General features: G+C 71.4%; 61 protein-coding genes (1 of these 61 cut by a window edge). 31 read left to right on the top strand and 30 right to left on the bottom strand.

What is annotated here, in order from left to right; all coding sequences use genetic code 11:
- Nucleotides 1-475 precede the first annotated feature (475 nt).
- Nucleotides 476-997 (top strand): hypothetical protein, encoded by a 522-nt coding sequence (locus ASF23_RS17065; protein ID WP_055956583.1) that lies wholly within the window; start codon nt 476-478, stop codon nt 995-997.
- Between the two features lie 24 nt (nt 998-1,021).
- On the opposite strand, the gene ASF23_RS17060 is transcribed toward ASF23_RS17065, so the two are convergent.
- From ASF23_RS17060 to ASF23_RS17050, 3 genes are all read right to left on the bottom strand, one after another.
- Nucleotides 1,022-1,546: an AAA family ATPase gene (locus ASF23_RS17060; protein ID WP_055956580.1), complete on the bottom strand. Its 525-nt coding sequence runs from the start codon at nt 1,544-1,546 to the stop codon at nt 1,022-1,024.
- Between the two features lie 116 nt (nt 1,547-1,662).
- The gene (locus tag ASF23_RS17055) at nt 1,663-2,139 is read right to left on the bottom strand and encodes a DUF4126 family protein (RefSeq protein ID WP_055956577.1); all 477 of its coding nucleotides are present in this window, start codon (nt 2,137-2,139) and stop codon (nt 1,663-1,665) included.
- 58 nt (nt 2,140-2,197) lie between these two features.
- Nucleotides 2,198-3,250, bottom strand: a complete 1,053-nt coding sequence (locus ASF23_RS17050; RefSeq protein ID WP_055956574.1) for an NAD-dependent epimerase/dehydratase family protein — start codon at nt 3,248-3,250, stop codon at nt 2,198-2,200.
- Nucleotides 3,251-3,353: 103 nt separating this feature from the next.
- On the opposite strand from ASF23_RS17050, the gene ASF23_RS17045 reads away from it, so the two are divergent.
- A complete protein-coding gene (locus tag ASF23_RS17045; protein ID WP_055956571.1) occupies nt 3,354-4,217 on the top strand; it encodes a helix-turn-helix domain-containing protein in 864 nt (287 codons plus the stop codon).
- A 9-nt stretch (nt 4,218-4,226) separates the two neighbouring features.
- Nucleotides 4,227-4,928, top strand: a complete 702-nt coding sequence (locus ASF23_RS17040; protein ID WP_055956567.1) for an alpha/beta hydrolase — start codon at nt 4,227-4,229, stop codon at nt 4,926-4,928.
- Between the two features lie 116 nt (nt 4,929-5,044).
- Here ASF23_RS17040 and ASF23_RS17035 read toward each other — a convergent pair whose 3' ends face one another.
- The 3 genes from ASF23_RS17035 to ASF23_RS17025 form a co-directional block, all read right to left on the bottom strand.
- Entirely contained in the window at nt 5,045-6,982 is a 1,938-nt protein-coding gene (locus ASF23_RS17035) for a glycoside hydrolase family 127 protein (RefSeq protein WP_055956564.1), read from the bottom strand.
- Between the two features lie 99 nt (nt 6,983-7,081).
- Complete coding sequence (locus ASF23_RS17030; protein ID WP_055956561.1) at nt 7,082-8,131, bottom strand: alcohol dehydrogenase catalytic domain-containing protein; 1,050 nt, start codon at nt 8,129-8,131, stop codon at nt 7,082-7,084.
- Nucleotides 8,132-8,316: 185 nt separating this feature from the next.
- On the bottom strand, nt 8,317-9,324 hold the full coding sequence (locus ASF23_RS17025; RefSeq protein ID WP_055956558.1) for an LLM class flavin-dependent oxidoreductase: 1,008 nt from the start codon (nt 9,322-9,324) through the stop codon (nt 8,317-8,319).
- Between the two features lie 270 nt (nt 9,325-9,594).
- Here ASF23_RS17025 and ASF23_RS17015 point away from each other — a divergent pair, with 270 nt between their 5' ends.
- The 5 genes from ASF23_RS17015 (at nt 9,595) to ASF23_RS16995 (ending at nt 14,370) form a co-directional block, all read left to right on the top strand.
- A complete protein-coding gene (locus ASF23_RS17015; RefSeq protein ID WP_055956552.1) occupies nt 9,595-10,200 on the top strand; it encodes an LppP/LprE family lipoprotein in 606 nt (201 codons plus the stop codon).
- A gap of 166 nt (nt 10,201-10,366) precedes the next feature.
- On the top strand, nt 10,367-11,074 hold the full coding sequence (locus ASF23_RS17010) for a hypothetical protein (RefSeq protein WP_055956549.1): 708 nt from the start codon (nt 10,367-10,369) through the stop codon (nt 11,072-11,074).
- Between the two features lie 2 nt (nt 11,075-11,076).
- Entirely contained in the window at nt 11,077-12,288 is a 1,212-nt protein-coding gene (locus ASF23_RS17005) for an amidoligase family protein (protein ID WP_055956546.1), read from the top strand.
- 10 nt (nt 12,289-12,298) lie between these two features.
- Entirely contained in the window at nt 12,299-13,675 is a 1,377-nt protein-coding gene (locus ASF23_RS17000; RefSeq protein ID WP_162236787.1) for a sensor histidine kinase, read from the top strand.
- Nucleotides 13,672-14,370: a response regulator gene (locus ASF23_RS16995; RefSeq protein ID WP_055956538.1), complete on the top strand. Its 699-nt coding sequence runs from the start codon at nt 13,672-13,674 to the stop codon at nt 14,368-14,370. Before ASF23_RS17000 ends, ASF23_RS16995 begins: the two co-directional genes overlap by 4 nt.
- A gap of 58 nt (nt 14,371-14,428) precedes the next feature.
- On the opposite strand, the gene ASF23_RS16990 is transcribed toward ASF23_RS16995, so the two are convergent.
- The gene (locus tag ASF23_RS16990; RefSeq protein WP_082474282.1) at nt 14,429-15,397 is read right to left on the bottom strand and encodes a DMT family transporter; all 969 of its coding nucleotides are present in this window, start codon (nt 15,395-15,397) and stop codon (nt 14,429-14,431) included.
- 33 nt (nt 15,398-15,430) lie between these two features.
- On the opposite strand from ASF23_RS16990, the gene ASF23_RS16985 reads away from it, so the two are divergent.
- Nucleotides 15,431-16,033, top strand: a complete 603-nt coding sequence (locus ASF23_RS16985; RefSeq protein ID WP_055956534.1) for a TetR/AcrR family transcriptional regulator — start codon at nt 15,431-15,433, stop codon at nt 16,031-16,033.
- A gap of 6 nt (nt 16,034-16,039) precedes the next feature.
- Here ASF23_RS16985 and ASF23_RS16980 read toward each other — a convergent pair whose 3' ends face one another.
- Genes ASF23_RS16980 through ASF23_RS16970 form a run of 3 tightly spaced genes read right to left on the bottom strand, consistent with a single transcriptional unit; the run spans nt 16,040 to nt 18,154 of the window.
- A complete protein-coding gene (locus ASF23_RS16980; RefSeq protein WP_055956531.1) occupies nt 16,040-16,816 on the bottom strand; it encodes a class I SAM-dependent methyltransferase in 777 nt (258 codons plus the stop codon).
- Nucleotide 16,817: 1 nt separating this feature from the next.
- Nucleotides 16,818-17,495, bottom strand: a complete 678-nt coding sequence (locus tag ASF23_RS16975; RefSeq protein WP_055956529.1) for an SDR family NAD(P)-dependent oxidoreductase — start codon at nt 17,493-17,495, stop codon at nt 16,818-16,820.
- 23 nt (nt 17,496-17,518) lie between these two features.
- On the bottom strand, nt 17,519-18,154 hold the full coding sequence (locus tag ASF23_RS16970; RefSeq protein WP_055956526.1) for an MBL fold metallo-hydrolase: 636 nt from the start codon (nt 18,152-18,154) through the stop codon (nt 17,519-17,521).
- A 52-nt stretch (nt 18,155-18,206) separates the two neighbouring features.
- Here ASF23_RS16970 and ASF23_RS16965 point away from each other — a divergent pair, with 52 nt between their 5' ends.
- On the top strand, nt 18,207-18,731 hold the full coding sequence (locus ASF23_RS16965; protein ID WP_055956524.1) for an AAA family ATPase: 525 nt from the start codon (nt 18,207-18,209) through the stop codon (nt 18,729-18,731).
- A gap of 4 nt (nt 18,732-18,735) precedes the next feature.
- Here the strand turns inward: ASF23_RS16965 and ASF23_RS16960 are convergent, their stop codons facing one another.
- The 3 genes from ASF23_RS16960 to ASF23_RS16950 all read right to left on the bottom strand — a co-directional run bounded on the left by ASF23_RS16960 (nt 18,736) and on the right by ASF23_RS16950 (nt 21,422).
- Complete coding sequence (locus ASF23_RS16960) at nt 18,736-19,797, bottom strand: Gfo/Idh/MocA family protein (protein ID WP_055956521.1); 1,062 nt, start codon at nt 19,795-19,797, stop codon at nt 18,736-18,738.
- The gene (locus tag ASF23_RS16955) at nt 19,794-20,648 is read right to left on the bottom strand and encodes a sugar phosphate isomerase/epimerase family protein (RefSeq protein WP_055956518.1); all 855 of its coding nucleotides are present in this window, start codon (nt 20,646-20,648) and stop codon (nt 19,794-19,796) included. Before ASF23_RS16955 ends, ASF23_RS16960 begins: the two co-directional genes overlap by 4 nt.
- 198 nt (nt 20,649-20,846) lie before the next feature.
- Entirely contained in the window at nt 20,847-21,422 is a 576-nt protein-coding gene (locus ASF23_RS16950; RefSeq protein WP_055956515.1) for a dihydrofolate reductase family protein, read from the bottom strand.
- Between the two features lie 104 nt (nt 21,423-21,526).
- Between ASF23_RS16950 and ASF23_RS16945 the strand changes: the two genes are divergently transcribed.
- The 9 genes from ASF23_RS16945 to ASF23_RS18980 all read left to right on the top strand — a co-directional run bounded on the left by ASF23_RS16945 (nt 21,527) and on the right by ASF23_RS18980 (nt 29,162).
- Entirely contained in the window at nt 21,527-21,928 is a 402-nt protein-coding gene (locus ASF23_RS16945; RefSeq protein WP_055956510.1) for a DMT family transporter, read from the top strand.
- Entirely contained in the window at nt 21,925-22,242 is a 318-nt protein-coding gene (locus ASF23_RS16940) for a DMT family transporter (protein WP_055956507.1), read from the top strand. The genes ASF23_RS16945 and ASF23_RS16940 overlap by 4 nt, the downstream gene beginning before the upstream one ends.
- Before the next feature lie 282 nt (nt 22,243-22,524).
- Nucleotides 22,525-23,550 carry a LacI family DNA-binding transcriptional regulator gene (locus ASF23_RS16935; protein ID WP_055956503.1) on the top strand — a complete coding sequence of 342 codons (1,026 nt, stop codon included), beginning with the start codon at nt 22,525-22,527 and terminating at the stop codon, nt 23,548-23,550.
- A 106-nt stretch (nt 23,551-23,656) separates the two neighbouring features.
- A complete protein-coding gene (locus ASF23_RS16930) occupies nt 23,657-24,955 on the top strand; it encodes an extracellular solute-binding protein (RefSeq protein ID WP_055956500.1) in 1,299 nt (432 codons plus the stop codon).
- A gap of 12 nt (nt 24,956-24,967) precedes the next feature.
- Entirely contained in the window at nt 24,968-25,921 is a 954-nt protein-coding gene (locus tag ASF23_RS16925) for a carbohydrate ABC transporter permease (protein ID WP_055956498.1), read from the top strand.
- 107 nt (nt 25,922-26,028) lie between these two features.
- A complete protein-coding gene (locus ASF23_RS16920; protein ID WP_055956621.1) occupies nt 26,029-26,877 on the top strand; it encodes a carbohydrate ABC transporter permease in 849 nt (282 codons plus the stop codon).
- Complete coding sequence (locus ASF23_RS16915; protein WP_055956490.1) at nt 26,874-27,965, top strand: hypothetical protein; 1,092 nt, start codon at nt 26,874-26,876, stop codon at nt 27,963-27,965. The genes ASF23_RS16920 and ASF23_RS16915 overlap by 4 nt, the downstream gene beginning before the upstream one ends.
- Nucleotides 27,958-29,037, top strand: coding sequence for a glycoside hydrolase family 130 protein (locus ASF23_RS16910; protein WP_055956487.1), 1,080 nt, complete (start codon nt 27,958-27,960; stop codon nt 29,035-29,037). Before ASF23_RS16915 ends, ASF23_RS16910 begins: the two co-directional genes overlap by 8 nt.
- Nucleotides 29,034-29,162 (top strand): hypothetical protein, encoded by a 129-nt coding sequence (locus ASF23_RS18980; protein ID WP_268750865.1) that lies wholly within the window; start codon nt 29,034-29,036, stop codon nt 29,160-29,162. The genes ASF23_RS16910 and ASF23_RS18980 overlap by 4 nt, the downstream gene beginning before the upstream one ends.
- A gap of 102 nt (nt 29,163-29,264) precedes the next feature.
- On the opposite strand, the gene ASF23_RS16905 is transcribed toward ASF23_RS18980, so the two are convergent.
- Complete coding sequence (locus ASF23_RS16905; protein WP_200919392.1) at nt 29,265-29,714, bottom strand: MarR family winged helix-turn-helix transcriptional regulator; 450 nt, start codon at nt 29,712-29,714, stop codon at nt 29,265-29,267.
- A 57-nt stretch (nt 29,715-29,771) separates the two neighbouring features.
- On the opposite strand from ASF23_RS16905, the gene ASF23_RS16900 reads away from it, so the two are divergent.
- On the top strand, nt 29,772-30,509 hold the full coding sequence (locus ASF23_RS16900) for an SDR family NAD(P)-dependent oxidoreductase (protein WP_055956484.1): 738 nt from the start codon (nt 29,772-29,774) through the stop codon (nt 30,507-30,509).
- 224 nt (nt 30,510-30,733) lie between these two features.
- Nucleotides 30,734-31,435 carry an SGNH/GDSL hydrolase family protein gene (locus ASF23_RS16895; RefSeq protein ID WP_055956481.1) on the top strand — a complete coding sequence of 234 codons (702 nt, stop codon included), beginning with the start codon at nt 30,734-30,736 and terminating at the stop codon, nt 31,433-31,435.
- Here the strand turns inward: ASF23_RS16895 and ASF23_RS16890 are convergent.
- Nucleotides 31,432-32,403, bottom strand: coding sequence for an SseB family protein (locus ASF23_RS16890; RefSeq protein WP_055956478.1), 972 nt, complete (start codon nt 32,401-32,403; stop codon nt 31,432-31,434). The two genes, ASF23_RS16895 and ASF23_RS16890, sit on opposite strands and share 4 nt — an antisense overlap.
- 126 nt (nt 32,404-32,529) lie before the next feature.
- On the opposite strand from ASF23_RS16890, the gene ASF23_RS16885 reads away from it, so the two are divergent.
- Nucleotides 32,530-32,808, top strand: coding sequence for a hypothetical protein (locus ASF23_RS16885; RefSeq protein ID WP_055956475.1), 279 nt, complete (start codon nt 32,530-32,532; stop codon nt 32,806-32,808).
- Between the two features lie 244 nt (nt 32,809-33,052).
- Here ASF23_RS16885 and ASF23_RS16880 read toward each other — a convergent pair whose 3' ends face one another.
- The gene (locus ASF23_RS16880) at nt 33,053-33,751 is read right to left on the bottom strand and encodes an SDR family NAD(P)-dependent oxidoreductase (RefSeq protein WP_055956617.1); all 699 of its coding nucleotides are present in this window, start codon (nt 33,749-33,751) and stop codon (nt 33,053-33,055) included.
- A 201-nt stretch (nt 33,752-33,952) separates the two neighbouring features.
- Between ASF23_RS16880 and ASF23_RS16875 the strand changes: the two genes are divergently transcribed.
- From ASF23_RS16875 to ASF23_RS16865, 3 genes are all read left to right on the top strand, one after another.
- The gene (locus ASF23_RS16875) at nt 33,953-34,171 is read left to right on the top strand and encodes a hypothetical protein (RefSeq protein WP_055956472.1); all 219 of its coding nucleotides are present in this window, start codon (nt 33,953-33,955) and stop codon (nt 34,169-34,171) included.
- Between the two features lie 240 nt (nt 34,172-34,411).
- Complete coding sequence (locus ASF23_RS16870) at nt 34,412-34,909, top strand: GNAT family N-acetyltransferase (protein WP_055956469.1); 498 nt, start codon at nt 34,412-34,414, stop codon at nt 34,907-34,909.
- A 258-nt stretch (nt 34,910-35,167) separates the two neighbouring features.
- Nucleotides 35,168-36,067: an NAD-dependent epimerase/dehydratase family protein gene (locus ASF23_RS16865; RefSeq protein ID WP_055956466.1), complete on the top strand. Its 900-nt coding sequence runs from the start codon at nt 35,168-35,170 to the stop codon at nt 36,065-36,067.
- Between the two features lie 95 nt (nt 36,068-36,162).
- On the opposite strand, the gene ASF23_RS16860 is transcribed toward ASF23_RS16865, so the two are convergent.
- On the bottom strand, nt 36,163-37,215 hold the full coding sequence (locus ASF23_RS16860) for a hypothetical protein (RefSeq protein WP_055956463.1): 1,053 nt from the start codon (nt 37,213-37,215) through the stop codon (nt 36,163-36,165).
- Between the two features lie 161 nt (nt 37,216-37,376).
- Here ASF23_RS16860 and ASF23_RS16855 point away from each other — a divergent pair, with 161 nt between their 5' ends.
- Together ASF23_RS16855 and ASF23_RS18470 are read left to right on the top strand one after the other, a co-directional pair.
- A complete protein-coding gene (locus ASF23_RS16855; RefSeq protein ID WP_055956459.1) occupies nt 37,377-37,796 on the top strand; it encodes an NUDIX domain-containing protein in 420 nt (139 codons plus the stop codon).
- Between the two features lie 75 nt (nt 37,797-37,871).
- Complete coding sequence (locus ASF23_RS18470) at nt 37,872-38,042, top strand: hypothetical protein (RefSeq protein ID WP_156364598.1); 171 nt, start codon at nt 37,872-37,874, stop codon at nt 38,040-38,042.
- 39 nt (nt 38,043-38,081) lie between these two features.
- On the opposite strand, the gene ASF23_RS16850 is transcribed toward ASF23_RS18470, so the two are convergent.
- The 6 genes from ASF23_RS16850 to ASF23_RS16825 all read right to left on the bottom strand — a co-directional run bounded on the left by ASF23_RS16850 (nt 38,082) and on the right by ASF23_RS16825 (nt 42,955).
- A complete protein-coding gene (locus ASF23_RS16850; protein ID WP_055956456.1) occupies nt 38,082-39,506 on the bottom strand; it encodes a hypothetical protein in 1,425 nt (474 codons plus the stop codon).
- On the bottom strand, nt 39,496-40,278 hold the full coding sequence (locus tag ASF23_RS16845; RefSeq protein WP_055956453.1) for a TIGR03943 family putative permease subunit: 783 nt from the start codon (nt 40,276-40,278) through the stop codon (nt 39,496-39,498). The genes ASF23_RS16850 and ASF23_RS16845 overlap by 11 nt, the downstream gene beginning before the upstream one ends.
- Nucleotides 40,265-41,284, bottom strand: coding sequence for a permease (locus tag ASF23_RS16840; protein WP_055956451.1), 1,020 nt, complete (start codon nt 41,282-41,284; stop codon nt 40,265-40,267). Before ASF23_RS16840 ends, ASF23_RS16845 begins: the two co-directional genes overlap by 14 nt.
- Nucleotides 41,285-41,456: 172 nt before the next feature.
- Nucleotides 41,457-41,882: a VOC family protein gene (locus tag ASF23_RS16835; RefSeq protein WP_055956448.1), complete on the bottom strand. Its 426-nt coding sequence runs from the start codon at nt 41,880-41,882 to the stop codon at nt 41,457-41,459.
- A gap of 195 nt (nt 41,883-42,077) precedes the next feature.
- Nucleotides 42,078-42,455, bottom strand: coding sequence for a fluoride efflux transporter FluC (locus tag ASF23_RS16830; protein WP_055956445.1), 378 nt, complete (start codon nt 42,453-42,455; stop codon nt 42,078-42,080).
- Nucleotides 42,452-42,955: a fluoride efflux transporter FluC gene (locus tag ASF23_RS16825; RefSeq protein WP_200919391.1), complete on the bottom strand. Its 504-nt coding sequence runs from the start codon at nt 42,953-42,955 to the stop codon at nt 42,452-42,454. Before ASF23_RS16825 ends, ASF23_RS16830 begins: the two co-directional genes overlap by 4 nt.
- A gap of 237 nt (nt 42,956-43,192) precedes the next feature.
- Here ASF23_RS16825 and ASF23_RS16820 point away from each other — a divergent pair, with 237 nt between their 5' ends.
- Nucleotides 43,193-43,753 (top strand): MOSC domain-containing protein, encoded by a 561-nt coding sequence (locus tag ASF23_RS16820; protein WP_055956442.1) that lies wholly within the window; start codon nt 43,193-43,195, stop codon nt 43,751-43,753.
- 18 nt (nt 43,754-43,771) lie between these two features.
- On the opposite strand, the gene ASF23_RS16815 is transcribed toward ASF23_RS16820, so the two are convergent.
- Nucleotides 43,772-44,797, bottom strand: coding sequence for a TerC/Alx family metal homeostasis membrane protein (locus ASF23_RS16815; protein ID WP_055956439.1), 1,026 nt, complete (start codon nt 44,795-44,797; stop codon nt 43,772-43,774).
- A gap of 220 nt (nt 44,798-45,017) precedes the next feature.
- A complete protein-coding gene (locus ASF23_RS16810; RefSeq protein ID WP_055956436.1) occupies nt 45,018-45,665 on the bottom strand; it encodes an SDR family oxidoreductase in 648 nt (215 codons plus the stop codon).
- Between the two features lie 208 nt (nt 45,666-45,873).
- On the opposite strand from ASF23_RS16810, the gene ASF23_RS16805 reads away from it, so the two are divergent.
- Nucleotides 45,874-46,473 carry a sigma-70 family RNA polymerase sigma factor gene (locus tag ASF23_RS16805; RefSeq protein ID WP_055956434.1) on the top strand — a complete coding sequence of 200 codons (600 nt, stop codon included), beginning with the start codon at nt 45,874-45,876 and terminating at the stop codon, nt 46,471-46,473.
- 124 nt (nt 46,474-46,597) lie between these two features.
- On the opposite strand, the gene ASF23_RS16800 is transcribed toward ASF23_RS16805, so the two are convergent.
- From ASF23_RS16800 to ASF23_RS16780, 5 genes are all read right to left on the bottom strand, one after another.
- Nucleotides 46,598-47,272 carry a hypothetical protein gene (locus ASF23_RS16800; protein ID WP_055956430.1) on the bottom strand — a complete coding sequence of 225 codons (675 nt, stop codon included), beginning with the start codon at nt 47,270-47,272 and terminating at the stop codon, nt 46,598-46,600.
- 449 nt (nt 47,273-47,721) lie between these two features.
- Nucleotides 47,722-49,719, bottom strand: coding sequence for a beta-L-arabinofuranosidase domain-containing protein (locus ASF23_RS16795; protein ID WP_055956426.1), 1,998 nt, complete (start codon nt 49,717-49,719; stop codon nt 47,722-47,724).
- Nucleotides 49,716-50,687 carry a carbohydrate ABC transporter permease gene (locus ASF23_RS16790; RefSeq protein ID WP_055956424.1) on the bottom strand — a complete coding sequence of 324 codons (972 nt, stop codon included), beginning with the start codon at nt 50,685-50,687 and terminating at the stop codon, nt 49,716-49,718. Before ASF23_RS16790 ends, ASF23_RS16795 begins: the two co-directional genes overlap by 4 nt.
- Nucleotides 50,684-51,634 (bottom strand): carbohydrate ABC transporter permease, encoded by a 951-nt coding sequence (locus ASF23_RS16785; protein WP_055956421.1) that lies wholly within the window; start codon nt 51,632-51,634, stop codon nt 50,684-50,686. Before ASF23_RS16785 ends, ASF23_RS16790 begins: the two co-directional genes overlap by 4 nt.
- The gene (locus tag ASF23_RS16780) at nt 51,631-52,926 is read right to left on the bottom strand and encodes an ABC transporter substrate-binding protein (RefSeq protein ID WP_162236786.1); all 1,296 of its coding nucleotides are present in this window, start codon (nt 52,924-52,926) and stop codon (nt 51,631-51,633) included. The genes ASF23_RS16785 and ASF23_RS16780 overlap by 4 nt, the downstream gene beginning before the upstream one ends.
- A 178-nt stretch (nt 52,927-53,104) precedes the next feature.
- Here ASF23_RS16780 and ASF23_RS16775 point away from each other — a divergent pair, with 178 nt between their 5' ends.
- Entirely contained in the window at nt 53,105-54,121 is a 1,017-nt protein-coding gene (locus tag ASF23_RS16775; RefSeq protein WP_200919390.1) for a LacI family DNA-binding transcriptional regulator, read from the top strand.
- Nucleotides 54,118-54,592, top strand: the beginning of a protein-coding gene (locus ASF23_RS16770) for a phosphotransferase family protein (protein WP_235510932.1). 488 nt of this gene lie beyond the right edge of the window; the window shows 475 of its 963 coding nt (coding positions 1-475); the start codon lies at nt 54,118-54,120; its stop codon lies off the right edge, out of view. The genes ASF23_RS16775 and ASF23_RS16770 overlap by 4 nt, the downstream gene beginning before the upstream one ends.

The raw sequence follows: 54,592 nt of genomic DNA, 5'->3' as shown, positions 1-54,592 counted from the left end.
TGAGGAGCGCGCTCTGCGCAGCCTCGTACTCAGCACGTTCGTCGTCGGTGAAAGTGTCCGGGGGTACGGTCCGACTCGCACTGACGGTTTCCAGCCGACGGAAGCCGTATCGGAAGCCGACTGGCCGCGGCGCAGCCTGGATCAGCTGCAGCAGACGCGCGTGCGAGTAGTTCTCCGAGCAGCGAGCAGCGCGACCGATGAAGTCGGTGAGGCCCAGGAGCCCTGCTTCGGTCGAGACGAGCCGGACCTGAACGAGTCGAGCGCGACTGCAAAGGTCGTACAAGACAGCTTCATCCATCGCGATCCCTCCTCAACCTGGCCGCAAGCCTGCCACGAAGGGCCATCCTGGTGATCCAAGCGAGCAGCGCTGCCCGGTAGAGGATCGGCTATCGGTACGGCTGCAACCCCCGGTCTGCGACGGGAGTGGTGGCGATGGTCCGCGGAGCCCGGAAGCGCACGCGTGAGAAGGTGAACCATGAGCGCCGCGGCGGACGACTCCAGTCGAGACTTCCTGGAGCAGACAGCGGCGATGCAGGAGTTGCTTCCGTACCTGCGAGCTCTCGTGGGCGACGCGGCCGAGATCACCTCAGAGAACTACGGGGGATCTGATCCGGACGGGAGCGGAAGCGACAACGAACGGCCGTCGATCCGGACGGTCTCCGTCCAGCCCCACAACGCCGAGGCCCTGACGTTCGACATCATCTGTGAGCAGTGGATCGTCGTCGAACTCGGGCAGATCGGCGGTCGGTGGGAACTCGGGTACGAAGACGACGACATCGCCCGCGCCAAGCGCCTCGTCGAGGCTGCTGTCGCGGGGCGTGTGATCGAGACGTTCGCCCTGGGACGGTCGAGGGTGACGGCAACGTTCTCCGACGGCACCAGCGAGACCGAGACCGGGTACGAGGGGTGCCTGACCTCCCTGGTGGCGTTGCCTGGTTGGACGAGGTGGGGACGGACGACCCAGTACGAGCCCTACAGAGCGGCCACGCAGAACTGAGACCAGGACCCGGCGAGGGATGCCCTACCGGATCTTGGCTGCCCGGATCGTCCTCACGGTGGCGGCGATGGTCTCCGGGTCACTCGTCGAGGCTGCGTCGACCACGAACGGGTCCTCCTCCACCGGCGCCTCGAAGCTCGCGCCGTGTTCGGCGAGCACCGCGTCGGTGACGTCAGGCCGTCCTGGGTCGGCCCTGTTGGCCAGGACCCGCTGACGTTGCAGCTCTGGATCGACCTGCACCCACACGAGCACGAAGGGAGCCCCCGCCGCTGATGCGGTCGTGCGCCACTCGTCACGGATGAACCGCGGGGACCCGGTGTCGTCGACGACGACGTGGCGTCCGGCGGCGAGAAGCCCACGGGCGCGCTCGTGCGCGATTCGATTGGTGGCCGCCCACTCCTCCAACGGGATGCCTTGCCCGCCGTGCAGACCGCGTTCCTCGTTGATCTGGTCAAGACTCAACAGCTCACCGCCCAGCGCGCTGGACAGTCCAGCAGCCAAGGTGCTCTTGCCCGAGAACGACAACCCACACGTCAGCACCAGCGCCATGCCTCGGACCCTACAGCTGTCGAGGTCCGTCCTGCTGGGCGCACGGACCGTGAGACGGACTGGAGGCACGGTGCCAGGCCGCACCGTCCCTCCAGTCCGTCAGGCGGTCACGCCCGTCAGCTGCGGAGCGCGCGGGCCGCGCCGCTGATGACGACGGCGTCCTCGGCGACCGCCACCACGGGGTCGGGCAGACCCGTGACGGAACCCGCGGCCTTCCGCGCGAGCGCGAGACCGATGCTCCCGGCCAGGGCGCCGAGCCCACCGAGGACCGCGCTCTCGAGCCCGCGGTTCTTACCACCCGTCGTGCCGATCGCCAGGCCCGCGAGCGCGCCGGTGCCGATCCGACCGAGGAGCCCGAGCGGCGCCAGGCGGCTGGGGGTCATCGGGAGCTTGTCGCCGACGAGCTCACCGATCGCGGCCGCGACGAGCAGCCCGCGGCCGGCCGGCGTGCTGAACATCGGCCACTGCTGCCACGAGCCCTTCAGCGCGGGGTCGTCGTGGTGCAGGGCGAGGGCTGCCAGTGGTGTCGCGGAGCGGCCCCCGGTCAGGAAGCCGAGCGTCAGGGCGCGGACGGCGGTGGGCTGCTTGGACATGCGGTCTCCTCGTGTCGGTGTGCTCCCCGCACCGTACCGACGGCGCCCGTCACGATCCTCAGCGAGGGCCGACCAGCCCCGCGGCGACCATGCTCTCGCCCGCCGCGACGATCGCCTCCTCCGCCGGTCGGGGCTCGACGCCGAGCACGGTCCGGAGCCGCTCGTTCGAGACCCGCTTGACGTACCCGAGGTCCGCCGCGACGCCCTTCGCCGCCGGGTCCCACAGGGCCCGGATGCGGATGAGCACGCTCGGGACGCGGCGGGTCGACACGCGGCTCGCGGCACCGCCGAGGTGCGCGCGGAGGACTGCCCCGATCCGGGCGAGCCGGACGGCGGGCTCACCGGTGCCGACGATGAACCGCTGCCCGCGGGCCTCCGGCACGGTGACCGCAGCGACGTGCGCGGCGGCGACGTCCCGCACGTCGACGACGGGGATCGCCAGGTCCGGGTAGGCGCGCATCGTCCCGGTGAGGATGTTCTGCACGATGTGGTTCGCACCGGAGACCCCGTTCCCCATCACGGGCCCGACCACGGCGACCGGCGTCAGGGTGATGAGCTCCATCGATCCGCCCTCGGCAGCGACGAAGTCCCACGCGGCGCGCTCGGCGAGGATCTTGCTCCGGCCGTACGCGTCGACGCCCGGTCCGTCGAGGGGTGACCAGTCCGCCTCGGTGAAGACCCGGTCGGGACGCCCGTGCCCGAACCCCACGGCGTGGAACGCGGAGGTCAGGACGACACGTCGGACACCGGCGTCCCTGGCGGCGCGGAGCACGCGGAGGGTGCCGTCGAGTGCGGGACCGATGACGGACTGCTCGTCCGCGACAGCACCCGGCATCACCGGGGAGGCGACGTGCACGACGACGGAGACCCCCGCGGCGGCATCCCCCCAGCCGTCGTCGTGCAGGAGGTCCGCCGCCACGAACGTCAGTGCCGCGCCGCGCGTCATGCCGGCGCGCTCGAGGACCGTGCGGACGGCGGACTCCTTCTCGAGGGACCGGATCGTCGTCCGGACGGTGTGCCCCTGGTCGAGGAGCTGGAGGATGACGTGGCCGGCGATGAAGCCGGACCCGCCGGTGACGAGGACGTGTTCGGGGGACTGTTCCTGGGGCATGCGTCGATGGTGCGCCCGCCGGGGTGCCCGAGCCAGGTCCCCCGCGACACTGGTGCCGCTGGGGAGTACCCACGCCACGCGGCCGGATGGCTACCGTGGCGACATGACCGACGAACCGAACCAGCTCGGCGAGTACCTGCGAGCCCGACGCGAACTCGTCACACCCGAGCAGATCGGCATCCCGGTGGTCGGCTCGCGGCGGGTCCCGGGACTCCGCCGCGAGGAGGTCGCGATGCTCGCCGGCATCAGCGCCGAGTACTACCTCCGCCTCGAGCAGGGCCGCGACCGCAACCCGTCCGCCCAGGTCCTCGGGGCGATCGGCCGCGTGCTGCAGCTCGACGACGACGCCTACCTGCTGAGCCTCGTCGCGGACACCCCCCGGCGCCCCCGCCGCCGTGTCCGCCGGGAGACGGTCCGACCGAGCACCCTGCGCCTCGTCGCCGAGCTCCCGTTCCCGGCCTTCGTGGAGGGCCGCGCGCTCGACGTCCTCGCCGCGAACCCGCTCGCGACGGCGCTCTCCCCGCGACTCGCCGTCGGCCGCAACCGGCTCCGGGACGTCTTCCTCGACGAGGCCGAACGCGCCCTGTTCGCGAACATCGAGGGGGCGTCCGCGGCGTTGGTCGCCGGGTTCCGCCGGGCGATCGGCACCGACGTCGACGACCCGCGCGTGATCGAGCTCGTCGGCGAGCTGTCGGTCGCGAGCCCCGAGTTCCGCCGGGTGTGGGCACGGCACGACGTCGGACCCCGGGCCGGCGCGACCCTGACCTTCGACCATCCCGAGGTCGGCGCGATCCGACTCGACCGCGAGAAGCTCGGCGTCACCGACTCCCCCGGGGCGATGCTCGTGGTCTACCACGCCGAACCGGGCACGGAGTCGGCCGACAAGCTGGCGATGCTCGCGTCGGCTTCGCTCACAGCGTCTGCGCCCCACCCGCGAACCCCGTCGGCGGAGCATCGCGACGCCTAGGTTCGAGCCATGGAACTGATCTTCGTGCACGGCGCCCTGGTCCGCGACGGCGACTGGTGGTGGCGGCCGACCGCCGAGCTGCTGCTCGAACGCACCGGCATCCGCAGCCGATCGGTCGCGCTGCCGTCGTGCGGTGAGACCACGCCGGAGGACGTCGCCGGTGGGCTCGTGGCCGATGCCGGAGCACTCCGGGCCGAGCTCGACACCGTCGACGACGCGATCGTGGTCGCGCACTCGTACGGCGGGACGGTCGTCGCCGAGGCCGGACACCACCCGGCCGTGCGACACCTGCTCCTCGTGTCCTCGTACCTGCCGGACGTCGGCCAGGCGCAGGGACAGATCATGAGCGGCGAGTCCGACCCGGTGGCGATCGGCGACGCCGGGGACGGCAGGCTCGGGGTCGTCGGGTACTCCGCCCGGACGTTCGGGGATCGCTTCCTGCAGGACACCGACGACACCGTGCAGGCGGAGGGCTTCGCCCGGGTCGCGCCCCAGGCAGCGGCCTCGTTCACCACCCCGACGACCGCGGCGGGTTGGCAGGGTGTCGACTCGACCTCCCTCGTGTGCGTCGACGACCGCAGTACGTCGGTGGCGCTCCAGCGCTTCCACGCCGAGCGCGCGACGCGGTCCGAGGACGTCCCGACAGGGCACCACCCGTTCATCTCGCGCCCGGACATCGTCACGGACACGATCGAGCGCATGCTGCGCTGACACCGCCGGACGGGAGGCACGGTGCGGTCTGGCACCGTCCCTCCCGCCCGGAACGGATCACGCGCCGGACGGGAGGCTCGGTGCGGTCTGGCACCGTCCCTCCCGCCCGGAACGGATCACGCGACCGGCAGCCACACCCGCATGGTCGACGGACCGTCGTTGGCCCACGTCGCGTACGGCACGAGTGCCGCAGCGTGCGGCGCCGACCGGACCGGATCGGCGTCGTCGTACGGCCAGGCGTCCGTCGACGCCGTCGTCTCGAGCACCGTGACGTCCGCGCCGCCCTCGGTCGTGACCAGTGCGGCCGACCGGTCGACGACGGTGTCGTTCACCGACGGCTCGTCCGCGGGACGTTCGAGGCAGAGCACGAGCGGACCGCGCTCGACGGCCACGGTGCCGCGCACTGCGTCGATCCGCGGATCCGGTGTCACCCACCGGGCCGTCATGGGCAACCGCAGCGCGACGGTGTCCCCGGCGGCGAACGTGCGGGTGACCGTCGCGACGGGTCCCTCGACCTCGACCGGGGCCTCGTCACCGACCTGGAGTGTGGCGCCACGAGCCCACGCCGGGACCCGGAGCGACAGGGCGACCGGGCCGGCGGTGTCGGTCCGGGCGGTCACGAGGACGTCACCGTCCAGCGGGAAGCCGCTCGCGACGGTGAACGACACCGGCCCCGCGGTCTCGAGCGTCGTGTCGACGTCGAAGTCGCCGTACTGGTGGACCTGCACGCCGTCGGCCGTCCTCGTGGCGAAGTACAGCTCGACGCTCGCCAGGGTCCGAGCGACGTTCGTGGGGCAGCACGACACCTCGAACCACGGCGCCCTGAGGCTCGCGAGGGCACGGGCGTTCAGCTCGACCTCGTCCGGGACCGTCCCCGGGACCCGCTGGTGGAGCGTGTTCGTGTAGAAGAACGCGGCACCGTCCGCCCGGGGCGACGCCATGACGGTGTTGAGGAGCGTCCGCTCGAAGAGGTCGGCGAACCGGGCGTCACCGGAGCGCAGCAAGAACCGCCACGACAGCATGTTCGACCCGATCCCCGCGCAGGTCTCCGAGTAGGCACGGTCCGGCGGCAGCTCGTGGTCGGCGCCGAAGGCCTCGTCCTGGTGGTGCGATCCCATCCCGCCGGTGATGTACGTCCGGGTGGCGACGGTGTGCTCCCACTGGCGTTCGACGGCTTCGGCGAGGGCGGTGTCACCCGTCTCCACGGCCACGTCGATCGCGCCTGACGCCAGGTAGAGCGCGCGGACGGCGTGCCCGCGGAACACGTCGGCCTCGCGGATCGGCACGTCGTCCTGGAAGTACTCCGGCCCGTAGCCGATCGGTCCGAGGAGGCCCCGGCCGCGTCGCTCGACGAACAGTGCGGCGAGCTCGGTGTAGCGGGTGTCGCCGGTCGCACGGCCGAGTTCGGCGAGCGCCGGTTCGATCTCCGGGTGCCCGCACACCGCCTCGCGGCCGTCCGGTCCGAACTCCGCGACGAGGTGGTCGGCGAGCCGGATCGCGACGTCGACGAGCACGCCGGACCCCGCCGTGCGGATCCTCGCGACGGCCGCCTGGATGAGGTGCCCGAAGCAGTACAGCTCGTGCCCCCACTCGAGGTTGGAGTACCGCGGGGGCTGCCACGCCCGGCCGAAGCTCGTGTGCAGGTACCCGTCCGGCTCCTGGGCGGCGGCGACCCTGGCGACGAGCCGGTCGTAGCGGTCCTGCAGGTCCGGGTCGGGGTGGGTGTCGTGGCCGAGCTCCCACGCCATCCCCTCGAGGAGCTTGTAGATCTCGGAGTCGATGAACTCGATGCCCGCGTGCTCCCACCCGACCGCGTCGGAGGCGGCCAGGTCGAAGTTGCCGATCCAGCCGATCCGCTCCATCCAGGTCTCGCAGTGCCGGAGCACGACCTCGGCGTTCCGGCGCTGCCACTCGAGCCAGTACCCGCCGGTCAGCCGGATCTCGCCGGAGTGCAGCGGGGTGAGCGTCGTGGTGCTCGGGGCGACGGGTCCGCCGCGGAACGCAGCCGTGCCGTCCGGGGTGGGTTCGTTCGCTGTGGTGCCGATGTGGGTCATTCGGATCAGTCCAGACCTCGGGTGGAAACCGGTTCCGGTCGCACGGTACGCGGCGCACGGGGTGGACGCCCGTCACGCGGCGCGATCAGCACAGCGCGGTCAGAACACCGCGACCGTCATGCCCGCGTCCGTCGCCGGGCGGTCCATCGCCTCGATGGCGGCGGGCAGGTCCGCGAAGCCGATCGTGCGCCCGAGCGATGCGTCGGGGCGGAGTCGCCCGGCCACCACGTCGTCGAGCATCGCCGCGTACTCGCCGACCGAGATGCCGTGACTGCCGAGGAGCTCGAGCTCCTCGCTGATCACCCGACCCATCGGGATCGCCGGCGCGGCCTCGTCGTCGAGCAGCAGACCGACCTGCACGTGCCGCCCTCTCGGACGGAGCGACGCGACCGCGGCCACCGACGTCGCACGGCTTCCGTACGCGTCGACGGACACGTGCGCACCGCCGTCGGTGAGCGCCCGGACCTCGGCGATGGCGGTGCCGTCGGTCCCCGCTGCGCCCGCCGAGGACACCGGGGTCGCGCCGAGGGCCGCGGCTCGCTCCAGGGCGGCCGCGGAGACGTCGACCGCGACCACGCGCGCCCCTGCGGCGACGGCGACGATCACCGCCGAGAGCCCGACACCGCCGCAGCCGAACACCGCGACGCGCTCGCCGGCAGCGATCCGCCCGCGGGCATGGAGTGCGTGGTACGCGGTCCCGAAACGGCATCCGAGCCCAGCGGCCTCGGCGAACCCGATCGCGTCGGGCAGCGTCACGAGGTTGAGGTCGGCGTGCGGGACGACGAGCTCGTCGGCGTAGGAACCCGGCAGCGTGAAGCCCGGCTGCTGCTGGCGGGTGCAGACCTGCGTGGCGCCGTCGAGGCACTCGGGGCAGGAGCCGCACGCGAACACGAACGGCGCCGTGACACGCTCGCCGACACGGTGGGCGGTGACCTCGGCGCCGACCGCGCTGACCACGCCGGCGAACTCGTGCCCGGGGACGTGCGGGAGCTGCACGGAGTCGTCGTGCCCACGCCAGGCATGCCAGTCGCTCCGGCACACGCCGGTCGCCCGGACCTGGACGACCACCCCGTGCGGCGGGCACGGGGTCGGCTCGACGTCGACGATCTCCGGTGTCGCCCCGAACTCCTGGTACCGCACTGCGCGCATCACGCCATCCTGCCAGGGCGCCCGGGGTCGGCGCCCCGGTCGGCGGTCGGTTCGGTGGTCGGTTCGGCGGTCAGGTCGGCGGTCGAGAAGTGCAGAACTGTCGGGTCAGGCGTCCGACCCGACAGTTCGGCACTTCTCACCCGCCAGACGAGCGGCCGGACGCGGACGCGGGCGCGCCCGCCCGGCTACGCCGCGACGCGCGAGTGCGCCTCGGCGAGGAGCTCGACCGAACGCAGCCGCTCCGGGGTGGTGAGCGACCCGTGCGCGACGATGACTTCGTCCGCGTCGGCGGTGTGCGCGAACCGGGTGACGTAGTCGTCCACTTCGTCGGCGGTCCCGACACCCGTGTAGGTCGTCATGCTCTGCACGTGCGCGCCGATCGGGCTGGCCATGAGCTGGTCGAGCTCGTCGTCCGCGAACGTCTGTCCGACGGGGATCTGACCGCTCTGCCGCAGGAGCATCATCAGCCGGGCACGCTTGACCGCCGCGAACTGCACCTCGGCGGCGTCGTGGTCGTCGGCCGCGATCGCGTTCACCCCGGCGAGCACGTACGGCTGGTCGAGCTGCTCGGACGGCTGGAAGTCCCGCCGGTACACCGCGACGGCATCGTGCAGCGCGTCGGGCGAGAAGTGCGACGCGAACGCGTACGGCAGCCCGAGCGCCGCGGCGAGCTGTGCCCCGAACAGCGACGACCCGAGGATGTAGAGGGGCACGTTCGTCCCGGCCCCGGGCGTCGCGCTCACACCGGCGACCCGCGACTCACCGGCCAGGTAGGCCTGCAGCTCGAGCACGTCCTGCGGGAACTGCTCCGACGACCCCGGGTCGCGCCGCATCGCACGGAACGTCCGCTGGTCGCCGCCGGGTGCACGCCCGAGGCCGAGGTCGATGCGCCCCGGGTACAGGGTCGCGAGGGTGCCGAACTGCTCGGCGATCGTCAGCGGCGAGTGGTTCGGGAGCATGACGCCGCCCGACCCGAGGCGGATCGTCGAGGTCTGGCTCGCGACGTGCGCGATGAGCACCGAGGTCGCGCTCGAGGCGATCGACGGCATGTTGTGGTGCTCGGCGTACCAGACCCGCCGGTACCCGCTCCGCTCGGCCTGCTGCGCGAGGGCGACGGAGGCGGCGAAGCTCTGCGCGGCGGTCTCTCCGGGAGCGATGGGTGCGAGGTCGAGGATCGAGAGCGGAACGGTCATGCAGGGGGCAACACCGACGGCCGTCACCGTGTTCCCACCCACACCGAGACGGACGGGAGGCGCGGGTCGGCCTGGCACCGTCCCTCCCGTCCGGGACGAACCGACCGACGGACGGGAGGCGCGGGTCGGCCTGGCACCGTCCCTCCCGTCCGTCGCGCCGTCCGCGCACCGCGCGGTCACCGGGACCATCGGTTGACGACCGATCCGACGAAGGTATGACGTTCGGCGGAACGGTCACCGGACCCGTCCGACACGGTGCACCGTGGAGGCATGCACACACCACTGAGAGCAACCCTGTTCATCGCCGGAGCGGCCGCCCTCGTCTCGCTGGCGGGGTGCTCCGGCCAGTCGGTCGACCCCGGCCCCAGCACCACCCCGAGCAGTAGCCGGTCGGCCTCCGCACCCGTGACCTCCGCGGCGGCGGGGACGTCGACCACGACACCGTCGAGCACCCCGTCCGCGTCGTGCGGACCCGCAAGCGGCGCCGAGGCAGCGTCGGCGGCAATCGCTGCGCTGCCGCTCCCGTCCGGGCTGGAGGGGAACAAGTGGGACGCTGCGAACGCGGACCACTCCGGCTACGACGCCTGCGCGGCGCTCTCGTGGTCAGTCGTGACGGTCGATGGCGGCACCCCGAGCTCGCCGTACGCGGTGCTGCTCTTCCACGACGGCTCGTACCTCGGCACCGCGACCTCGAGGCAGTACGGGTTCTCGCCGACGGTCACCCGGACCGGCGCGGATGCGATCACCGTCACGTACCGGTACGCGAAGGCCTCGGACAGCAACGCCGACCCGACGGGCCGCACGACCGCGACCTACACGTGGGACGCGTCCACCGGCAAGGTCGTGATGACCGGGGACGTCCCGCCCGAGGGATGACCGGCCGCCTCGACCGCCCGGTCATCCGAAGGTCGACTCGTCCGCGCCGATGGTCCAGGATCGTCTCGAGGTCGTTGTCGGCCGGTCGCGGCGGCTCCTAGTGTCTGGCAGGTCGGCACCTGACGGACCGCGTCACACCCCGCCGACGACGAGCAAGGAGCAGTTCATGAACGACATCGACACCGAGCCCGACCGCCGCCCCCGCCCGTCCGGGACCGCGTTCCGACGCGTCGGAGCGACCGTCGCGGTGGCGTGCGCCATCACCGGGTCCATCGTCGGACTCGGGGCGGCCGGAGCCCTGGCGGCACCGACGAGCAACCTCGCCGGGTCCGCGACCAGCCAGACACCGATGCCGAAGGCCACGACCCCGAAGGTGACCTACTCGGCCGCCGACCTCGCCGCGTTCTCGGCGTCGCCGTACGTCGACGACGCGCTGAACCTCGCGGCCATCTGGGGCACCGTGGACCTCACGACCGCCAAGGGCAAGGCGGGGTCGAAGCTCCGCGCCGGCGTCGCACTGCCGTACGCCGCCGGAGCATCGGGGTCCGTCGCCTACACCGACGAGCAGGAGCGGGCGGCGTTCTTCCTCGGCGGCGCGAGCTTCACGCAGGCACTCGGGCTCGCCGTCGCATGGGGGTCGGACACCGTGTACACCGCGAAGAGCAAGGTCGGCGGGAAGCTGCTGACGCACCAGACCGTCCCCGCGGCACCGACGACGTACACCGAGTCCGACGACGTCGCGGCGTTCGGTCTGGTCGGGTACGGCGACACCGAGGCGGCCCAGCTCGCGGCGCTCTGGCAGAGCCCGTCGACGCGCAGCGCGAAGGCCCGTGCGGGAGCGACGCTGCTCGCGGGCGGGGACCTGCCGCTCTGAGCATGACCGTCCTCACCACCCGGATCGGGTTCGAGATCGAGCTGCTGGCCCCACCCGGGGCCGATCGACGAACCCTCGCCGACGCCGTCGCGGCCGAGCACGGAGGCCGCGTCGGTCGGGTGTTCCACACCGACTCGGAGCCGTCGCTCGTACCGGGCATGGGCCACTTCTGGCACCTGACGCCCGGACTGACGGTGCACGACGGGGTCGGTCGCGCGCTGGCCGCCCTCGTCGACGACATCACCATCGTCGCGGACGTGGAGCGGGAGCTGACGGACGCCGGATGCGGGGCACCGGGACACCGTCCGTGCGCGGTGTGCCGGCAGCGGACGGACGGGCACTGGTACCGGGTGCTCTCGGACGACATCCGGCTCCTCCGTCTCGTCGCCGAGCGGACCGACCCCGACGTCCCGTTCGACCGGGTCCTGGACGACGTCGCGGTGCTGTTCGGGAGCACGGTCGAGACGATCGGTGCCGTTCGGCGGCTCCGCGACCGTTCCGGGGCGAGCATCGCGATGGCGTCGCCGTTGGCGCCGGGCCGGGGACGTCCGTGCGAGATCGTCACGCCGCCGCTCCGCCAGGACCACGAGGCCGCCCTCGAGGCCCTGCTCCGGCCGGCGCGGGCGCTCGGCTTCCGGGTGCCGGCGGAGGCGGCCGTCCACCTGCACGTGGACGCGGCACCGTTCCGGTCCGTGTCGGCGTTCTCGAACCTCGTGCGGCTCTTCGGGTACTGGCGCGAGGCGCTCCGCACCGTGCTCGACACCAACCCCGCGTGCACCCGGCTGCGGCCGCTGCCGCCGGAGCTCGTCGCCCTGGTCGAGGACACCGCAGGCATGGGTGCGGGGGCTCGGCCTGGAGGCGCGGGAGACCCCGACGCCTGGCACCGGCTGCAGGCGGCCGCGTCCGGCACCGGGCTGACGAAGTACTTCGACGTCAACCTCACCGCGCTCCTCACCGACGACCCCGTCCGCGACACCGTCGAGGTGCGGATCCTCCCCGGTGCCCTGCACGGCGCGGAGATCGTCCGTCGTGCCGCGGTCGTCGAGGCCCTGCTCGCACGCTGTACCGACCCGACGCCGATCCCCGCTCCGACGACGAGCGACCCCGTCGAGGCCGTCCGTGAGCTGTCCGACCTGGCGGGGTCCGCCCGTGAGCGGTCCGACCTGGCCGGGTCCGCCCTCGGGACGGAGCAGCGCAGCCATGCGACCAGTTAGCGTGATCCCCGTGCAGACGAGTGGACGGGCGGAGACCGACGAGGCTCCGCGGCGAGCCCTCCTCGGTGCGCCAGAGGTCCTGCTCGGCACCCCCGCCCGGCGACGGCTCGTGGTGATCGCCCTCGTCGGCATCGTGTACTTCGCGGGGCTCACCGTCGCACTGCACCTCGACTGGCACCCGCAGGGCCTGCCCGGGTACCGCTACCTCGGCGTGGTCGCGCTCGTCGCCGCCGCGACCGCGGACCGGTGGCCGCTCGAGACCTTGACGAACGTGTCCCTCGTGACCGCGTACGTCTGCCTCGGTCCGCTCCCGCCGGCGATCTACGGTCTGTACGTGCGGCCTCCGGAGTCCCTCGTCCCGCTCGCCGTCGTCACGTTCCTGATCATCGCCGGGCGCGGTCCCGTGTTCGCCCCCGCGGCCACCTTCGGGACGCTCGCAGCGCTCGTGATCGTGCCGTGGAAGGACATCGTCGAGGCGTTCATGGAGCACCGGCCGGTCAGCGAGGCTCTGCTCCTCGACACCGACACCGACCGGTCGATCGTGTTCGGCGAGGTCGTCGCCTGCGCGCTGGTGGTGCTCTTCGCCGTGATGCTCCGACGCCAGCGGCAGGCGACCGCGGAGCTGGCGACGAAGAACCGCGAGCTCACGGAGCTGCGCGCCGCCGAGGTCGCACGCATCGCCGAGCACGAGCGTGCGCGGATCGCCCGTGACGTGCACGACGAGGTCGCCCACCACGTCGCCGCACTCGTCATCCGGGCGCAGGCGGCGCTCCGCGTGGCCGATCGGCAGCCCGAGCAGCTCGCCCTCGCCATGCGGGACATCACCGAGGGCGGCCAGGACGTCCTCGCCCGCATCCGCACCGTCGTCCGGATGCTCAAGAGCGCGCCCGTCGACGCGGCTCCGCCGACCGTCCGCCCGTTCGACGCCGACCTCGAGGTGCTCCTCGACCGGGTGCGCTCGATCGGCTACGAGGTGGACAGCAGCGTGCACGTGGGTCCCGACCTGCCGACGCCACAGCGGACCGCCATGCTCCGGGTCGTCCAGGAGAGCCTGACGAACATCATGCTGCACTCCTCCGCGCGCGAGGTGACCGTGCGGGTCGAGGAGACCCCGCTGCTCTGGACCGTGACCGTCACCGACCCCGGACCCTCCCACGAGCGGTTCCCCGACGTGCCGCGGGGCGGGTCCGGCATCCCGTCGATGACCGACCGGGTCGCGCTGCTCGGCGGTCGGGTGGACTCCGGGCGGGTGTTCGCGGGGTCCGGGTGGTCGGTGTCCGCAGAGCTGCCCCGGCTGACCGCGACCCGGGGGGCGTCCGCCCGGCGCCGGCTCGAGTCCGGTCGCCTCGGGGCCGGCCGGCTCGGCCGTCAGGAAGGTGCCGCATGACGCTCCGCGTGCTCGTGGTCGACGATCAGCCGATCGCACGGGCGGGACTCGCGACGATGCTGGACGCCGAGGACGACATCGTCGTGGTCGGACAGAGCCAGGACGGCGAGGACGCCGTGCTCGACGCCGCGACGACCCTGCCGGACGTCATCGTGATGGACGTCAGGATGCCGCGACTCGACGGCATCGCGGCGACCAGGCGGATCCTCGCGGCACAGGCGTGCGCGGTGGTGCTCATCACCACCTTCGACGACGACGAGCACCTGTTCGACGGCATCACGGCCGGTGCCTCGGGCTTCCTGCTCAAGGACTCCGGGCCCGACCTGATCGCCGCCGCCGTGCGGTCCGCGGCCCGCGGGGACTCGCTGATCGACCCGGCGATGACCCGAGCGCTCATCGAGCAGAGCGTCGCACCGACACCCCAGACGCCCCCGACGCCGAACGACACCGTGCGGGAGGCGGCGCTCGGCACGCTGAGCGACCGGGAGCTCGAGGTCCTCGACGCCGTCGCCCGGGGTCTCAGCAACGACGAGATCGCGCGCGAGCTGTACCTCAGCACGGCGACGGTGAAGAGCCACATCTCGAGCGTCTTCGCGAAGACGGGAGCACGGACCCGGGTGCAGGCCGCGGTGTTCGCCTTCCAGACGGGGTTCGCCGAGCCCGGCGGAGACGCCAGGGGCTCGGCCCACCAGTGACGGTTCCCGTCAGAGGGACGGGAGGGACGGTGCGGGCCGGTGCCGCGCCTCCCGTCCGTCACGCTGTCGGCGACGAGGACGGGAGGGACGGTGCGGGCCGGTGCCGCGCCTCCCGTCTGTCCGGGTGCGCGTCCCGTCTCCGGTCACCGACGAGCACGGCCGTCACCCCGACCGCGCAGAGCGCGAACGCCAGCACCGTCACGACCGTCAGCGGCTCGCCGAGGAGCGCGGCTCCCGCGAGCGCCGTCACCGGGGCGACGAGGAACAGCAGCGCGTTGACGGCCGTGATGCCGAGCCGGCGCAGCAACCACCAGTAGAGGCCGTACGCGACCATCGTCGGGACGATCGCGGAGAGCACTGCGGCGACCCAGAACGTCGACGCAGCCGGGGGCGCGAGCGTCCCGGTGACCGCCGCGAGGACGACCAGTGCCGCGGCCGACACCGACACGTGGACCGTCAGGGTCGTCAGCACGGGGAGCGGCGCCGGTCGCCGCCGTTCGACGAACGTGCCCGCGATGAGGCAGGCCATCGCGCCGGCCGGCAGCAGGTACGCGACCGGTGGGGCGTGGGATCCGCCCATCTGCGACCGCACGACGAGCGCGACCCCGACGGCCCCGGCCAGCAGCCCGGCCCACTGGACCCCGCGCACCCGGAGCCCGAGCAGGGGGCCGACGAGGGTCGCCACCACGAGGGGCTGCACGGCGTCGATGAGCGCGGTCGTCCCGGTCGCGATCCCGATGGAGATCGCCGCGTACACGAACGCGCAGTACCCGAACTGCGCGAACAGGCCGATCACCCCCTGGCGTCCGAGGTCGGCGAGCGGCACGCGTCGGAACCACCCCCGCACGGCGGCGACGACGAGCAGCACGACCGCGAGCGGCACGAACCGCCAGACGAGGAGGGTGGGCCAGGGCACGTCGACCGTCGCCAGTGCGGCGATGACGAACCCGGAGCTCCACGCGGCGACGAACCCGATCGCGGCGGCGATGGAGACGAGGCCGTGGAGTACACCGATCTGTTTACTCATAGCGCTGACTATACAGGTCGGTATAATCGACGCATGCCCGTCACGATCCCGGACCTCGCACCGCTGACCCCCGGTGCGCGTCGTGTGCTCGACGCCGCGTCCGACCTCTTCTACGACCAGGGGATCCACGCGGTCGGGGTCGACACCATCGCCGCGGCTGCCGGTGTGACGAAGAAGACGCTCTACGACCGGTTCGGGTCGAAGGAGGCGCTCGTCGTCGCGTACCTGCAGCACCGGGACGCACGGTGGCGGGCGCACCTCGCGGCCGAGCTCGAGCGCGTGCCGGAGCCCGGTGTCGACCGGGTCCTCGCGGTGTTCGACGCATCCATCTCGTGGACGGACGCGAACACCCCGAAGGGCTGCAGCGCGATCAACGCCCGCGCCGAGGTCGGTGGTGCGCACGACGGGAACCCGGTGTTCCCCGAGGTCTCCGGGCAGAAGCAGTGGCTGCTCGGGGTGTTCGGCGAGCTCGTCGCCGAAGCCGGCATCGCGGACCCAGGAGGCACGGCGCGCACCATGATGCTGCTCTACGAGGGCGCGATGGTGACCGTGGGGATGGAGACGTTCAGCCGGCCGTTCGAGCAGGCGCGCGCGGTGGCCGCGGGCTTGCTCGCGGGCGCGCAACCAGGACTGTGATGCGGGTCACGCGCTGCGGCGGGCCAGCAGACTGAACGCGTTCGGCACCTGACCGTGCCAGGCCGCAGCGTCCACGTCGGCCGGATGCCAGAACGGCGCCGGATGCTCCTCGAGGTGCAGCAGCTCGAAGCCAGCGCTCGTGACCGCCATGACGATCGCGGCGAGTGTCCGCTGGTGTTCGACGGCGCCGTTCGCGGGGAACGAGTCGTTGACGTGGCTCGTCGCGAAGTACCCCCGGTCCGCACGCACCCGGACCTCGTCGGCGTCCCATGCCCAGAGCGGTGCGAGCGGATGCGCCTCGTACGCGAACAGGTGACCACCCGGACGGAGCACCCGGCACATCTCCGCGAGCCACACATCAAGGTCCTCGACCCAGATCAGGGCGCCCTTCCCCGTGTACACGAGGTCGGCCGAGCCGTCGGCGAGTCCGCTCTCCGGGAGCTCGGCGACGACGTAGCGACACGGGACGCCGATCTCCTCGGCGCGCCGCGCGGCTGCCCTGACCGCGGTCGGGCTGTAGTCCAGCCCCACGACGCTCCGCGCGCCGAGACGTGCGAGTGCGACGTCGTCGAGACCATGACCGCTCATCGGGTGCACGACCTCCGCGCCGGGCACGATGTCACCGAGCAGCGCCTCCTCCACGGGCAGCAGGCGAGCGGTCCTGGCCTCGGCGAGGAGCTCGTCGTACTCGCGAACGTGCTTCTGCGACGCCGCCTCCCAGGCACGCCGCGTGTCGTCGTGGACGCTCGTCGCGGGCCCTCCGGCACCTCTCGCGTCGGCCACGTCAGATGACGACGGACCCGAGCACGCGGTGCGCGATCGAGATCGACTCGCCCGACAGCACCGACCGCGGGGACACCAGGAACGCGACGAGGTCGGCGATCTGCGTCGGGCTCGACTCGCCACCCGATCCCTGCCGCACCGCTGTCGCAGGTGTGTCCGTCACGGTGCCCGGGTTCACCACGTTCACCATCACACCCGTGCCGGCACACTCGTCCGCCAGGTTCTTCGCGATGACGTTCGTCGCGGCGTTCCGGAGCGAGGTCGTGATGTTCCCGGCGAGGTAGGCGTTCTGCCCGCTGATGACGACCACGCGACCGAAGCCCGCCTCGCGCTGGGCCGGGAGGACGGCGTTCGCAACCCGGAGGAACCCGAGTGCCTTGCCGTCGATGGCGGCCGCGACCTGGTCGGGGTCGGACTTCTTGGCGGCGTCCAGGGTGCCGGCACTCGGTGCCGCCGTGACGACGAGCACGTCGATGCGTCCGTGGTCGGCGAGCACCTGCGCGACGGCGGCGTCGACGGACGCCTGGTCTGCGGTGTCCATCGTGACGCCGTCCGTCGCGGACCGGGAGGCGACGACCACCTCGGCTCCCTCCGCCCGCAGCCGGTCGACGACGGCCTTGCCGATGTATCCCTGCCCGCCGACGACGAGTGCGACGCGGTTCGTGAGTTCGAGGTCCATGCGTCCGACGCTAGACCCGCCGGTCAGACGGTGATCGAGTCGCCGTCCGCCAGCGTGACCAGCTCGATGCCGGTGAGCTGCCCCGCGAACTGCGCGAACGAGCCCTTGCCCGCGTCGCTCAGCATGAGGTCGTGGATCTGCACCGCGCGGGACGGCTTGACGGCGCGGACGAAGTCGACGAGCTCGCTGAGCTTCGACCACGGGCCGGACGTCGGCACGAGGAGCGTCTCGACCGCGGTGTCCGGCACGAAGTACGCGTCGCCCGGGTGGTACACCGCCCCATCGGCGACGTAGCCGACGTTGCTGATGACCGGGATGTCCGCGTGGATGACCGCGTGGTCGCCGCCGACCACCGCGACGTCGAACCCGGCCGCCTGGAACGTGTCGCCCGGGCTGACGGTGGTCACCCGGCCGTCGTGGTCCCCGAGCGCGTCGGCGACACTCGCCGGCGCCCACACGTGCAGCTCGGACCGGGCCTCGAGCGCCGCGGTGAGGATCGACGCGTCGAAGTGGTCCGGGTGGTCGTGCGTCACGAGCACCGCGGTCGTCGCGGCGACGAGCTCAGCCGAGTTCGCGGTGTACGCACCGGGGTCGATGACGAGCGTGTGACCGTCCTTCGTGAGGACGACGGTGGCGTGCGTGTACTTCGTGAGCTCCATACGCCGGACTCTATCCCCGTCGGCACCGGGGTCTGCCGATAGGGTCCGGACCATGATCGTCTGGCTCAACGGCACGCACGGCGCCGGCAAGACCACCACGAGCCGGCTCCTGCAGCCGATGCTCCCCGACGCCCGCGTCCTCGACGCCGAGAAGGTCGGCGAGGTGCTCATGGACGTCCGGCCGACGCTCCGACCGACGGACAACTTCCAGCACTGGGACCCGTGGCGTCCGCTCGTCGTCGAGACCGCCAGACGCGTCCTCGAGTACGCCGGCGGCACGCTCGTGATGCCGATGACGGTGCTCGTGGAGGAGTACTGGCGCGAGATCAGCAGCGGGCTCGCGGCGTACGACATCCCCGTCCGGCACTTCGTGCTGCACACGGACACGGCGACGCTCCGCGACCGGATCGAGAACGACACCGACCTGGGGCCGTCGACGTTCCGGTACGCGTACGTCGAGCCCTACGCCGAGGCGGCACGGACGTGGCTGCTCGCCGAGGCCGAGGTCGTCGACACCACGGAGATCGGTCCGCAACAGGCCGCCGAGCAGATCGCGGCAGCCGTGCTCGCACCGTGAACGCTCAGCCGCCGACGACGACCTCGTGCCCGGACTCCGCCGACTCGTAGATCGCCGCGAGGATCCGCGTCATCTCGAGCCCGTGCGACGCCGGCGCCGCGGACTCCGTGCCGCCGAGCACCGCCGAGACGAACCCGTCGATCTCGCCCTGGAACCCGGCCTCCATCTCGAAGGTCGTCGAGTCGATCTGCGGCGAGACGTTCAGGATGGTGTCGTGCTGCTCGGCGTAGATCTGCAGCTCTGGCTCGAGCTCGGCGCCGCCCCGATCGCCGTGGATCGTCAGTCCGATCTCGTCGCGCCCGTGCAGTGAGTACGACACGTCGACCGACAGCACGGCGCCGTTCTCGAAGCGGACGAGAGCGCCCGCGAGGTCCTCCACCGAGTTCTGCGCCGCGTCGTAGTCCGTCGACTTCCAGCGGGTGAGGCTCTCGATGTTGCCGCGGTTGCCGAGGCGGTCGAACGTGAAGCCCGAGACGGAACTGACCTTCGGCATCCCCATGAGCCACCACGCGAGGTCGATGAAGTGCACCCCGACGTCGATGAGCGGGCCGCCGCCGGACACCGACTTGTCGGCGAACCACCCGCCCGGGTTGCCCGCACGACGGAGGCACGTGGCCTTGGCGTAGTAGATCTCGCCGAGGTCGCCCGCGTCGACGAACGTCTTCAGGACCTTCGCGTTGGTCGACCAGCGGCGCACGTACCCGACCTGCAGGATGCCGTCCGAAGCCGACTCCGCAGCGACGAGTGCCTCGGCGTCGTCGACGGTCTTGGCCATCGGCTTCTCGAGGAGGACGCTCTTGCCGGCCTCGAGCGCGGCGATCGCCAGGGGGACGTGCGAGTCGTTCCGCGTGCAGATCGACACCGCCTGCACCGCCGGGTCCGCGAGGAGCTCCTCGAACGACCCGTACGCGGCCGCGGCGCCGAACTGCTCGGCACGCGCCTCCGCCCGGTCGATGACGATGTCGGCGATCGCGACGATCTCGACGTCCGGGTTCGCGGCGTACGCCAGGAGGTGGAACTCCGCGATGTTGCCGGCGCCGATGACGCCGATCCCGAGCTTGCTCATGCTGTTGCTTCCTCCCAGTAGCGGCGGGCGTTCGCGATGCCCGTGGTGACGGCGAGCGCCTCGTCCTCGAGGCCCTCGAACTCGATCGAGATCGGTCCGTCGTAGCCGCTCGCCGCGATGATCCCGACCAGCCGGCGGACAGGCAGGTCCCCGTGGCCGACGATCGCACCGAGGATGCTCCGCCCCGCGACCGTCGTCAGCCAGCCCTCGGACGGCTGCTCGTCGCGCACGAGGAAGTCCTTCAGGTGCACGACCGCGGCGACCTCGAGCGACCGGGGCACGGCCGCGAGCGGGTCCTCGTCGACGCAGAGGAAGTTGCCGACGTCGAGCAGCATCCGGAAGTTCGGGCGGTCGACCGCGTACACGAGCCGCCGGAGCCGCTCACTGTTGTTCATGAAGAAGCCGTGGTTCTCGACCGTGGTCGTGATGCCGAGCGTGGCGGCGTGGTCGGCGATCTCCTGGCAGATGGGGACGAGAGCCGCGAGGGTGGTCTCGTACTCGGTCTGGTCGGCGTCGCGCCATGCCCAGGCGACGACGTCGTGGCGGAACCGGGTGATCCCGAGGCGGTGCGCGACGTCGAGGTGGGCCTTGACCGTGGCGATCTGCTCGGCGACGTCGTCCCCGCGGAAGTCCGCGCCGATGACGTAGTTCGCGAGCTCGACGCCCTTCGCCGCGGCGTGCTCGCGGACATCGTCCACGAGCTGCGGGTCGGCGAGGAGCTCGGCGTTCAGGCTCGCGACCTCGAGGTGGTCCGCGCCCGACTCGGCGACCCAGTCGATGACGTCGGGGAACGTCATCCGTCCGGACGCGAGCGCCCGAGAGAAGCTGTACGAGCTGACGCCGAGTCGCATGGACTGTCCTCTTCTGCAGTGTTCTTGCGGATTGGGGAGTGGTGACGACCCTATGGGCAGGGACGGGTCGGTGTCACGCGTGTCGTCGACCCGTGCCGGTCTGCAGAACCGCGGGACCGCCGGACGGGAGGCACGGTGCGGGCCGGCACCGTCCCTCCAGTCCGTCTCCTGGTCGCGCCGCGACCCTCCGGCGGCCGTCTACCGGGGCCGGTAGACGGTGCCCATCGCGCCCCCGCGGAACGCCGTCGACGCGACGAGCTCGAGGTCGAGCTCGTCGTCGAGCTGCGTGAACAGGCCCTCGCCCTGTCCGAGCGCGACGGGGAGCACCGCGAACCGAAACTCGTCGACGACACCAGCGCGCACGAGGCTCCGACCGAACGCGAGGCCGCCCTGTGCGAGCACGTAGCCGCCGGGCTCGCGCTTGAGCCGGTCGATCTCGGCGACGAGTTCCCCGCCGGCCACGCGCGTCTCGGCCCAGTTCCCACCGGCGTCGGGGTTCTGCGCGCCGGGCTCGTACCCGGGCCTGCTCGTGAACACGGCCTTGGGGATGGTGTTGACCGGCACGGCCATCGGACTGTCCGACGTCGGCCAGAACCCGATCCAGTTCTCGAACAGCCCCCGACCGAGCGCGTGGGTGCCCGCGCCGGACAGCGTGTCGAGCACCCAGGCACCGGAGTCGGGCGACGCCCCGCGGAACATCCAGTCCGAACCGGGTCGCCCGCCGACCACGAACCCGTCGAGCGACATCGACATCTTCAGCACGAGCTCACGCATGGGGACCGCCTGTCTCCGGGGAGGGATGGTGCCCACACGCTAGCGAGGCGGCCCGCCGTCGGCAACGATGGGACCGTGCCCCACTTCGTCGACCGGCCCGCCTCGTGAGTGCGACGGCGCGGGGGTGGCTCTTGCTCGCGGGCGCGATCCTCACCGAGGTCACCGCTTCGCTGTCCCTCAAGGGCGCACTCGACCACCCGGCTCTGTACGCCGTCGTCGTGGCCGGGTACGGCGCGGCCTTCGTGCTGCTCGCGCTGGTCCTCCGAACCGGCATGGCACTCGGTGTCGCGTACGGCATCTGGGGTGCGACGGGTGTGGCACTGACGGCCGTCGGATCGCTCCTGGTCTTCAGGGAGCCGATCACCCTGCTGATGGGGATCGGCATCGCGGTGGTGATCGCGGGGGTGCTTTGTGTGGAGCTCGGGGCGCAGGCAGCACACGCCGTCGGCACCGCACCGACCACGCCATCCGGCGACGTCGCAGACGGGACGGGGCAGGACGCATGATCGCCGCGCTCTTCCTCGTCGGCGCGATCCTGTTCGAGGTCGGCGGGACCACCTGCCTCCGTCTCGCCGTGGACGACCGCCGCTGGTACGCCGGGGTCGGGGTCGGCTACGTCGTCGCCTTCGTGATGCTCGCTCGCGCGCTCGCCGAGGGGATCCCGCTCGGGGTCGCCTACGGGATCTGGGCAGCGGCCGGTGTCGCGCTGACCGCGGTCATCGCGAAGGTGCTGTTCAAGGAGCCGCTCACCTGGCTGATGGGGTTCGGCATCCTGCTCATCATCGGCGGCGTCCTCCTCGAGGCGGGCGCGGGACACTGACCCCCGGCGGTCGGCCGCGCCCGGGTGAGAAGTGCCCAACTGTCTGGTGGGGTGCCGCACCCGACACTTGGGCACGTCTCGACCCGCGTTCCAGAGACGGCGGTGACGGACTGGAGGGACGGTGCGGGCCGGTGCCGCGCCTCCAGTCCGTCAGACGGGCGCGTCCGCAACCGCATGGCGCGTCGTCGACGCATGGTTGCGGCGCTGCACCTGAACCGGTATAACTGCACCTGAACCGGTTTAGACGAACCGTGCAGCACGGCCGACGCAAGGGAGTGCACGATGGCACGACGCCCGACCATCGTCGACGTGGCCCGCGAGGCCGGCGTCTCGAAGGGCCTCGTCTCCCTCGCCCTCAACGACCGTCCGGGCGTGAACGCCGGGACCCGCGAACGCATCCAGCAGATCGCCACGGACATCGGCTGGCGTCCGAACCCCGCGGCCCGTGGCCTGACGAACCGCCGTGCCTACGCCCTCGGCCTCGTCGTCCGGCGCGACCCCCGCATCATCGAGACCGACCCGTTCTTCGCCGCGTTCATCGCCGGCCTCGAGACGGTGCTGTCCGATCGTGGCCAGGTGCTCGTCCTCAGCCTCGTGGCGGACCAGGACGCCGAGGAACGCGCCTACCGGACGCTCGCCGCCGACGCCAGGGTCGACGGGTTCATCGTCACCGACCTGCTCGCCGACGACCCGCGGATCGACCTCATCACGACGCTCGGGGTGCAGGCCGTGACCCTCGGCCAACCGGACGTCCCGACGTCGTTCCCGGCGGTCCTCCGCGACTACGCACCGGGGATCGCCGAGCTCGTCCGCTATCTGGTCGACCTCGGACACGTCCGGATCGCCCACGTGTCCGGCACCGACACCATGCTGCACGGTCACGAGCGTCGGCAGCTGTTCGTCCACGCGGTCCGCGGGGAGGGTGCCGAACCGCTCGTGGTCCCGACGGACTTCTCACCGGAGCAGGGCGCAGCGGCGACGACCGAGCTCCTCGACCTGCCCGCGCACGAACGGCCGACCGCGATCGTCTACGGGAACGACCCGATGGCGATCGCGGGCATGTCCGTCGCCCAACAGCGTGGACTCCGGATCCCGGACGACCTGTCCGTCACCGGACTCGACGGTTCGCAGATCGGGCGGCTCGTCCACCCCGCCCTCACCACCCTCGACAACGACCCGGCCGAGTGGGGACGCATCGTCGCGTCCACCCTGCTCGACCTCGTCGACGGCACCGCGCCCGTCGACCGCACCCTGACACCTGCCGGACTCATCGTCCGCGGGTCGACGGGCGCGCCGCCAACCCGGTAGGGCACCCCCGCGCGTCCGCACCCTCGGCCCGCGCCCGCAGCACCGCCAGCGACCCCAGCGCCCGACAGAGCGCTCCTGCCGCGGCACCACCCGACGAAGGAGTCACATGCACCGCCGCATGCTCGCCATCGGCACCGCCCTCGCGGCGGCCGTGGCACTCACCATCTCCGGCTGCGCCTCCGGCAACACGGTTGCCGGACCGGAGGCACGGACCAAGCACGGTCCGATCACGATCTGGTATTCGAACAACGCCCAGGAGGTCACCTGGGGCAAGGGGCTCGTCTCCTCGTGGAACAAGGACCACCCCGACGAGCCGATCAAGGCGCAGGAGGTCCCCGCGGGCAAGAGCACCGAGGAGGTCATCGGCGCCGCGATCACGGCCGGGACCACCCCGTGCCTGGTGTTCAACAACCTGCCGGCCGCGACCGGGCAGTTCCAGAAGCAGGGCGGACTCGTCGACCTGTCGAAGTTCCCCGGCGCCGACGCGTACATCGAGGCACGGTCGGGGAAGACCGCTGACCAGTACAAGTCCCCCGACGGTGACTACTACCAGATGCCGTGGAAGTCGAACCCCGTGATGATGTTCTACAACAAGAAGGTCTTCGCAAAGGCGGGGCTGAGCACCACCGATCCGAAGCTCAGCACGTACGCGGACTTCCTGGCGGCCGCGGCGAAGATCAAGGCCACGAAGGCCGCCCCGTTCGCCATCTACCCGGCGGCGACGAGCGAGTTCTTCCAGCCGAACTTCGACTTCCTGCCGCTGTACGCCGCAGAGACCGGCGGGACCGGACTCCTGAACGCCGACCAGAAGGCCACCTTCGACAACGCCGCCGGCAAGGACGTGACGGACTTCTGGAAGACCGTCTACGCCAAGGGCTACGCCGGCAAGGACCAGCTCCAGGGCGACGCGTTCGCCACCGGGCAGGCAGCGATGGCGATGGTCGGACCGTGGGCGGTCGCCAGCTACAAGGGCGCCGTCGACTGGGGCGTCGTGCCGGTCCCGACGAAGGACGGCACCGCGGCGAGCAAGACGTGGACGTTCCCGGACGCCAAGAACGCCGCCATGTACGCGTCCTGCAAGAACCAGGGCACCGCGTGGGACGTCCTGAAGTACGCGACGAGTCCCGCCCAGGACAAGGCGCTGCTCCAGACCACGGGGCAGATGCCGATCCGCAAGGACCTCGCGTCGACCTACGCGGACTACTTCGCGAAGAACCCGTCGTACCAGGAGTTCGGTGCCCAGGCGGCTCGGACCGTCGACGACCCGACGGGGCCGAACTCCACAGCGGTGCTGCAGGCGTTCCGGAACTTCTACACGAAGGCCGTGATCTCCGGCGACGGTTCGCTCGACGATCAACTCGCAGCAGCCGCCGCCAAGACCGGCCAACTCGCCGTGCAGAAGTAGGGAGGACCGACCATGACCGCAACAGCAACCGCCCCGGCCGCCGCATCCGCCGGCGACCACCGGCAGCTCCACCGCCCCTGGCGTTTCCGGGTCTTCGGACGGAACCCCCTCGGCTGGCTCTTCAGCGCGCCGTACCTCGTGTTCGTGCTGGTGATCTTCGCCTACCCCCTGATCCTCGCCGTCTACATGTCGTTCCACGACTACTTCTTCTCGGCTCCCGGCGCGGACGTCGACCGGCCGTTCATCGGCATGCAGAACTACGTGCAGGCGTTCGAGGACCCGCAGGTCCGGCAGTCATTCGTCAACGTCGGTGAGTTCCTCATCATCAACGTGCCGCTCACCGTCGTGCTGTCGCTCGTCCTCGCGGCGGCGCTCAACAGCGTCGTCCGCTGGTCGACGTTCTTCCGGGTGAGCTACTACGTCCCCTACGTCACCGCCTCGGTCGCCGTCGTCGGTGTCTGGCTGTTCCTGTTCAATCAGACCGGGCTCGTGTCGAAGCTCCTCGGCCCGCTCGCGCCGAACCCCGGGTGGCTCGTCAACGAGCACTGGGCGATGCCGATCGTGGCGCTGTTCGTCACGTGGAAGCAGCTCGGGTTCTACATCCTCCTGTACCTCGCGGCGCTGCAGAACGTGCCGAAGGAGCTCTACGAGGCGGCGGCCACGGACGGTGCGGGCAAGGTCCGGTCGTTCTTCTCGGTCACCGTCCCCGGGGTCCGACCGGCCACCGTGCTGGTCCTCCTCCTCAGCACCGTCATCGGGGCGAACTTGTTCACAGAGCCCTACCTGTTGACCGGAGGCGGAGGGCCGAACGGTGCATCATCGTCACCCGTGCTCGTGATGTACCAGCAGGGCATCGAGCAGAACCACCCTGGATACGCGTCCGCGATCGGCATCGTGCTGGTCATCGGGGTCATGATCATCGCGTTCCTGCAGAACAGATTCGCCGGCGGAAGGAACGAACGATGAGCCAGACAGCAACCGGCGCCGCGGGCGCTGCGGGCATCCCCGTCCCGTCGACCGGAGCGGGCGGGGACGACGCGGGTCGTGCCTCCAGTCCGCGCCGCAAGCGTCGCATGGACGGGATCCAACTGAGCCGCGGTCAGGCCGCGCTGCGCTTCGTGGTCCTGCTGATCGGGGCCGTGGTCTTCCTGTTCCCGTTCTGGTACATGATCGTCGGGTCGCTCCAGGCCTCCCCGGACACCTCGATCGCCGGTGCGTTCCCCAACCCGACCAACATCACCGGTCACAACTACACGGAGATCAACTCCCGGGTGAACCTCGGCCAGGGGCTCCTCAACTCCGGCATCTACACCGGCGGCGTCCTCATCTGCACGGTCGTGTTCGGGGTCCTCGCCGGGTACGCGCTGGCCGTCCTGCAGTGGAAGGGCCGCGGCGTCACCTTCGCCCTCGCGCTCCTCGTGCAGGTCATCCCGTTCCAGCTGCTGATGATCCCGCTGTACGTGCTCATCGCGCGCGACTACGGGCTCGCCGACAACTACCTCGGCATGATCCTGCCGTTCGCGATCAACTCCACGGCGGTGATCATCTTCCGGCAGTACTTCCTGCAGGTCCCGCAGGAGATCTTCGACGCGGCCCGGATCGACGGTGCCGGGGAGTTCACGGTCCTGTGGCGGGTCGCTCTGCCACTCGTCCGGCCAGCGCTCGTGACGGTGGTGCTCGTGACGTTCATCGGGCCGTGGAACGACTTCCTCTGGCCGTTCCTCATCACGAAGGAGGCGTCGATGCAGCCCCTGGCGGTCTCGCTCGCGAACTACATCTCGAACATCGCGCAGTCGACGGCGAACCCCTTCGGAGCGATCCTCGCGGGGGCCGTCGTGCTCGCTGCTCCCGTCGTCGTGCTGTTCATCGTGTTCCAGCGGTACTTCATCTCGACCGACGTGGGATCGGGGGTCAAGGGATGAGCTCTCTCGACCGTGCCGAGCTCGATCGCACCCAGCTCGTCGCCGACTACGAACGGGCCCTCCGACATGACAACGCGCTGACCGACCGGATCTCGACGGACGACTTCTCCGCCGTCTACGACGACCCGCCGTCCTGGATGATCGGGCCGTTCCGGCGCGATCCGTCGCTGACGTTCACGCAGCCGCGCACGTGGGCAGACCCCACCGGGATCGGATGGACGGCGGAGTCCGTCTTCAACCCCACGCTGGGCGTCGCGGCCGTCGACGACCGGACTGGAGGCACGGAGCAGCTGCACCTGGTCTACCGCGCCGCCCCGCGTAAGGAGAGCACGTCGTCGCGGATCGGGCACGCGGTCCTGACCGCGAACGGCTGGGTCGACGACGGCGGGCCGATCCTCTGGCCGACGCTCCGCAACGAGTCGCTCGGGGTCGAGGACCCCAAGCTCTACCGTGCCGAGGGGCGCTGGTTCCTCTTCTACAACGGGATCTGGGACACCACGGGGACACCGGAACGTTCGCAGTACGCCTCCGCGGACCACCTCGACGGGGAGGTCGGGTGCGACATCAACCTCGCGGTGTCCGACGACCTCATGCACTGGGAGAAGCTCGGGCAGGTCGTCCCGTACGAGGTGTCCCAGCTCTGGGCGAAGGGTGCCGTCATCCCACGGAACGACCGCGGCGAGGCGGTCCGGATCGGCGGCGAGTACCTCATGTACGTGTCCGAGGGGTGCGGTGGACGCCTGACCGTCGGCCACTCGGACGACATGGTGCACTGGACGTTCGCCCCCGAGGAATACCTGGACATGTCGTCGCTCGGCCCGCAGCTGTACGAGGTCGCGTGCGCGGTCGTCGACGGCGACCGGCTCGTCCTCGACTTCTTCTACCGGGATCCGTCCGGTGACTTCGCCGCCGCCCAGGCGCTCTACGGCCTCGATGCCCCATTCACCCAGCGCGCGCTGCACCGGGGCGGGTCCCTCGCGTGGGGCGGTCTGCTCCGCTGGGACGGCGACCGGGTGTTCGCGCAGGGGTGGGATGCACCCCGTGGGAGCCGCGAGATGTACTGCTACCGAGAGGACCACCATGACTGACGCACTTGCCGCCGCCGACTTCCCGTATGCACTCGAGCGGGTCGGCCTGCTCATGACCCCGCTCGCCGATGACCCGTTCGAGGCAGAGGGCGTCCTCAACCCCGGGAGCGGACGCGGACCCGACGGCGAGCTCTACCTGCTCCCGCGGCTCGTCGCGACCGGGAACGTCTCGCGGATCGGCATCGCCCGCGTCGTCGTCGAGGACGGGGTGCCCGTCGGTGTCGAGCGGCAGGGCATCGTGCTCGAGCCGGAGCGCACGTGGGAGGTGGGTGCGCAGAACGCGGGCGTCGAGGACCCGCGCACTACGTTCCTCCCGGCCATCGGTCTCCACGTCATGACGTACGTCGCCTACGGGCCGCTCGGCCCGCACACGGCGGTCGCCGTCTCCGAGGACCTCCGCGAGTGGCGGCGGCTCGGACCTGTCCGGTTCGGGTACGACGACGCCCTCGACGTCGACCTCGGGCTGTACTTCAACAAGGACTGCGTGTTCTTCCCCGAGCCGGTCGTCGGCCCGGACGGCATCGAGAGCATCGCCGTCCTGCAGCGCCCGGTCTGGGACCTGTCGGAGATCCGCCCCGGCGAGGGCGTGCATCCGCCGTCATGGGTCGAGGACACCCGGCCGTCGATCTGGATCTCGTTCGTGCACCTCGACCGGGTGCGCGAGGACATCGGCGCGCTCGCGGAGTGGCGTGGGCATCGGGTGCTCGCCGGACCCGAGATGCCGTTCGAGGAGCTCAAGATCGGGGCCGGTCCCGCACCGATCCGGGTGCCAGAGGGCTGGCTGCTGCTGCACCACGGGGTGACGGGTGAGCTCGTCGGGTCGCTCGCCCAACAGCAGAACGTCAACTACGCCGCGGGGGCGATGATCCTCGAAGCGGAGCGCCCGTGGGAGGTCGTGTCCCGGACGTCCGAGCCGCTGCTGTCCGCCGACACCGAGGACGAGCAGTCCGGGATCGTGCCGAACGTGGTGTTCCCGACGGCGATGGAGGAGATCGACGGGGTGCAGTACGTGTTCTACGGCATGGCCGACTCCAAGATCGGTGTCGCGAAGATCGTCAGGAGGTCCGCGTGACCACCACACGACACCGCGGCCGGGTCGTCGCCTCGGTCGCTGCGCTCGTCGGACTCGTCGTCGGCGGTGCGCTCGCCGCGCCGTCGGTCGCTGGTACGCCGGCGTCGAGCCGCTCACCTGGCTGATGGGGTTCGGCATCGTGCTCATCATCGGCGGCGTCCTGCTCATCGAGGCGGGCGCAGGACACTGACCCCCGCCGGTGGCTGCACCGGCCCGCCTGGACCGGGTCAGTGTCCGGAGGGTGTGGACCCGTCGGCGAGCCCGTCGAGCAACCTGCGCAGAGACTCCGCGTCCCGACCTGCGATGTGGGCCAACAGGTGCTCGCGGACGGACGATGCGTGCACAGGGCGCGCGGTCGCGACGAGTGCACGCCCCGACGTCGTGATCGCGACCTCCACCCCGCCGTCGACGGTCGCCCGCGCGACGAGCCCCCGCCCCTCCATCCGCGTCAGCTGGTGCGACAGGCGGCTGCGATGCCATCCCATCGAGGCGCCGAGTTCGTTCTGGCGGAGCACGCCCCCGCCGAGGTCGACGAGCCGCGTCAGGATCCCGAAGTCCGGGTCGGACAAGCCCGTCGCCGCACGGATGTCCTCCGCGACATGCTCGCGCACCCGTTCGGACGCGGTCTTCCAGGCGTGCCAGAGCTGGCGTTCGGCATCGGTCAGCAGCTCGTCCACGGATCGACCCTACCGCGAAGTGTTGACATGACAACAAGCGTGAGAGAGCCTGTTGTCATGACAACACACACCATTCCGAAGAAGGTCGCCCTCGTCACTGGCGGCAACAAGGGCCTCGGCATCGCGATCGCGCGGGGGCTCGCGGCCGACGGCCTCACCGTCCTGCTCGGCGCGCGGAGCCTCGGCGCGGGTCGGGCGGCGGCGGACTCCCTCCACGGGGACGTCCGGCCGGTGCTCCTCGACGTCACCGACCAGTCCCAGGTGGACGACCTCGCGGGGATGGTCCGCTCCGAGTTCGGCCGGCTCGACGTCCTCGTGAACAACGCCGGCATCAACACACTCACCGTCCACCCGATGGACCACCTCCCGACCCCGACGGAGGAGACCGTCGACGACATCCGCAGCGTCTACGAGGTCAACGTCTTCGCCGTCGTCCGGATGATAAACGCGTTCCTGCCGCTGCTGCAGTCTGCGGAGGCGCCACGGGTGGTGAACGTGACGAGCAAACGCGGCTCGATCGGCGAGGAAGGCGCCTGGGTCGGACAACCGTCGATGGTCTACTCGAGCTCGAAGACCGCGCTGAACGCGCTGACGGTGCACTACGCCCGGGAGTTCGCCGGCACCGCGCTGAAGGTCAACGGGGCGGCACCCGGCCACGTCGCCACCGACTTCAACGCCTTCCGCGGCACACGGACCCCGGACGAGGGCGCGGCCGTCGCGATCCGACTCGCGACGCTCGACGTTGACGGCCCGACCGGCACGGTCTGGGAGGACGACACGCAGCTGGCCTGGTGAGGTCGAGTCAGCGACGACTCGCTCCGGGATCGCCGCCAGCGCGGATCCGGCGCGCCCGCCATGCCCGGGTGAGAAGTGCGTATCTGTCGACTGGCCCGCCGCACCCGACACTTGGGCACGTTTCACCACAGTGCCCGCTGACGGACAGGTGCCTCGACACCCGGACGGTGGCATCCGAGCGCCGCTAGTTTGGGCATGTGCCAACCCGTCGGAGGACTGCTCTCGTGGCCGCCGTCGCCGTGTTCGCGCCGGTGGCGATCGCGGTGTCGATGCTGTCGCTCGCGAGTGGGACGTCGGCCGGAGCGGCGACCACCGCCACGAAGGCCGGGTCCCCGTCCAGCGAACCGGTGTCAGCCGACCTGACGCCGAACGTCGTGACGATCGGCGACTCGATCATGTCCGGACACGGGCTGAGCAGCGAGAGCAAGGCGTGGCCCGCGCTCCTGGCGTACTCGGGCGGCGTCGGGACCGTGACGAACCTGGCGTGCAGCGGCGCCGGCTTCGTGCAGTCGGGCGCCTGTGGAACGGCCTACGACGCGCTCGTCGACCGGGCCGTCGCAGCGCACCCCACCCTGGTGATCATCCAGTCGTCCGACAACGACCTCGGCGAGTCCGCGGCCGACATCCGGCAGGCGACCGAGCAGACCGTCGAGCACATCCGGACCGCGCTGCCCGACGCCGAGATCGTCGGCTTCAGCACCCTCTGGGACAAGCCGGGCGCCGTGCCGGCAGAGGTCCGCCAGAGTTCGGACGACCTGCGGTCGGCGGTCGCGGTGGTCGGGGGGAAGTTCATCGACGTCGGCCAACCGATCGCGGGCACGGCGGGCCTGCTCCAGTCCGACAGCGAACACCCGACCGATGCCGGGCAGACGGTCCTGGCGCTCGCCTTCGCCGCCGACCTGCACCGCGCGGGCATCCCGTTCTAGCGAGCGCCCGGAGCTGCCTGGTCGTCATCGGGCGACCGTGCCCATCCGGGGACGTACTCGGGCGTGCGGCCCTGCCGCCGGAACTCGGCACGCCACTCGTCGATCGTGGGGTGCAGTCCCCCCTGACCCTCGGGACCGGTCCCGAGCATCCGCGGGTCCTCGGCGTCGAAGTCGAGCCGGTCGTCGTACACGTACTCGAACCGGTAGGACCCGGCCCGGGAGACGCGGGCGTTCGCACCGATCCACGTCCCCTTGGCGGGGGTCTCGGTCGCCCGTCGCACGCCGCGGAACTCCTCGACCATCGCGGGCGGAACGTCCACCGTGCGCGATCCGCCCGGCGTGCGGACGAGGCCCCTCGCGGTCCAGGACGAGCCGCAGAACGCGACGAAGAACTCGGCGTCCTCCCACGGCGGACCGCTCTCCAGCCAGGCGTGCACATTGCGTGCGACGCCCTCCTGGCTCGCACCGATCGCCGGCAACGACCCCGCGGGAGGATCGTCGGTCCGACCCTTGTCGTCGGTCCGCCCGGCGTCGTCGGTCCGCCCGCCGTCGTCGGTCGTGCGCGGCGCGAACTCCGAACCGATGTGCTCCGACGCCTGCGCGGGGAGCTGTGGCACGACCTGCGCGACGAGGTCCTGCGGAAGCCGGAGCACCGCCGATCCCGGGTTCAGCAGCACGCCACGGTCAGGGTGCACGAACGCGAACAGCCGGGCGCCGCTGATCACGATCCAGTCGTTCCCGGGGAGCTCGACGGCTCCGGCCCGCGAACGCCCGGAGAACGCGACGACGCTCGGTCCGTCCTCGACTTCTGCGATCACCGGCAATGCTGGCGAACCGTCGTCGTCGCGGTGTGCCGGCAGCAGCAGGGGCGCGTTCAGGAGCGTGTTGAGCAGTACCCCGAACTCGATCCTGCCGTTCGCGTGGTCGTCGATCGCCTGCTCGAGTGTCGGATTCTCCAGCGGTTCCATGGTCCCCCCAGGATGTCGTCGTGCACCGCTCAGCCGCGGTGCCTGCTGCGTACGACGACCCACGGTACGCGGAGGCCCCTCCTCGTGGGGCTGTCGGTCTCCGGACTGACGCGTCATGCTACATCGATGACCAGCCCGATCGAGTACGAGGAGCCCTCCCGCCGGCCGACCCGACGCCGTCGTCGACCGCTCCCGGCGATGGTCGTCGCGGCGATCATCGTGACGGTGTTCGGCCTCCTCGTGACGGGAGCCGTCGCGCTGCTCCTCGCCGTCACGGCGGACGACGGCGGCGGCGCGAACATCGGCGGCGGGCTGCTCGGCATCCTCGGTGCGGTGATCACCCTGGCCGGTGTGCTCATGTTCGTCGGCGCGGCGATCGTGTGGCTGATCGACCGTCGCCCCTGATCGCGATCCGACGGCGCGGTGCCCGGGTCCGGCGGTCGAGGGTGTCCGTCACTCCGGGTGCAGCTCGGACACCCTCGCGCTACGACGCCGGCGGGACGCGATGCGATCCCGTCCGAGGCCAGCCCGGTACCGGGGGGACGGGCGACGACGGCTAGGGCCGTGGTGTAGCAGACCCGAAGATACGGCGACGTCCACCCGACCGCTGAGATCAACGCGGAAATCGTATGGTCGCGCTCCGAGGGCGTCACCAGGGCAGGATGCCCTGACTGTTGCTCACGGTGCCGGTCGGGCCGTCCGCGGCGATCGTCGCGAGGCGGACGATCTCGTCGGTGCCCTCGGTGACGTCGTGCGCACCCTCGCCGCCGTTCAGGTCGGTCCGCGTGTAGCCCGGGTCGGCGGCGTTCACCCGCATCGAGGGCAGCGCCCTCGAGTACTTGAGCGTCAGCATGTTGAGCGCCGTCTTGGACATCGCATAGAGCGGCGGCACGGTGTGCCAGTCGAAGTAACCGTTCTCGATGGTGTCGTGAAGCGAGCTCACACCCGACGACACGTTGACGATACGTGGGCTGGCGGACTGCTCCAGGAGCGGCACGAACGCGTTCGTCACCCGGATCACCCCGAGCAGGTTCGTGTCGAGCACCTGCTGCGCGTCGTCGGCCGTGACCCGCTCGATCGAGGCGAAGACCCCGGTGATGCCAGCGTTGTTGACCAGGACGTCGAGGCGGCCGTGCTCGTCGGTGATGTGGCGCGCGGCCGCGTCGACGCTCGCCTGGTCGGTGACGTCGAGCTGGACGAACGCGACGCCGAGCTCGTCGGCGGCGGCCTGCCCGCGCTCCGGATCGCGTGCTCCGATGACGACCGTGTGCCCGGCCTCGTGCAGGCGCCTGGCGGTCTCGCGGCCGATGCCCTTGTTCGCCCCGGTGATGAGTGTGATGTCGTTCATGTCCTCCACGATGGCCCGTCCGGGCGTCGCGCGTCGTCGTCGCGTCGTCGATGCGTCGGCTCGTCGGCCTGTCGGGCCCGTCGCCCCGTTGAGAGGTGCCCAAGTGTCGGGTCGCGCGGACGAGGCGACAGATCGGCACGTCTCACCGCAGCCAGGAGGACCGTCCCACCCGCCCGCGGTCCGTCGAGGTACCCTGCCGGCGTGACGTCGACGGACTGGACCATCAGCCACTTCTCCCAGAGCAACCCGATCGGGGAGGGCCAGGGGTCCGTGCCCGCACTGCTCCGACGGCTCGCGGACTCCATCGAGGAGCTCGGCGACGTGGATGTGCAGGACATCACCTTCGCGTCCGAGGTGACCGATGCCGAGGACGACCTGACGATGACGGTGTACTTCCATCGCGAACCCCGCCGTCGCTGACCGCACGAGGGTGCGGTCACGGCAACAGGCGCTGACGAGAGGTGCCCAAGTGTCGGGTCGCGCGGACGAGGCGACACATAGGCACTTCTCATCGGGGCCGGGCCGACGGGGCCGACGGGGCCGGGCCGACGGGGCCGGGCCGACGCGACCGGGGGCGGACTGGAGGCGCGGGGCGGGCTGGAACCGTCCCTCCAGTCCGGTGGGTGGTCGCGGACGCGGCGCTTCCGCGATGATGGGGCGATGGACGACGGACCGGCACCGAGCGCGGTGATCCGTGTGAGCGGACGCGCCGATCTCGACGCCTGTGTCGCACTCTGGGTCGCGGCATGTGCCGACCGCGACGGGAGGGCGATCGACGGTGTCGCCGACCGGGCCCGGCCGAAGTTCGAGGACCGGGTCCTCTGGCTCACCGCGTGGCAGGGTGCGCGGCTCGACGGGTTCCTCCTCGCGACCGAGCCCGGGAGCGGGATGCCGACCGATCCGGACGGTGCGGTGGTGGTCGCGCTCCTCGCGGTCGCGCCCGGGCACCAGACGCGCGGGCTCGGTCGGGCGCTCCTCCGCTCGGCGACGGACAGCCTCGCGGGTCTGGGGTACGAGCACGCGGTCCTGCACGCCCTCGAGGAGAACGTCGTCGCGACCCACCTCTACCGCAGCGAGGGCTGGGAGGCGCTCGGCCCGACGCGCACCCACTCGCTGCTCGGCCGACCGGTCCGGACGTTCACCCGGTCGCTCCGCTGACGTCGTCGCGTGGGCGGCGGTGCGCGGCCGGGCTCGGCAGGTCCGTCGAGAAGTGCCCAAGTGTCGGGTCCGGACGGGCGATCCGACAGATAGGCACCTCTCACCCGGGCCGGGCACGCGCGCGGCGCGAGGCGCGAGGCGCGGCGCGCACGCGGCGCGGCACGGGCACCCGCGGCACGGGCACGAGCGCAGCCGCCGTGCGTACTGTCGAGCCGGTCGAGCCCGTCAGCGCACGGGCCGCTACCGAGGGAGCACACCATGAAGGTCGTCATCACGGGATCGCGCGGCAAGGTCGGCCGCGCCACGGTCCAGGCATTCGCCGACGCGGGGCACGAGGTCCTCGGCGTCGACCTCCTGCCGCCGGTGTTCGACGCGGGCGCAGCGGTCCCCGGCCGGTACGTGCAGGCCGACCTCACCGACGCGGGGTCCGCGTTCGCCGTCGTCGCCGGCATGGACGCCGTGGTGCACGTCGCCGCGATCCCGCAGCCGACGGGTCATCCGCCGCACGTGGTCCTCCGGACGAACACCATGTCGACGTTCAACCTCATCGAGGCCGCCGTCCGCCTCGGGGTCCCGCGGTTCGTGAACGTGTCGAGCGAGAGCATCGTCGGCAACTTCTTCCCGGAGCGCCCCTTCCTGCCCGACTACGTCCCCGTCGACGAGGAGCACCCGCTGTACCCGCAGGACCCCTACGCGCTGTCGAAGGCCTTCGGCGAGCAGATGATGGACGCGGCGGTCCGACGGTCGGACATCCGCGCGATCTCGATCCGCCCGAGCACGGTGCACAACGCCGACAACTACGAGGTCAACCTCGGCCCGCAGATCCGCGACGGATCACGCCTCTCCGCGAACTTCGGGAGCTACATCGACGTCGAGGACCTCGCCGATGCGCTCGTCCTCGCGGCGGAGTCGGACCTGCCCGGGCACGAGGTCTTCTACATCGCCTCCCCCGACAACGCGGGCGGCCGTGACCTCGCCGCCACGATCCGCGAGCACTACGGCGACCGGATCGAGCTGCGCCCGATGGACCGCGTGGACGCCTCCGGCATCTCGATCGCCAAGGCGCGCCGGCTCCTCGGGTACGACCCGAAGCGGTCCTGGCGTGACCACCTCGACGAGCAGGGGCATGCCTTGCGACGCGAGCCCGACGGCGCCTGACGCCCCGACGCCGCCTGCCTGACGCGCCACGCAGCGGACTGGAGGGACGGTGCCGGCTGGCACCGTCCCTCCAGTCCGTCAGGCGGTGCGTCGGGTCAGGTGCACACGCCGCCGCGGACGCCAGCGGGCAGGTCGAGTCCTGCCGCGGTGAGCGTCTCGGCGAAGCGGTCGTCCACGGCGTTGGTCGAGAAGCTCGTCGCGACGGTGCGACCGCCGAGCTGGTACGAGCCGCACTCCCCGGCGATGATCGAGGGGACGCCACTCGACGTCACCCAGTCGACCTGCGCCGCACCCGACGCGAGCGCGACCCGGGTCCCCGCGACGAGCTGGGCATCCGGGCGGGCCGGGGCAGGCGCGCCGTGTCTGAGCGCCACGATCGAGACCTGGAACCCCCGGACGTTCCCGAGGACCGCCACGAAGGTCCCCGTCTGCGTGAGGTCGGACCCCGACCCCGCGGCGACCGGCGCCAACGGGAGGACGTCGGCGAGCGCGGACACGGCGTGCATCACCGCGGAGGACGGCATCGCCGACAGCTGCAGCCCCGGAGCGGACCAGCTCGTCGGCAGCGAGGCATCGACCGCAGGCGCCGTGGCCGGCCACGCAACCGCGATGGCGCGCATGTCGGCAGCGGTCCGAACGTGGTACTCGCGGGTGCGGCGACCGGTACCGTCGGTGTATCCGCTCGCGCGGCCGAGGTGCAGCGAGATGCGGTCGCCGAACGCCGTGCGGAGTGCACGCCACCCGGTGATCTCCCGCGTCACGACCCCGGAGCTGAACAGCAACGGCTCGACCTCGACGCGCGATCCCGAGCCGGACTGACGGAACGCTGCTGTCGTGGTCGTGCCGGTGAGGTCCTGGCCGGCCGCGGCGGACCGGACCACGGCGCTCGCACGACCCCATGAACCGGCGGGGGACGACCCCGAGAACGCGACGTCGACGGTGAGCGTCGGCTCGGGGAGGCCGACGGGGTCGTACACGGCGTCCGCGGACCGGACGCCGTCGATGCCCTGGAGTCTCGTCGCGAGGTCCGTGGCGGCGCGGGAGGCATCCCACCGACCCTCGAGGAAGGGTGCGTGCACCGCGAGACTCGTCCCGGAGACCCCGAGCAGCGCGACGAGGACGATCCCGGCCACCCATCGCTTCTTCACGCGCTCACCGTAGGGACCGCGAACCGGTCGCGGCGAGTCCCCGTTCGGGGTCGTCGCACCGGGTCGTCGACGCGACGTCGGCTGCGCGACACCCCACCGGACTGGAGGCGCGGGTCGGGCCCGCACCGTCCCTCCAGTCCGGAGCGTGGCAGGGTTGCGTGATGCCGAGCATCAGGAACATCGCCGTCGGACTGCCCGTCAAGGACGGGCACGTCCTGCTGTCCGAGTCGTTCGACCGGGTCAGGGACCTCCGGTTCCACCGGGCCGTCGGGGGCGGGATCGAGTTCGGCGAGACGGCCGCCGCCGCACTCCGACGGGAGTTCCGGGAGGAGCTCGACGTGACGCTCGACGACGTGCAGCTCCTCGGGGTCATCGAGAACATCTTCGAGTTCGAGGGCGCACCCGGCCACGAGTACGCGCACGTCTTCGCGGTCCGCTCGGCGGAGCTCGACGACGTCCCGCTCGACGCAGCGCTCGTGGTGCTCGACGAGGGGAGCCCCGTGCGGTGGGTGCCCGTCGATACCGAGGTCCCGGTGTTCCCAGCCGGCGTGATGCGGCTGGTGCACGGGGAGGACACCTAGACTCGCCGTGCGACCGCCCAGACCCTGCCTCGTTCCCTGCATCGTTCCCTGCATCGAGCACACTCTGGAGGAACCGTGACGGATCCGATCCCGATCGACGACCACACCCCCGACGGCGTCGAAGGATGTGCTGGCGAGCTGTTCTTCAACCTCTGCGAGCTGTCCGACGGCCATCCCGGGCACCATCGAGCCCACAACGAGGACGGCGAGATGTCCTGGAACCCGGACATGTGGGGTGACGGCTGACGGCACGGACCAACTGCGCTCCGGCTGCCAGGACGGGCCTCAGCCCACGTCGTCGCCGGACGGCAGCGCGCTGCACCAGTCGACGGTCGTGCCGTCGAGACTCGCCTCGAGAGCCCCGGAACGGGCGTCGACGATGCTCACGAGGGATGACGACGCGGTCCGCGTCGCGACGGCGACGAACTCGCCGTTCGGTGACGGGCACACCGCGGTGACGCTCCCGTCCGCGGGCAGGCGCAGGGCGAGCGTCCTGGCGTCCGGGCCGTCGACCCGCACCAACCGGGCGGCGATCGAGCCGTCGTCGCGGAAGTCGCCGACGACCCGCAGGTAGGTCTGGTCCGTGATCGCAGCGACGCGACCGCGGAACGCGCCGTCGGAGGCCGCGGCCGGAGTCGGGAGCGGACTGGTCCGACCGTCGGTGAGGTCGAGGCTGTCGATGCCCGACCCGGTCTCCACGACCGCCGTCGTCCCGGACCCGACGAACCCGTGCAGGTAGGCCGCCGAGCCGAGCCGGACCGCGGGGCGCCGCCCGGACATGTCGACCAGGAAGAGCTCGTCGTCGGCCGTCCGCACCAGTGCGCTCTCGCTCCGAGGGACGTACGCCCACTGGCTGACGGTCATCGGGACGGCACCCGACCGCTGCGCGCCGGAACCGTCGACGGGTGTCGGCATGTGTGTGCCGGTCAGGTCGACGACGTAGAGGCCGACGTCCTCGGACCGACCGGTGACGGTGTCCGCGTAGACGAACCCGAACGACGCCCCGTCAGCCGCTGCGTGCAGCGCGCTGACGTGTCCCGACGCGGTCGGGAGCGCGATCCGCTCGACGGGCACCGTCGTGCTGGCGACACCGCTGCCGTCGAGGGCCACGAGGTCGATCGCCGAGTTCCCGCCGGCGACGTCGCGCACCACGACGACCGACCGGCCGACCTCGGCGAAGTCGGCGATGCCCGTCGCGGCGACGACGACCCGGTCCCCGGCACCCCCGAGCGATCGTCGGACGATGCGGTCCGGAGTGGAGCCGGTGCCGTGCCGGAGCGCGAGGACGTCGGTGGTGCCCGTGTGCACGCTCGTGGTGAGTGTCGAGGTCGCCGCCTGGCCCGGTGCCCGCACGCCGTCGACGGTGATCCGGTACCGCCGGTCGTACGCGAGCGGCCCGGTGAACTCCACGGCGATCGCGTTCCCGCTCGACGTCACGGTGTGCGCGGCCGCCGGGGACACCCGGACGTCCGCCGCGGTCACGCCCTCGACGGTCTGGTTGGCGGTGAGGATGACCCGCTGCGCCGGTTTCGACACGAGGTCGCTCGCCGAGTACGTCACGTCGCGGAGCCGCGGACCCTGTGTCGACCCGACGACCGCGGCGAGCGCCCCGACGACCACGAGGACGCCGACGACGGCGACGAACCGCCGCCGGAGCCGACGTTCGGCGGACGCGCGCGGTCGCTGCGTCCCCTCGGCGTCAGTACTCATACGGGTCCGACGGTCGGGCGACGGGCGTCACCGAGGCGGCGCGGAGCACGAGACGCGCACTGGAGGCCGTGTCGGGGTTGGCGGCGAGGGCACCCGTCACGCGGACCCACCGATCGGCGTCCGGGACACTCGCGTCCGTCGTCACGCCGACACCGACGGGCTGTGCGTCGACCGCGCAGCAGCTGATCACGAAGCGGGTGACGGTGAACGAGCCCGACCCGGCCGAGGGGACGACGAACCCGGTGAGCGTGACGCGCTTCCCGACGAGCGAGGACGTGTCGGTCGTCTCGCGGATGACGGCGGCCCAGTCCTTGACGCCGAAGTGCGAGGTGTCGAGTGAGCCGTTGCCGAGCAGTGCGACCGAGTCCGACGCGCCCGTCGCGGTCGTGAGGGACCCGGTGTCGACGCTCCGCTGCTCGGCGGTCCTGGCCGAGAGCGTCGTCGGCGGGAGCACGAGCATCGCGACCACGATCGCGACGGACACGACTGCGCCGACGGTGGTCGCGCTCCGACGGGCGAGGACTCGTCCGGAGCTCCCCCGCCGAGGTTCGTGCTCGTGCTCGTGCTCGTGCCCGCGCGGTCTCGCAACGGCGACGAGCCCTGCGACGGACGCCACGACCCCGACCAGGGCGAGCACCAGCGTGAAGACCGAGTACCGCGGGTTGATGTAGAGGTCGAGGTGCCCGGACGTCCCGAGCCACACGGTGCCGAGGGCGACCGCGAGCACCGACCCCAGACCGAGCAGCGCCCGGCCACGCTCAGACGAGGACATTCATCACCAGCCCCACCGTCGCCGCGAACACGATGCAGACCGTTGCGAGGAGCACCAGGAACCGCGTGCGGAACGTCGTCCGGAGCAGCGCGATCATCTTGACGTCGATGATCGGCCCGATGAGCAGGAACGCCGTGATCGACCCCGGCAGGAACGTCGAGGCGAAGGACAGCGCGAAGAACGCGTCGACGTTCGAGCAGAGCGACACGGTCATCGCGAGCAGCATCATCGCCGCGACGGAGAGCAGCGGGTTGCTGCCGATCATCACGAGGGTGCTCCGGGGCACGGCGACCTGCACCGCCGCGGCGATCCCGGCCCCGACGAAGAGCGCCGGCATCATCGTCGCGGTCTCGCCGCCGAAGTGGCTCGCGCTCTCGGCCCAGCGGTTCCGCGATCGCCGAGCGCCGACGGCCGCCCGGCATTGCGCGTCGAACGACGGCAGCAGCAGCTCCGCCGGACGACGGTGCGCCGCGACGATCCACCCGACCAGGTTCGCGACGACGAACCCGCCGATGATCCGGACCGGGAGGATCCACCCGGTCCACCCGAACGCCTGCGCGGTGCTGACGATCACGAGCGGGTTCAGGATCGGTGCCGCGACGAGGAACGTCGTCGCCTCCGCCGGACTGAACCCGCGGAGCATGAGTCCGCGGGCGAGCGGCACGTTCCCGCACTCGCACACCGGGAACAGCATCCCGATGAGCGAGATGACCGCTCGTCGAGGGATCGGTCGGGCGGGCAGGATCCGTTCGAGTGCCCCGTGCGGCACCCAGACCTCGACGACGATCGACAGCACGATCCCCAGGACCACGAAGGGCAGCGACTCGACGACGACGCTGATTGCGAGGGTGAGGAAGTCCTGCACCACCGCCGGCAGACCGACCACGCCGACACCGGGTGCGAGGAGCCGCACGCCGAGGAGCGCCGCCACGACCACGAGGACGAGCACGGGCCCCGTCACGTGACGCGGCCCGGCTGCTCTGGTGGTGAGGGCGCTTCCGGTCATGGCACGCGCAAGGGTATCGGTCGCCGGGCGTCCGACGCCGGTCCGACCGGCGGATCTCGAGGGGCTCGGCCATGGCCGACGGCTCCGGGAGCGATGCGGTCGCGACTGGAGACGGACGGGAGGCGCGGTGCGGGCTGGAACCGCGCCTCCCGTCCGGATGGGCGCAGCCCGGTCAGTGCGTCTCGGACTCCGCCGCGACGTCGAGGGCCCAGATGACGCCGAACCGGTCGCGGAGCTGTCCGGCGAGCGGTGCCCACGCCGACGGCCCGAGCGGCTGCCGGACCTCGGCACCGTCGAGGAGGCCCTCCCACACGCTGGTGATCTCATCCGCGTCGTCGCCGTGCAGGTAGACGTAGGACGCGTTCGTGCCCTGATCGTAGGGCTGCCCGGGCCAGACGTCGAACGCCATGACGCGGACACCGCTGGCCGACTCGACCTGGCCCCACACGATGCGGTCGGCCCAGGCGGGCTCGTCGGTGGCGCCCATCGCGCCGTAGGTCATGGACACGGCCTGCGTGCCGAGTGCGGTGGCGTAGAAGTCGAGTGCCTCGCGGGCGTTGCCGTCGAAGTTGAGGTGGGGTGTCGTGGTGATCGTCATGGGAACGACTCTGCACGGGGTAGCGGTCAGATCGTGTCCGCTACCCGATCTCCGTCACGTCGGCTAGCCACGTCTGATCCGTGCCGTCGGGGTGAGACGTGCCCAACTGTCGGGTGGCCGGCCGCACTCGACAGTTGGGCACGTCTCGACCAGCCGCCGGGCCGTCGGGGCCGTCGGGGCGCGGGGGGCCGTTCGTCAGGGGACCAGGAGCCTGCCGATCACGACGCCTGCCGTCGCGGCGGCGACCGACACGACGAGCATGCCGAGTCCGTTGACGGCCGCCGCGGTGGTCCGCCCGGCCCGGGCGAGTCGGACCGTCTCGACACTGGCGGTGCTGAACGTCGTGTATCCACCCATCAACCCCGTCCCGAGCACGGCCACGAGCCCCGCGTCGAGCTGCCCGGCGGCACCCGTGAGGAGCCCGAGCAGGAGTGAGCCGGTGACGTTGATGGTCATCGTGCCGACCGGGATCCGGAACTCCCGCCCACGGTTGATCGCCCCGTCGAGGAAGAACCGGAGCGCCGCGCCCACACCGCCCGCACCGGCCACGGCGAGCAGGGCGACGACGCTCATGCGGTCCCCCCGCGGGGGCGGAGGAGACCGGCGACGACGAGTCCGAGTGCCGTCGCGGCCGCACCGACGAGCACGGTGAGGAGGCCGTACCCGGCGCCGACGAGACCGCGACTGTCGAGGAACAGCAGCGCGGTGCTCGTCGCGAGGGTGCTGTAGGTCGTGAACCCGCCGAGGACACCCGTGCCGAGCAGGAGTCGCATCGTCCGGCGTCGTCCCTCGTCCGGACCGCGATGGGCGAGGTGCTCCAGCAGCAGGCCGAGGAGCAGCGCACCGGCGACGTTGATCCAGAAGATCGCCCAGGACACCCCGTGCTGCGCGGGGAACAGCCCGCTGAGCGCGTCGCGGGCGGCCGTGCCGAGGGCGCCACCGACCGCGACGACACCGAGGAAGCGCCACCGCAGGTGCACCGGACGCGGGGTGTCCGAGGGGTCGTCGACCTCGATGTCGGGGTCGGGCGGGGTCTGCTCGTCGGGCGTCGACGTGTCCGGCCGGGAGGTCATCGTCCGCCTTCCGGAGGGTCTGCTCCGATGGCGACCGCCGCCGATCGGGTCCGAGGACACCATCGAGTATGCACCTCGGGCCCGGTCGTGTGGCCGCGGGCGGCTTCGGTGAGAAGTGCCCAAGTGTCGGGTCGCCCGGGCCAGGCGACACTTGGACACTTCTCGACGGACGGACGGACGGACAGACGGACGGCCGGGACCGCACACGTCGAGCCGGATCCGCGGCAGACTCGTCCCATGAGCACGCACGAGGTCGATCAGCCGTCCGTCGTCGAGGTGGCCCGCGACGACGAGCACCGGTTCAGCAAGCCGGTCGTCGACCACGTCCTGCTCGTCGAGGGCTGGGGCATCGAGGGTGACGCCCACGCCGGCACCACCGTGCAACACCGATCGCGCGTCGCCCGCGACCCGTCCCAGCCGAACCTCCGGCAGGTGCACCTCATCCACGCGGAGCTGTTCGACGAGGTCGCCGAGGCCGGATTCCAGGTCCGACCGGGCGAGATGGGCGAGAACGTGACGACCAGGGGCGTCGATCTCCTCGGCCTGCCGACGGACACGCTGCTGCACCTCGGCCCCGAGGCCTGCGTCCGGGTCACGGGGTTGCGGAACCCCTGCCAGCAGGTCAACGACTTCGACCCCGGCCTGCTCCGCCAGGTCCTCGGGCGCGCCGAGGACGGCTCGGTCGAACGGAAGGGCGGCGTCATGGCCGTGGTCGTCGCCGGCGGAACGGTCCGCCGCGGTGATCGCATCCGCGTCGAGCTCCCGTCGGGCGAACACACGCCGCTCCTGCCCGTCTGACACCGCCCCGGACGACCGTCAGTCGGCGGTCCGGGCCGAGTCCTCGTCGCGCTCGCCCTGGGACACCTCGGCGGCCGGCTCCCCGCGCAGGCGCACGACGCTCGCCAGGGTCGCCGCCGCCATGGCCACCACGATCACCACGAGGGACACCCAGGTCGGGATCTCCGGGGCCCACTCGACGTGCTCCCCGCCGTTCAGGAACGGCAGCTCGTTGCCATGCAGGGCGTGCAGCACGAGCTTCACACCGATGAACGCGAGGATGAACGCGATGCCGTACTTGAGGTAGACGAGCCGCTCGAGGAGCCCGCCGAGCAGGAAGTACAGCTGCCGGAGACCCATCAGGGCGAACACGTTCGCGGTGAACACGATGAACGCGCTCTCGGTGATGCCGAAGATCGCCGGGATCGAGTCGAGTGCGAACAGCAGGTCGGTCGTGCCGATCGCGATGAGGACGATGAGCAGCGGCGTGTAGTGGCGGACCCCGTCGTGGGTGGTGCGGAACTTCATCCCGTCGAACGTGTCGGTGAGACGGACCCGGCGACGCAGCAGCCGCACGACGAGGCTGTCCTTCTGCTCGTCGTCGTCGTGGTCGTCGCGGAGCTGCTGGATCGCGGTCCACACGAGCCACGCACCGAAGATGTAGAAGATCCACGAGAAGTCCTCGATGAGCTGCGCGCCGACGAGGATGAAGATGCCGCGGAGCACGAGCGCGATGATGATGCCCAGCATGAGCACCTCTTGCTGGATCTTCTTCGGCACCGAGAACCGCGCCATGATGATCACGAACACGAACAGATTGTCGATGCTGAGGCTGTACTCGGTCAGCCACCCGGCGAGGAACTGTCCCGCCGGTTCTCCCCCGGCGAAGACCAGCATGGCCACCGCGAACACCAGCGCCAGCCCCACGTAGAGCCCCACCCAGAGGGCCGACTCGCGGAGCGTCGGGATGTGCGGTCGGCGGGCCACGATGAGCAGGTCCGCGAGCAGGATCGCGACGATGGCGATCATCGAGCCGACTTCGAACACGACCGGGAGCTCGTGCATCGAGGACTCTCCTTGCGTTGGGGGTGGATGCGGAGGGGCGGGCCGCGGTGCGCGGCCCCGTCCAGTCTGAACCACCGCTCAGGGTGTCGTCACCACCCACCGGACGGGAGGAACGGTGCGGGCTGGCACCGTGCCTCCCGTCCGGATCGGTGCGGGTGGGTCCTGCTGCTCCCTGCGTCGGGTACGGGTGTGCGCTGCGGCGCCCCGCGTCGGGCGCAGGTCAGCGCTGCTGCGCCTCGATCGCGTCGGCGACCGCGGTGTCGCCGTCGACGACGTTCAGGACCTGGCGGGGAGCCGGGTGTGTCGTGACGAGTGCGGCGATCACGGCGGCCACGTTCGCGCGGCTCGTCTCGCCCTCGGTGAGCGACGGGTCGATGGTGACACCGGACGCCTCGTCCTCGTTCAGGGTCCCCGGCCGGACGATCGTCCAGGCGAGCTCACTCGCGCGGACGGCCTCGTCGGCGGCGTGCTTGGCCTGCTGGTAGGCCTGCATGCCCTCGGACGTCGCCGGCTCGTCGGCGCCGATGTAGGAGACGATGACGAAGCGGGTCGTCTCGAGCCGCGTGGCGACCTCGATCGCCTTGAGCGCACCCTGGTGGTCGATCGCCTCGGTCTTCTCGGGGCCGCCCTTGCCGCCGTTGCCCGCCGTGAAGACGACCGCGTCCGCGGCGCCGATCGCGCTGGCGAGCTCCTCGGCCGAGCTGGTCTCGATGTCGGCGACCACCGGCTCGGCGCCCGTCGCGGTGACGTCGTCGGTCTGCGCCGGGTCGCGGAAGACCGAGCGCACGGTGTGGCCGGTCGCCGTGAGGTCCTTGCTGAGGAGGAGGCCGACCTTGCCATGTCCTCCGATGATCGCGATGGTGCTCATGTGCGTCGTCCTTCCGTCGTCGGGGCTGATGCCCACGAACAGGTCTACGCGGCGCGCCTGGATGCGGCGGCGTGCGGCACGTCGGGCCACCCGGTCCGGGCTTTCCCCGTTCTGGGGTGGACCACACCGGGAACGATCTGTCTACAGTGAGGTCCACGCGCTGTGACGTCGGTCGCATGCGTCCTCGGGGGCCCACATCGGAGTCGCAATGAGCCAAGACGCATCACGGAAGTGTGCATGGTCCGAGTCAACGGACGAAGCACTCCTGGCAGGCATCCGCGAGGGCGACCACGCGGCGTTCGCGGAGCTCTACCGTCGGATGTCGCGGCAGCTGCTCGGGTACGTCCAGCGGCGACTCGTGGACCACGCGCAGTCCGAGGAGGTCCTGCAGGAGGTGTTCCTGCACGTCTGGGAGAACGCCGCGCGCTTCGACCCGAGCCGCGCGAAGGTCTCGACGTGGCTCCACCGCATCGCACACGGTCGGGCCGTCGACCGCATCCGCTCGGCACAGGCGGCGACGAACCGCGATCTCCGTGTCGGCATCCGGGACCACGAGTCCGTCGACCACAGCGCGGACGACCTCGTCGAGGCGATGGCCGACTCCGCGGAACTCCGTCGGGCGCTCCAGCTGCTGTCGCCGATCCAGCGCGAGGCCGTGATGCTCCGGTACCTCCGCGACCTCAGCGGCGTGGAGACCGCGCAGCTCCTCGGGGTCAAGGTCGCGACGGCCAAGACGCGTGCCCGCGACGGGCTCGCGTCCCTTCGGGCGATCCTCGAGGCCGACCGGGAGTCCGCGCGCGCCGCGTGACCTGCATGACGAACGGCCCGCCGGATGCCGGTGGGCCGTTCGTCGTCTGCTCGGGTTGCTCCGTGAGCTCCCCGTGTTCCTTGATCTGGTTGGTGCTCGATCTGGTTGGTGCTCGATCTGGTTGTTACTTGATCTGGGCCGTGATGGTGGCCACGCCGACCAGGAGTCCACCCTTGACCGCGTCGGTGCTGAACGTCTTGTTGAGCAGGGCGGCAGCGTCGGACGACACGTGGACCGTGGTGCCCGTGAGGATGGCGTCGTTGCCCTCGAGCTGGAGCGGCTTGAGCGTCCCGCCGTGCAGGGAGAACAGGTACGCCTGACTGACCGCGGTCTTGCCGTCGACCGCCACGTCGCCGTAGAGCCGGCTGTTCCCGGGGTTCACCGTGAAGTTCGACAGCGTGACCGTGGTCGAGCCGGCGGTCAGCGTGAGGCCGGACCCGTCGTGCTCGAGGATGCCCTGCACGTAGGGCCGGTAGTCGCCCTTCGGGGACCAGTACACGACGCTGCCGCCCGTGATCGGGAAGTGCACCGACCCATCGGTGAGGGTCGCGGACCCGGCGACACCCGGGGTGAGGCCGAGGCTCTTCAGCGCGTCGGTGAACCCGGAGTCGAGCTTGACGGCGGTGTTGCCGCCCTTGATCGCGGGGACGGCGGCGACCGGTGCCGGGATCGACGACGAGGACGCGGCGGCCTTGTGCGCCGGGGCGGCGTTCGCGGCGGTGAGGCCGAACCCGGCGCCGCCGGCGATGATCGCTGCTGCTGCGGCGATGCTGACGGTGGTCTTGGTGAGCTTGCGCATGAGGGTGCTTCCTTTGCCTGCTGTGGGGGGACGGTGCTGTTCCGTCGGTGAGGCGTTCGCCTCGGCAGGGGATTCGCCGCCGGCACCCGGGTGGATTGGTCGGGGTGCCGGCAGCGACCTCTTCGCCGCCGAGCCTGCGCGGAGCCTCCCTGCGGTCGTCGAGGTCGCGGGGCAGCTCGGTATGCGTGGGCGTGCGGGCATGCGTGGGCGTGCGGGCATGCGTGGGCATGCGGGCATGCGGGCATGCGTGGGCATACGGCGACACCGTGCCGGAGTTCCGACGTCGGTTCCGGGTAGAGATGTCGCTCGATGCGCCTGTATTCGATGCGTGGGCATACGGCGACACCGTGCCGGAGTTCCGACGTCGTTTCCGGGGCGCGATGTCGCCCGATGCGACCGCATCCGCGGAGCTGGAGCCGAGGCCGACGCCGACGCCGACGCCGCCAGGGTCACCGGCCCCGCGGCTCCCCCGGGTCGTCGATGTCCCGCCAGTTCCCGATGACCGGGAACTCGGTGACCCGCACCCGAGCGGACCCGTACGGCACGAGCTTCAGGTCGTCGTCCGGCCCGTGGTCGAGCACCGGGCTGAACGGCGGCAGGTCCGCCTGGGCTCCGGACATCCGCCACTCGGTCGCCCGAGCTCCCGGCGCGTGCAGCACGACGGGCGCACCACGTCGGCCCTGCAACGACCAGGGCGCCCCCGACACGACACCGCGGGTGACCCGCCAGTCGGGAGCGTGACCGACCTCGGCGAGCGCCCAGTTCCACGACTGCTGCGCGTGCACCTCCCACTCGCCGATCCCGGGGGCTCCGACGTGCTCCACCCATCGCTCGCCGGGTGAGTAGACCATCGTCAGCGGGCCGAGCCGCACGGCGGCGGCCTGCCGCTCGCGACGGACCACGCGGGCCCGCATCGGGAGGACGAGGACCACGTCGCCCGCCGACGACCAGTCGCGTTCCAGGGTCACGTACCCGTCCACGACCGGGAGGCCCGGCTCACCACCCTGCGCCGCCAGCGCCACCGGGACACCACCGACCGTCAGCCGGACACCATCGGCGTCGTCGGCACCAGGGGCAGCACCGCCGTCGCCACCCGTCGAGGCCCACCCAGGGATCCGGAGTCGCAGCGCGAACGGTGCCGTCCGCTCCGTCGAGACCCGGATCGTCACGGTCTCCTCGAACGGGTACTCGGTGTCCACCGTGATCGACACGGCGTCGTCGTCGACCGTCGTCTCGACCGCCGAGGGCGCGTACGCCACGACCCGCAACCCGTCGTCGTCGCGGAGCCACAGGTGCGCCACGAACTTCGGCCACCCCTGGTGCAGGTTCGCCGTGCAGCACCCGAAGTGCGGCTCGAGGCCGAAGATCCCGGCGTCGTCGGAGGAGAACGACCACTCCCGTCGGGCGACGGACACCTCGACCTGGTTCGCCTGCTGGTGGTACTGGTGTCCACGCATCTCGGGGTCGCTCGATGCCGGGAGCAGGTTGTACGCCAGGGACTCGAGCCGGTCGCCGTCGACACCCCGGCCGTACACCTGGGCGTGCACGGCCTCGGTGAACATCATCTCGACCACCTGGCACGTCTCGATGCCGGCCGTCGCCTCGCGTCCGCCGAGCCACTCGTCGCCGGAGAACCACCCGTTCGCCTGTCCGTGCCACCGGTCGAGGGCCGCGAACGACGCCTCGGTCCGGCCGACGTGGCCGCGCAGGTCGCGGTCGCGGAGTGCCGCCACCGCCCCGGTCTTCAGCCCCATCGCGACGTTCGGACCGTGTGTCCGGTGCGAGAACGTCCGTGCCGGGCCGGTGATGAGCTCGCCGGCCAGGTAGTCGTCCCAGGGCAGCGTCTGCGCGGCGAGCAGGTCGACGAGGTCGAGCAGCCAGTCGGCGCCGGTCCGCTCGTGCAGCCACCACACCGACAACGCGTTGTCCGCCCCGCGGGCACGACCCCACGACGTCAGCGGTCTCGTGGGGAGCGACACGAGCTGGTGCCGGAAGTAGCGCTCCAGGAACGGCGCCACCCGGTCGTCACCCGTGGCGTCGGCGTGCTGCGTGAGCACCTTGAGCGCGACCATCCGGGGCCACCAGTCGTCGTTGCCGGCCGGCCCGAAGAACCCGTCGTCGCGCTGGGACCCGAGGATCCACTCGATCCACGGCGTCGCGAGCGCGAGGAGCCGGTCGTCATGGAGGACGTGCGCCAGCGGGATGAGCCCGTCGAGGTAGTACGGCCCGCGCTCCCAGTTCTCGCCGGGTCCCCCGAGCCAGCCGCTGTCCGGGCCGACGTCCGGCCAGATCGCCTCGAGCTGTCCGGTGATGCCCGTGGCCTGCAGCCGGAGCTGGTCGCGCAGCCAGCCGCGCGGGGTGATGCTCCCGAGGGCGAGTGGCCGGTGCGGCCGGCCGGTGTCGGCCGCCGGCGTGCTGGTGGTCGTCGAGGTGGTGGTGATGGTCATTTGATCGATCCTCCGATGAGACCCTTGGTGTAGTACCGCTGCAGTGCGAGGAACAGCACGACCACCGGGACCGTCGCGACGCACGCGACGGCGGTGAGGAGTCCGGGGTCGATCACCGGGACACCGGGGATCTTGAAGGACGTGCTGATGCTCGACAGGGCGAGCGGGAGTGTGTACTTGCTGTCGGTCGACAGGAACGTCACCGAACTGAGGAGGTCGTTCCACCCGGCCATGAACCCGAACAGCGCGACGGTGACGAGCCCCGGCCACGACAGCGGGAGCATCACCGAGCGAAGGATCCGCCCCGTGCCGGCGCCGTCGAGTGCCGCGGCGTCCTCGAGCTCGGCCGGGATGCTGTCGAACGTGTTCCGCATCACGAACACCGAGAACGGCAGCTGCAGCGTCACGAGGACGAGCACCACCCCCGCCAGCGAATCGAGCAGCCCGAGCTTGCCGAGGATGATCGAGAGTGGCGTGAGCAGGCCCTGGAACGGCACGACGAGCGGTGCGAGCAGGAGCACGAACACGATCGCGGAACCACGGAACCGGATCTTGGACAGCGCGTAGGCGGCGAGCGTCGACACGAGGGCGACGAGCACCGCGACCGCGATGGCGACGATGAACGAGTTGACGATGTTCTGCCGGAGGTCCACCGACGGGTCGAAGACCTTCGTGTAGTTCCGGAGCGTCAGTGTCGCGAGCGAGTCGAACCCGATCCCCTGCGCATCGGCGTCCGCCGGCAGGAACGACCGGAACAGGATGTAGACGACCGGTGCGATGAACAGGAGCGCGAGCACCGTGCCGACGACGAAGTAGGCGACGTCGGCCGCGTGCGGTCCGCGTCGGCGCGGTCGGCGCGGGGTCGCGCCCGGCAGACCGGTCCGGTCCGTCGCATCCGGCCGGGAGGCACGGCGCACGTCGCGCCCGGACGCTGCGGTCGCCGGCCCGGTCACGTCGGTCGCGCTCATCGGTCGTCCTCCACGCCGGTCGATCGCAGCGCCCGGAGCTGGACGACCGCGATGGCGAGGATGATCACCGTGAGGATCATCGACAGCGCGGCGCCGTAGCCGAGGTCGTAGCGGACGAACGACTGCTGGTACGTGTACATCACGGTCGTCGTGGTCGACCCGCTCGGACCGCCCTTGGTGAGCACGTAGAACTGGTCGAACACCAGGATCGAGCCGGAGACCGCGAGGAGCAGGCAGAGCGCGAACTGCCGCCGGACGAGCGGGAAGACCACCGAGGCCTCGCGTCGCCACCACCCGGCGCCGTCGATCTTCGCCGCCTCGATGACCTCGTTCGGCACGGCCTGCATGCCGGCCATGAGCAGGATCATCGCGACACCCATCGACTTCCAGACCGTCAGGACGATGATCGCCCAGAACGCCGTACCGGGTGCCGTGAACCAGGCGGTGTCCCCGTTCGTCAGGCCCACGGCCTTCAGCAGCACGTTGATGACACCGGTCCCGGGGACGAGCAGCACGTTCGCCATGTACGCCGCCGCGGTGAACCCGATGACGACCGGCATGAAGAAGGCCGTCCGGACGACGGAGACCATGCGTCCCTCGCCGCGGACCATCGTCGCGGCGGCGTAGCTCACCGCCATCCCGACCGGCACCGCCACGACGGTGAACAGGAGCGAGAAGACGAGGGACCGCCAGAAGGCAGCGTCCTGGAAGGCCTGCACGTAGTTCTCGACGCCGGCCAGGCTGACCCGGCCGAGCAGCGGCCAGTTCGAGAACGACATCCCGACGAGCAGCACCATCGGGACGACGAAGAACACGAGCGCGAGGACGAGCGCCGGAGCGACGAGCACCCACGCCAGCGTCTGGCGCCGACGACCCGCGGAGCGCGGCCGGGAGCGGGTGCTCCCGGCCGCGGCCCCGGCGAGCGCCGTCGGGGTGACGGCTGTCACTGCCCGACCTGGCTGTAGGCCTGCTCGATGAGCGAGTTGGCCTGCTTCTCGGCGCTGGCGAGCGAACTGGACGCGTCGGCGCCCTGGAAGATCACCTTCTGGGACTGCTGCGCCCAGGGCCCGTTCGGGTCGTTGATCACCGCGTTGTACGCGATGCTCTTCGGGAGCTTGCCGATCGCGAGCGTGTCGACGATGTCCTTCGACCACTCGTCGGTCGCGAGGCTCTTCGCCACCGTGAGGTCCGGTGCGATCCAGCCCTGCGAGAGGTCGATCTGGGCTGCCTTCTTCGAGCTGACCAACCACTTCATGAGCGACCACGCGCCATCGCTGTTCTTCGCACCGGCGGTCATCCCGATCTCGTCACCGCCGAGGAACGACCCGGAACCACCACTGACGCCGGGGATCCCGACCGCGCTGCCGAAGTCGTCCTTCTTGGCCGTCAGGGTGTTCGCCCCGCCGAACAGGATGCCGACCTTGCCGGCCAGCGCGTTCTCCTGCCCGACGTTGCCCGGGTCCTGGTTCGGCTGGTCGGTCTTCTGCATGAGTCCGGACTTCCACATGTCCTGGTACCAGTCGACCATGCCGACGAGCGACTTGCTCGTGAACTCCGCCTTCTGGTTCTTGCCGGCGGCGGTGAGGACGCTGCCGTCCTTCGCCCACGAGCTCGGGAACCCGGTCCACGCCTGCCCGACGCCGCCGAGGGTCGAGAACCCGGTGACGCCACCGCCGAGCGCCTGGATCTTCTCCGCGTCGGCCTTGACCTCGGCGAGGGACGTCGGCGGCTTCGACGGGTCGAGGCCCGCCTTCGAGAACAGGTCCTTGTTCCAGAACATCTGCGAGCCGGTGAGCGCGACCGGGAGGGCGTAGTTCTTGCCGTCGAGCGTGCCGATCTCGACACCCGCCGGCGCGAGGTCGCCCTTGTTGGACAGGCCCTTGACCTTGTCCGTGACGTCGGCGAGGAGCCCCTGCGTCGCGAGCAGCGGGGTGTTGACGATGTCGTAGCTGACGAGGTCGGGGACGGACCCGGCCCGGGCGGAGTTCGCGAGCTTCGTGAGGTACTGGTCGGCCTGGATCGTGGAGATCTTCACCGTGACGCCGGGGTTCGCCTTCTCGTACGCCTTCACCTGGTCGGCCAGGTCGACGCCGCCGTCACGCTGCCAGAGCGTGACCGTGCCCTTCGCGGGGCCACCGCTGTCGGACGAACTGCTCGAGGAGCACCCGGCCAACCCCGTCGCCGCGATCGTCAGAGCGACCGCCGCGATCGTGGTCCGGCGGAACGTGGATGTCTTCATCGTCATCTCCCAGATCTGTTCTTGCCGCATCGTTGCCGCAAGCTTTGCTGTCCTTGCCGAAAGTACGGTGCGTGCACCGGCCTGTCAATGCCCATGAAAGGAATTCTGGCTTGACGTTCGAATCGTGATGCGGCAAGGTTTGCCGAGTGCCGTACGCTCGCATCGCAAGGAGGACGCCGTGGTCAACCGACGAGCAGTGACACTCGCCGACGTCGCCGCACGGACCGGGGTGTCCGTCGGCACCGTCTCGAAGGTCCTCAACGGCCGGGGCCAGATCGCCGATGCGACGCGGCAGCGCGTCGCCGCAGTGGCGACCGACCTGGGACTGAGCGTGCGCGCCGGGACGCGCACCGAGCCTCCCGTCCGATCCGCGCAGCCGGGCCGGTCCTTCCTGGTGGGCGTCCTGTCCACCGACGCCTACGGGCGGTTCACCATCCCGGTCCTGACCGGAGCCGAGGACACGTTCGGCCCCGGCGAGGTGTCGATGCTGCTCGCGGAGAGCCGCGGCGACCCGATCCGTGAGACGCACTACGTGCAGACGCTCCTGAACCAGCGGGTCGACGGGATCGTCGTGGCCGGACGCTCGAGCGATCCGCGCCCCTCGATCTCCGGACTCCTCGGCGTGCCGGCCGTGTACGCGCTCGCGCCGTCCCTCGACCCCGGCGACGTCTCGATCGTGCCGGACGACGAGGCCGGTGCCGCCCGCGCGGTCGACCACCTGATCGGGACGGGCCGCCGGTCCATCGCGGTGATCTCCGGGGCGAGGCGGCACACCGCGAGCGCGCACCGCGTCAGCAGCGCGACCCGCGCCATCGCCGCAGCAGGAGCCACGCTCGCCGGGGGCGACGCCCTGTACGGCGAGTGGAGCGAGCGGTGGGGGTACGAGGCTGCGACCCGACTGCTCGGCACCGAGTTCGACGGCGTGTTCTGCACGAGCGACCAGATCGCCCGGGGCGTCGTGGACTGCCTCCGCGAGGCGGGGATCGTCGTGCCGACCGAGGTCGGGGTCGTCGGCGTGGACAACTGGAGTGTCATCACCGAGGCCGCTCGGCCGAGCATCACGTCCGTGGACCTCAACCTCCGCGAGGTCGGGCGCCAGGCGGCGGACCTGCTCATGCGGATGATCCAGGGCGACGAGGTCGCGGGCGGGGTGCGCACGGCGGACTGCTTCCTGGTGCCGCGGCAGTCGACGTGAGCATCCCGCCGGCACTGGCTCGGGTTCTGGCGGCGGCCGGGCTGCCGGCATCCGGCCAGTTCGTCGCCACGTCCGGGTGGGTGAGTCGCGCATGGGTCGGCGAGGACGTCGTGGTGCGCCTGAGCTCCGGGCAGACCGGAGGTGCGTACGAGCACGAGGCGCGCGTCGTCGAGCTGCTCGCCGGGAGCGACGTCCCGCACGCGCAGCACGTCGCGCACGGCGAGGGACCGGACGGCGCCTGGTCCGTCTCCGAACGGCTGCCGGGGACGACCCTGCACCAAGCATGGCCCTCGGCGTCCCCGGGGCAGCGGCGGACGATGATCGAGAGCCTCGGCACGGCGATGCGGGCCCTCCACCGCGTCCCGGTCCCGGCCGGGCTCATGCCGCCGTGGCTCGTCGAGGCTCTGGCCGGTGGGTCGTGGCCGGCGTACCATCCGCCCGTCGTGGGTGCGGCGGGCCAGCTGGTCGCGG

The sequence above is a fragment of the Curtobacterium sp. Leaf261 genome, assembly GCF_001422205.1.
In the GTDB taxonomy this organism is placed as follows: domain Bacteria; phylum Actinomycetota; class Actinomycetes; order Actinomycetales; family Microbacteriaceae; genus Curtobacterium.
The sequence above is the reverse complement of the archived record's forward strand: the minus strand, read 5'-3'. Positions and strand labels throughout refer to the sequence as shown.

Coding starts and splice junctions, on each gene's coding strand:
- ASF23_RS16935 (WP_055956503.1), top strand. CDS start 22,525: ATGGCACGACGCCCGACCATCGTCGACGTGGCCCGCGAGGCCGGCGTC.
- ASF23_RS17045 (WP_055956571.1), top strand. CDS start 3,354: ATGACCGACGAACCGAACCAGCTCGGCGAGTACCTGCGAGCCCGACGC.
- ASF23_RS16950 (WP_055956515.1), bottom strand. CDS start 21,422: ATGCGTGAGCTCGTGCTGAAGATGTCGATGTCGCTCGACGGGTTCGTG.
- ASF23_RS17035 (WP_055956564.1), bottom strand. CDS start 6,982: ATGACCCACATCGGCACCACAGCGAACGAACCCACCCCGGACGGCACG.
- ASF23_RS16865 (WP_055956466.1), top strand. CDS start 35,168: ATGAAGGTCGTCATCACGGGATCGCGCGGCAAGGTCGGCCGCGCCACG.
- ASF23_RS16780 (WP_162236786.1), bottom strand. CDS start 52,926: ATGAAGACATCCACGTTCCGCCGGACCACGATCGCGGCGGTCGCTCTG.
- ASF23_RS16970 (WP_055956526.1), bottom strand. CDS start 18,154: ATGGAGCTCACGAAGTACACGCACGCCACCGTCGTCCTCACGAAGGAC.
- ASF23_RS16810 (WP_055956436.1), bottom strand. CDS start 45,665: ATGAGCACCATCGCGATCATCGGAGGACATGGCAAGGTCGGCCTCCTC.
- ASF23_RS16795 (WP_055956426.1), bottom strand. CDS start 49,719: ATGACCATCACCACCACCTCGACGACCACCAGCACGCCGGCGGCCGAC.
- ASF23_RS16790 (WP_055956424.1), bottom strand. CDS start 50,687: ATGAGCGCGACCGACGTGACCGGGCCGGCGACCGCAGCGTCCGGGCGC.
- ASF23_RS16985 (WP_055956534.1), top strand. CDS start 15,431: ATGCCCGTCACGATCCCGGACCTCGCACCGCTGACCCCCGGTGCGCGT.
- ASF23_RS16880 (WP_055956617.1), bottom strand. CDS start 33,751: ATGAACGACATCACACTCATCACCGGGGCGAACAAGGGCATCGGCCGC.
- ASF23_RS16955 (WP_055956518.1), bottom strand. CDS start 20,648: ATGCGACTCGGCGTCAGCTCGTACAGCTTCTCTCGGGCGCTCGCGTCC.
- ASF23_RS16885 (WP_055956475.1), top strand. CDS start 32,530: ATGACCAGCCCGATCGAGTACGAGGAGCCCTCCCGCCGGCCGACCCGA.
- ASF23_RS16855 (WP_055956459.1), top strand. CDS start 37,377: ATGCCGAGCATCAGGAACATCGCCGTCGGACTGCCCGTCAAGGACGGG.
- ASF23_RS16840 (WP_055956451.1), bottom strand. CDS start 41,284: ATGACCGGAAGCGCCCTCACCACCAGAGCAGCCGGGCCGCGTCACGTG.
- ASF23_RS16910 (WP_055956487.1), top strand. CDS start 27,958: ATGACTGACGCACTTGCCGCCGCCGACTTCCCGTATGCACTCGAGCGG.
- ASF23_RS16995 (WP_055956538.1), top strand. CDS start 13,672: ATGACGCTCCGCGTGCTCGTGGTCGACGATCAGCCGATCGCACGGGCG.
- ASF23_RS17025 (WP_055956558.1), bottom strand. CDS start 9,324: ATGACCGTTCCGCTCTCGATCCTCGACCTCGCACCCATCGCTCCCGGA.
- ASF23_RS16925 (WP_055956498.1), top strand. CDS start 24,968: ATGACCGCAACAGCAACCGCCCCGGCCGCCGCATCCGCCGGCGACCAC.
- ASF23_RS16990 (WP_082474282.1), bottom strand. CDS start 15,397: ATGAGTAAACAGATCGGTGTACTCCACGGCCTCGTCTCCATCGCCGCC.
- ASF23_RS17015 (WP_055956552.1), top strand. CDS start 9,595: ATGCACACACCACTGAGAGCAACCCTGTTCATCGCCGGAGCGGCCGCC.
- ASF23_RS17050 (WP_055956574.1), bottom strand. CDS start 3,250: ATGCCCCAGGAACAGTCCCCCGAACACGTCCTCGTCACCGGCGGGTCC.
- ASF23_RS17030 (WP_055956561.1), bottom strand. CDS start 8,131: ATGCGCGCAGTGCGGTACCAGGAGTTCGGGGCGACACCGGAGATCGTC.
- ASF23_RS17040 (WP_055956567.1), top strand. CDS start 4,227: ATGGAACTGATCTTCGTGCACGGCGCCCTGGTCCGCGACGGCGACTGG.
- ASF23_RS17060 (WP_055956580.1), bottom strand. CDS start 1,546: ATGGCGCTGGTGCTGACGTGTGGGTTGTCGTTCTCGGGCAAGAGCACC.
- ASF23_RS16975 (WP_055956529.1), bottom strand. CDS start 17,495: ATGGACCTCGAACTCACGAACCGCGTCGCACTCGTCGTCGGCGGGCAG.
- ASF23_RS16890 (WP_055956478.1), bottom strand. CDS start 32,403: ATGGAACCGCTGGAGAATCCGACACTCGAGCAGGCGATCGACGACCAC.
- ASF23_RS17065 (WP_055956583.1), top strand. CDS start 476: ATGAGCGCCGCGGCGGACGACTCCAGTCGAGACTTCCTGGAGCAGACA.
- ASF23_RS16800 (WP_055956430.1), bottom strand. CDS start 47,272: ATGCGCAAGCTCACCAAGACCACCGTCAGCATCGCCGCAGCAGCAGCG.
- ASF23_RS17005 (WP_055956546.1), top strand. CDS start 11,077: ATGACCGTCCTCACCACCCGGATCGGGTTCGAGATCGAGCTGCTGGCC.
- ASF23_RS16830 (WP_055956445.1), bottom strand. CDS start 42,455: ATGAGCGTCGTCGCCCTGCTCGCCGTGGCCGGTGCGGGCGGTGTGGGC.
- ASF23_RS16815 (WP_055956439.1), bottom strand. CDS start 44,797: ATGCACGAGCTCCCGGTCGTGTTCGAAGTCGGCTCGATGATCGCCATC.
- ASF23_RS16845 (WP_055956453.1), bottom strand. CDS start 40,278: ATGTCCTCGTCTGAGCGTGGCCGGGCGCTGCTCGGTCTGGGGTCGGTG.
- ASF23_RS16805 (WP_055956434.1), top strand. CDS start 45,874: ATGAGCCAAGACGCATCACGGAAGTGTGCATGGTCCGAGTCAACGGAC.
- ASF23_RS16850 (WP_055956456.1), bottom strand. CDS start 39,506: ATGAGTACTGACGCCGAGGGGACGCAGCGACCGCGCGCGTCCGCCGAA.
- ASF23_RS16915 (WP_055956490.1), top strand. CDS start 26,874: ATGAGCTCTCTCGACCGTGCCGAGCTCGATCGCACCCAGCTCGTCGCC.
- ASF23_RS16930 (WP_055956500.1), top strand. CDS start 23,657: ATGCACCGCCGCATGCTCGCCATCGGCACCGCCCTCGCGGCGGCCGTG.
- ASF23_RS16940 (WP_055956507.1), top strand. CDS start 21,925: ATGATCGCCGCGCTCTTCCTCGTCGGCGCGATCCTGTTCGAGGTCGGC.
- ASF23_RS16820 (WP_055956442.1), top strand. CDS start 43,193: ATGAGCACGCACGAGGTCGATCAGCCGTCCGTCGTCGAGGTGGCCCGC.
- ASF23_RS17010 (WP_055956549.1), top strand. CDS start 10,367: ATGAACGACATCGACACCGAGCCCGACCGCCGCCCCCGCCCGTCCGGG.
- ASF23_RS17055 (WP_055956577.1), bottom strand. CDS start 2,139: ATGTCCAAGCAGCCCACCGCCGTCCGCGCCCTGACGCTCGGCTTCCTG.
- ASF23_RS16870 (WP_055956469.1), top strand. CDS start 34,412: ATGGACGACGGACCGGCACCGAGCGCGGTGATCCGTGTGAGCGGACGC.
- ASF23_RS16835 (WP_055956448.1), bottom strand. CDS start 41,882: ATGACGATCACCACGACACCCCACCTCAACTTCGACGGCAACGCCCGC.
- ASF23_RS16965 (WP_055956524.1), top strand. CDS start 18,207: ATGATCGTCTGGCTCAACGGCACGCACGGCGCCGGCAAGACCACCACG.
- ASF23_RS16900 (WP_055956484.1), top strand. CDS start 29,772: ATGACAACACACACCATTCCGAAGAAGGTCGCCCTCGTCACTGGCGGC.
- ASF23_RS16960 (WP_055956521.1), bottom strand. CDS start 19,797: ATGAGCAAGCTCGGGATCGGCGTCATCGGCGCCGGCAACATCGCGGAG.
- ASF23_RS16920 (WP_055956621.1), top strand. CDS start 26,029: ATGGACGGGATCCAACTGAGCCGCGGTCAGGCCGCGCTGCGCTTCGTG.
- ASF23_RS16825 (WP_200919391.1), bottom strand. CDS start 42,955: ATGACCTCCCGGCCGGACACGTCGACGCCCGACGAGCAGACCCCGCCC.